The sequence below is a fragment of the Shewanella psychropiezotolerans genome (assembly GCF_007197555.1).
Lineage (GTDB): Bacteria > Pseudomonadota > Gammaproteobacteria > Enterobacterales > Shewanellaceae > Shewanella > Shewanella psychropiezotolerans.
In genome coordinates this window covers 5,587,175-5,644,845 of sequence record NZ_CP041614.1, presented here as the reverse complement: position 1 = coordinate 5,644,845, position 57,671 = coordinate 5,587,175, and the positions used below count along the sequence as shown (strand labels likewise).

The window sequence follows — 57,671 nt, the reverse complement described above, 5'->3', positions numbered from 1 at the left end:
AACATGTCGAGGCAGATAGACCCGGAACTTCCCGCATTAAAGAGTGCTTATCAAGCCGTTATGCTGACCAAGCTCAACGCCGAGCAAGTTAAAGCCGATACATCAGCCGATCCAACCATCAGCCTTAGCGCCGAACGTGAAGGCGAGGAAAACAAGGTCGGCGTAGGATTATCAATTCCGCTGCAGATCCGTAATAACTACAGCGATACTTTAGCGGTGGCGAGTCAGGAGATTGCCATTGCAGAGCAAACCTATCTGGCGCAAGAGCGAGTGCTCAAGCAGCAACAGAAGAAGTTTTATTTGAGCATGCCCAGACTAACCGAGCGTTATCAAGAATGGCGTGATCTGGTGCTTAATTCCGGTCACGAGGCCGCATCGGGTCTGGCGCAGCAATGGCGCGCCGGTGACATAGATACCAGCGTTTACCTTCAAAGCCAGCGTCAACTGTCTACCAGTTACCTTGTTGGTTTGTCCCTGGAGACAGCCCTGTATACCAGCTGGCTCGATTGGATGGGAGCCAGTGGTCAGCTGGAAGCATATTTAAATGATCAGTTACCAAGATTATCAGTGACTAATCACTCTGGCTCAGGGCAAAACGCCTCTTCGGCTAAGTACTAATTCAGATGGGAACGCGAATTATGAACACGATTAACAACAGATTTAACAACAGATTTAAGAACATTGGCATGGATATGAATAAGCAAAATCAAGCTGTAGCACCATTTCATCTGAGTGCTCTTGCCAGAGCCATGAGCTTTGCATTTTTAATGACCTTGACTGCGGCTGCCGCGATCCCCTCAACGGCATTTGCCGGAGAAGGTCATGATCACGGCGCAGAAACGACTGAAACAGCTGAGATACCAGCTAAAAGTGATGGTCATGGTGCAGAAACCCAAGTTGGTAAGGAGAGTGGCGAGGAGCATGCCCTTAAGCTAACGGCTGAACAGCAAGCCCTTGCAGGTGTAGAGGTGACGCAACTATCCGAGGAGATATTTAGCTTAGAGGCGGTTGCCACGGCGACTCTGGTTGTAGACAGAGACAGAACCATGACCTTGGCGCCTCAACTCGATGTACGAGTATTAGATCGTCATGTGGTTCCGGGTCAGGAAGTGAGTAAGGGCGATCCCTTATTAACGCTTGGTGGTGTGGCAGTTGCTCAGGCTCAGGCCGATTATATTAATGCCGCGGCCGAGTGGAGCCGGGTTAAGCGGATGGGCAAGAGTACCGTCAGTGCCAGTCGCCGACTGCAGGCTCAGGTAGATGCTGAGCTTAAGCGTGCAATCTTAGATGCGATGAAGATGACATCGGCGCAGATCGCCAAATTAGAATCAAATCCAGGCACTATCGGTAGCTATCAGTTATTAGCCCCGATCAATGGCCGTGTGCAGCAAGATCTCGCCATGTTAGGCCAAGTGATCACTTCTGGTACCGCACTGATGCAGCTCACCGACGAATCACATCTCTGGGTCGAGGCTCAGGTTACTCCGGCTCAGTCTGAAAACATCAGTGTCGGCAGTGAAGCCTTAGTACGTGTTGGTGACAGAAGCTTCAAAGCCAAGATCATCGGCCGCTCCCATGAACTCAATAGTGTGACTCGAACCGAGCAGATCTTGTTGAGTTTGGAAAATCCAGGCCATGTGATCCATGCCGGCCAGTTTGCCGAGCTTTACTTACCTAATGCGCTACAAGGTGGAGTTATATTGCCCGACGCGGCCCTGACTCGCGGCGGAGATGGCGATTGGCAGGTATTTATTCAGGATGAAGATGGCTTCGAAGCGGTAGAGGTCGAAGTGGTTGAGCGTCAGCGCGGCATGAACTTAGTTCGTGGCTTGACGCCAGGCAGTAATGTGGTGGTATCCGGAGCCTTTTTCCTGGCCTCTGAGCTGGCTAAGTCCGGCTTCGATATCCACAACCACTAATAACCACACTCTCTTAAAAGTTAAGGAACTCTCTTATGTTGCAGAGACTTATTGAGGTTGCGATCCGCAACCGACTAATGGTGGTGCTGGCGCTTATTGCTGTTGCGATAGCCAGTGTGGCCATGTTACCTAAATTGAATCTGGATGCTTTTCCGGATGTTACCAACGTACAAGTTACCGTAAACACCGAGGCCGAGGGTTTAGCGGCAGAAGAAGTTGAGAAGTTAATCAGTTATCCGGTCGAGTCGGCCATGTATGCCTTGCCTGCTGTGACTGAGGTGCGTTCACTATCCCGTACTGGTCTGTCGCTGGTGACTGTGGTATTTGCCGAAGGAACGGATATCTATTTTGCCCGTCAGCAGGTGTTCGAGCAGCTGCAGGCGGCCAGAGAGATGATCCCTGATGGTATCGGTGTGCCTGAAATCGGTCCGAACACCTCAGGTTTAGGTCAGATTTATCAATATATTCTTCGGGCCGAACCCGGCTCAGGCATAGATGCTGCTGAACTACGTAGCCTCAACGACTATTTGGTCAAGCTCATCATGATGCCTGTTGGTGGCGTGACCGATGTGCTCTCATTCGGTGGTGATGTGCGTCAATATCAGGTGCAGATCGATCCGAATAAGCTGCGCAGTTATGGCCTAAATATGGAACAAGTGACCACAGCGTTGGAGAGCAATAACCGTAACGCAGGTGGCTGGTTTATGGAGCAAGGTCAGGAGCAACTGGTTGTTCGTGGTTATGGTCTCTTGCCTTCGGGTGATGCAGGGCTCAAGGCCATTGCTCAGATCCCCTTGACCGAAGTGGCGGGAACTCCTGTCAGGGTTAGTGATATCGCTAATGTGGATTATGGCAGTGAAATTCGTGTCGGCGCGGTGACCATGACTCGTCGTGACGAGGCGGGTAATCCTCAAGATCTGGGTGAAGTCGTTGCCGGGGTAATCCTCAAACGTATGGGGGCTAACACTAAGGCAACCATAGATGATATCAATGCCAGAACTTCACTGGTTGAGCAGGCGCTTCCCGATGGTGTCACCTTCGAGGTGTTCTACGATCAGGCGGATCTGGTTGATCAGGCGGTGACCACAGTGCGTGATGCCCTCTTGATGGCATTCGTGTTTATCGTGGTGATCTTGGCGCTGTTCTTAGTCAACATTCGCGCCACCATGTTGGTGTTATTGTCTATTCCGGTTTCTATCGGCCTGGCGCTGATGGTGATGTCATATTTCGGCATGTCGGCCAACCTGATGTCCTTAGGTGGACTGGCGGTGGCTATCGGTATGCTGGTGGATGGCTCTGTGGTAATGGTTGAGAACATTTTCAAGCATCTGACCCAACCCGATAGACAACATCTTAATGATGCCCGTATTCGTGCAGATGGTGAGGCTGACCCTTATCATGCCGACGAAGATGGCGCTGGGACACCGGCCCATAGCGAAACATCTGCAGCCATCGGCATGCGTGTCATGCTGGCGGCTAAGGAAGTCTGTAGTCCTATCTTCTTCGCAACAGCCATCATCATAGTGGTATTTGCGCCTCTGTTTGCCCTGGAAGGCGTCGAAGGTAAGCTGTTTCAGCCCATGGCTGTGAGTATCATATTAGCCATGTTGTCGGCCTTAGTGGTAGCACTCGTTGCCGTACCGGCTCTGGCGGTTTACCTGTTTAAGCGTGGTATTACCCTCAGAGAAAGTGCGGTGCTTAAGCCAATCGAGTCTGTGTATCGTCGCTTGTTGACGTTAACCATGGCGCGTCCTAAGACAGTGGTTATCACAGCAGTGACATTATTTGTGTTGAGCATGTCCTTGTTGCCGCGCTTAGGCACAGAGTTCGTACCTGAACTTGAAGAGGGCACGATTAACCTGAGGATCACCTTAGCACCGACGGCGAGCATACAGACCTCAATCGATGTCGCGCCTAAGATAGAAAAGCTGTTACTCGAGTTCCCCGAGGTGGAATATGCCTTGAGTCGTATCGGTGCCCCCGAGCTAGGCGGCGATCCTGAGCCCGTGAGTAATATTGAGATCTATATTGGCCTCAAGCCTGTCGAAGAGTGGCAGTCGGCTTCGAGCCGAGTCGAGCTGCAGAAGTTGATGGAGGAGAAAATCAGTGTCTTCCCTGGCTTGCTATTCACCTTCTCACAGCCCATTGCCACCCGAGTCGATGAACTGCTATCGGGTGTCAAAGCTCAGCTGGCGATTAAGATTTTCGGCCCGGATTTAGACGTGTTATCAGCCAGCGGAGAGAGACTCTCGGATCTGGTATCAAAAATCCCGGGTGCAGTGGATGTGTCACTGGAGCAGGTCAGTGGTGAGGCTCAGCTCGTGGTGAGACCTAAGCGTGATGTACTGGCGCGTTATGGTATCAGTGTCGATGAGGTCATGAGCCTGGTTAGCCAAGGTATAGGTGGTGTAAGCGCCGGACAAGTGATCGATGGCAATGCCAGATACGACATCAATGTGCGTCTCGCCGAGCAATATCGTAGCTCGCCTGATGCCCTGAGAGATCTTCTCCTTAACGGCGTAAACGGTGCCACCGTACGTTTAGGCGAAGTGGCCAGTGTCGAAGTCGAGATGGCGCCGCCAAACATTCGTCGTGACGATGTGCAGCGCCGGGTTGTGGTGCAGGCCAACGTCTCAGGTCGCGACATGGGCTCAGTGGTAAAAGATATATATGCCGTCATTCCACAGGCTAAATTACCAGCGGGTTATACTGTGGTCGTCGGAGGTCAATATGAGAATCAGCAAAGAGCTCAGCAAAAACTCATGCTAGTCGTGCCTATCTCTATTGGTCTGATTGCCCTGTTACTCTTCTTCTCGTTTGGTTCACTCAAGCAAGTCGCCCTCATCATGGCAAACGTGCCATTGGCCTTAATTGGTGGTGTGGTTGCCCTGTTTATCAGCGGAACTTACCTTTCGGTTCCAAGCTCCATCGGCTTTATCACCTTGTTCGGTGTCGCCGTACTTAACGGTGTGGTGCTGGTGGATTCGATTAACCAGAGACGCCAACAGGCATTACGAGAAGCTACCGGGACTCTTGGCCAAGGGGAAAGCCTCTATGATTCGGTCTATGAAGGCACGGTAGGGCGCTTGCGTCCGGTATTAATGACGGCATTGACCTCGGCGTTAGGTCTTATTCCTATCTTGATTTCATCCGGCGTAGGCAGTGAAATTCAGCAGCCCTTAGCTGTGGTGATTATAGGTGGCTTGTTTAGCTCCACTGCACTGACGCTACTGGTCTTGCCGACCCTGTATCGCTGGATATACCGGAAAGAGGAAACTCAAAATTAACAATTAGTTATATTTTAATTAGCTTGTAATTTTTAGTCGACAAGGAGGGTCTTCTTTCTCGTGGAAGAAATGAGATGCGTAGCGTTAGTCTGCCGTCGCATCTTATATTGGCTACGTTCACTTGCTTATTTACCTCTGTAAAGAGCGCTAAACAGTAGGGAAGTAATGGACTTATTGTGTTATTCAAGCACTGTCTAACCTGATCATTTTCAATATTTCCCTTCAAACAAGTCGATTTAGTACGCGCGGCAGGACGCCGCGCTTTTTTGACTAATTTATTTATATCTTAATTACTGCTACATACTTAAACATATCAAATTCTCAGAAATAACCTAAAAAGATAGATGCTCTGTAAGAAAGCGCTGTCAGCCCCGTTTACCATGGTAATAAACTGATCATCAGCCTTTTCTTAGCATTTATCACAACCACACTCACCAACCTCATTACCAATAAAGCGCAATCGATGTAAATAACTGTCGCCGAATGTAACTAAGTGTTTTGTTTTTGTTTATTTTTGTGTAGATTGCACTCGATACTGCAAGTTTCTATAGGGATATTGAGTAAGGGATTATGATTAAACAACGGATTGCTTTTCTATTTGTGCTATTTCTGTCTGTCATTACAAGCGTTCATGCCGATCTAAATTCGGATTATCAAGGGTATGAAGTTTACACAGACAGTAGTGGAAATATCATTCTACGCTTACCCCCTAAGTTCGTGTTAATTGCAGGTGATATTAATATTCCATTATATATCACACCTAAAAATGGCGTGTTTAAACTGGTAGAGTCGGGCAATTCCTGGACATTACAGCCAATGACTCAAGGTGACTTTGACCGTTTGACAATCACCTCAGCCTCTCATTTAGCGCTGGAATTTTATGATATAGATGGAGATGGCCTGCTTGATATTTTAATTCGTGATTCAAGCAGTTATAGGGACAGTTTTGTTGTCAGCAATTTACAGGGGGGGGCGAATGTTGATGCCTATAGTAATGCAAGAAATGGGATTGATCTTTCACAAGGTACCCAGTTAACCATTAAAGATGTTAATGGCGATGGCATTAACGACATTACCAGTACTTCCGCTACTTATTTAGGTTCTCGTTCCGGCCAACTCATTGATACGTCAGCCTCTGATTCATTTACAAATCCCGGAAATGTCATAGGCTTAAGCGCTGGGCAATTTAAGGTCACGGAAACGGGTGCTGCAACCTACAGCATTCCTCTTAGTTTACCACCTGCAACCGCAGGCGTCGCTCCTCAGGTTGGCTTGACCTATAGCAGCCAAGGTGGCGAAGGGATATTAGGGATGGGCTGGAATATATCGGGGTTATCTGCAATTGCCCGTTGTCCTAAAAGCATTGCTATCGATGGCAAGATTGACGGCATTAAATATAATTCAAGTGATGCGTTTTGTTTTAACGGGCAAAGATTAATTCTAAACACCAACAGCGCCAATGAATATCATACAGAAATTGATAATTTTAGTGTGATTAAAGTCTACAGTGGCACAAATGGTCCCTCCTATTTCACTGTGACCACACAATCCAATGAAACTCATTATTATGGCAAGGCGCCGTCAATCACCTCTGCTACAGATGCCTATGTTGAACGTGGTGGTTTTCCCGCTAACTCAGCAGCCAAGCTTTGGGCGTTAAAAGCGATTGTCGATAATAAGGGGAATTACATTCGCTATGATTATACAAAAAGTATCAGCGAAGGTAGCCATATACTCAATAAAATTGCCTATGGGGGCAATAGTGCATTAGGCAAGGCGCCCTATAACAGTGTTGAGTTTATCTATTCTGATCTGTCGCGTTCTATCGAAGGGTACGCTAACGGCGGGATCCTTACTAATAATAAAAGATTGCAACAGATCAAAGTCAAACAAGACTCTGCACTATTTCGGTCTTATGATTTTACCTGGCTGTTAACTGAGATCCCTGAAGAGCGAAATTATGTCACCGGAATACAGGAGTGTTTTGATGAAACAAACACAGATTGTCTACCGGCGACCACATTTGAATTTGAGCAACCTGCGCGAAAAGCGGCAAGTCTGTCTTATGAGATGTGTCGGTTAGGCCAGCCTGATACTATAAATGAAATTATCTGCGATGCTGTTAGTTTTTGTGATTCTTCTGAAAATGAATCAGGACGTTGGTGTAAGGTTTCATACAATACTCCTACGTTAAAACCATTTGAGACCACTTCATACAGCGCCGCATCAAGTAACAGTGACAGGTACTTTACCCAAGTGCTCGACTTTAATGGGGATGGCTATGCTGACATGTTATTTCCGAAAGACGGTAAGTGGCATTACTACACCACAGATTGGGAAGTGGTCACTCATGAATCCACTGTATCTATACCAGCAAACTACAAACATAATTATCTTAATGGTGAACCCCTTGAACGTACCATCAAGACAAGCTCTATCACCAATAAAACGAAGAAGATAACCAATGCCAGCATAGGCGAGAAAGGTTACGCTAGGGTCATTGATTACAATGGCGATGGTAAGCAGGAGTTGTTGATTCCATTTGCGTCTGGCAATTGGCATGTGGTGACTTCAGACCCTAGTTCAGGTGAACAAGAGCATTGTGAGCCTGAGCCTGATAACCAGCAACTATGTGAAACATATACAGTCAACTATGATTTCACCTATAAATCCTTAGGGATCTCCTCTTCAGCTTATAAGAATACCATTGTCGCTGATGTCGACGGTGATGGCCTGCAGGATATCGTATTTAAATCAGGTTCTGTTCTGAAATATTACCATAATTTAGGTGGGACTTTTTCGGCGGCTAAATCAATCTCGTTAACCCTACCTTCAAATTTTAGTGGCGCAACCGCGTATCAGGCTTACGGCAATGACATCGCGAGAATGTCGGCCAATATCAAAAACTCGGCAATGATCGATGTCAATGGCGATGGGTTAACTGATATTGTGATGAAAATGCGTAAAATTACCACTAATCCACCACCACCTGGCTGTGATGGTCAAGAAGAAAGATCGCTTAAAGAACCAACTTCATCGCTACAGGGCCTTGCTGGACCATCAGGATCAAACTGTAGGACAACGACGTCGATAAGCTATAAAACCTATGCTTTTATTGCCTCTGTTAATTCCAGTGGCCAAGTCAGATATTCGGCGACCAATAGCAGCTACCTTGGAACGACTTTAAAAGCATTAAGGGTGGCTGACTTTAATGGTGATGGTTTAACTGATATTGCTTTTATTTCTGGAGAAAAATGGTATTACCGTCTCTCTAAGGGGATGGTACATTCACGGGGTCTAAAGTGCTTATCGGGATCAATGCCACCACAGTAAGTATTTATAATCGTCACCAGTTTGTCGATCTCGATGCTGATGGCCGTTCAGATATCCTCGCGGCTACCTCCACTAAAACGTACAACATTATTCTCTCCGGCCCTAGTGCGACAGCAGAGAGTGCCAACTTTATTAAGCGCGGCTCTCTCACGGTGGGGACAAACTCGAATCCTGCAGAAACCGCAATGCGTCTTGCCGATGTCGACGGCGATGGCAAGTTAGACCTATTAACCGCATCTACAAATTCCGGTTCCTGGAAAGTACAAAAGGCAACGCGTCCTTACATTAAAGAGCATGTACTGACAAAAATCACCAATGGGTTTGGTGTAGAAACAAACATTGCTTATGCACCACTAAATAGTGGTATTCCACTGATTAATCTGGAATCTAGCCAAAAGCCGAATGATGAGGAGTACATTACCCCCATTGCTGGTATGTATGTGGTGACTGAGGCGGCGACTCAGTCTACAAATACTGACTCTGTGTTAGTGCAATATGCTTATGGTGGACCCCTGGCGCACAAAAAAGGACGTGGTTTCTTAGGTTTTGAAACGGTACAGACTACTGACCCCCAATCAGGTGTGGTTACCACTACCCAATATCATCAGCTGTATCCCCTCACGGGGATGCCAAAGACCACAACTCGAAAGTATAAAGACAAGTTACTGACTAGTGCCTTCAATACTTATACGCAAACGACGAGTGCCAATGGCGGGATTCATGTTTATCTGAAAACCTCTAAAGAGGAAAGCTATAGTCTAGATCTCTCTTCAGATGGAAAAACGATCACTAACTGGGGGAGGGTCAGCGAGACGTTAACGACAAATACCCATAATAATTGGAATTATCTAAGCACGAGCCTGGTTCAGGTGAAAGGTGCCACAGGCGCGTTAATCCACCAGACACGAACCAGTAACCATTATGAGAATACGGCTTATAACGTCCTCAATTCAAATGCATTAGTATTAGGTAATGCTCATAATCAAGTTGAGAGTCAGAGTGGCTCTCAGCCAGATGCAAGGCAGTTTGGGCGACTTTATAAAACCATCGTGGCGAAAACTCGCTACAAGAATACAGAATCTGGCAGTACAAATAATCAAAGTAGGCAAACTAAATTCAGTTATTACCCCAATGGCATGCTGCGTGAATCCCAAGTTAATGGCCTTACCACTGCATTTTTCTACGATAAATATGGTAATAAGGTGGCAGAGCAAAGTTACGCTAAGCACAATACCAGCAGCTATCAAAAGCGCGGGCAATATTGGTTTTATGATAGCCGTGGCCAGTACCTTGCCAGCCAGATGAACCAAAACGGTGAGTCAGAAACTTACCTTTATAACGGCAAGTCAGGCAGCACAGCAACAGCGGGACGGATCTATAGTAAAACCACCACAGGTCCCAATAAGTTAGCCTCAACCCGCTATTTTGATATTCAGGGGAAGGTCGTGCGCCAGGTGCTAGCTGATGGCAACACCAGCGAAACCCGCCGTAGCCTGTGTAGCAGTTGCGATAAAGACTTTATTACAGAAACCCATACCAGCAGCAATAAGCCGCAATCGGTCAGTTATTTTGACAAGTTTGGTCGTCAACGTGAGCAGCGGGTTAAAGGCTTTAATGGTAGTTGGGTCGTTACGGCATCGAGCTATGACAAATTGGGTCGTGTCACGCATCAAAGTGTGCCCAATTATGGTTCGGCGTCGAGTGTCAAGTCGCAGCAATTTTATGATGCTTTAGGGCGTGTGTATAAGCAAAGTAAGCTCACTGAATCTGGCGCTGTGATGGTGTACAGCAAGATCAATGGTTTAGTGACCACCTCGATAGATGAAAAGGGTCTGCACTATAAGGATACCTACAGTGCTGATGGTCAGCTTATCGCCCGTACCGATCCGCAAAGCCAAGTGATCTATTACTATTATGACGCTTTTGGTAATACCCGTAAGGTGACAACTAAGGCGAAAGATAAGAATGATGCCTGGAAGTATCAATCAATCACTACCGGTTTTGATGCGTATGGTCGTAAAACTGCAACCAATGACCCGGATAAGGGCAGTTGGACCTATACCTATAACGATTTTGGTGAGTTACTCACTCAGACTGATGCAAAAAAACAAACGACCACCACTGAATACGATGCCATGGGCCGTATGTTGTGGCGAAAAGACGCGACTAACCTTTCTTGTTGGGGTTATGGTCGCAGCGCGAGTCTGCATAATGTGGGCAAGCCTGCGTGGGTTAAACAGTGGGCAGGTCAAACAAGCTGCACTACATCTGCTGCGGTTGAGAGCCGTGAAACCTATCACTACGATCATTATGGCCGCCCAGCTCAAACAGACTTTGTTATCAAAGGCAACAGTTATAGTACCCGCAGTGAATATAACGATAAAGGTCAGCTAAACCGTCAACATTATCCGTCGAATAATGGCACCTTCTACGTTAATTTTTACTATAACGCTAATCACTACCTCTTTCTGCAAAAAGACAGCAGTAATCGCAGCTTACGTAACATTACTGCCATGGATGCATTGGGTAATATCACCCATCAAACGTTTGGTAATGGTACCAGTGAGGTGCGCGGATTTAATAGCCGAACTGGCCGTATCAGCCACATTGATTTGGCTAAGGGCAGTCGCGATATCCATAAGTTAAGTTATGGCAGTTTTGATGCTAAAGGCAACGTCGAGTTTCGCGCTCATAGCTACTATAACAATGCCGGCGGACAAACCTTGTCCTTTAGCGAAACTTTCACCTACGACACATTAAATCGCATCAATACGCGAGATTTAAGTGTTGGCTCAGGTAGCTTGACGGGTTACAGCTACGATGAGCAATACCGCTATGATGGCTTTGGTAATATCAAGAGCCGCAAAGGCTATTCTGGCGGCAGCTATTCGGTCAATTTGGCCAGCTATGACTACCTGCAAACGGTGAGTGCAAATCGACTTAATAGTGCAACGGTTGACGGTAAAAACTACAGTAAATTTAATTACGATGCTAACGGTAATATCAAGTCAGATGGTCGCCGTACTTTTACCTATAATGCCTTTGATAAAGCCAGTCGCATCCAAGCGGGGTCGCAATATACTGATTATAAGTACAACCATAATCGCGCCGTATTTAGCCGGACTGACTATCGTCAGGATAACGGTGTTTGGAAGACGTTTAATACTGATTACGTCGGAAAAATATACCAACAGGAGCGACGCTATAAGGGTAGTGTTTCAGCAGCAAACTTAGAGAACACCCGTCATAAATATATGTTGGGTAATATCATGGTGGTGCGTAACCAAAACACCACGTTAGGCAATAGTGAAGAGGTGCAATACCAGCATACCGATCATCAAGGCTCAGTGCTGACGGTCACCAATAAGACCGGTGATGTGCTTGAGCAGTATTTCTATACTGCCTTTGGTAAGCCGATGAAGCTTTCTGGCTCGAGTATCGTGCAAGCCATTATACCAATGGAGCGTGGCTATACCGGTCATGAGATGCTGCCAGGCTTGGATATTATCCAGATGGGCGGACGCATCTATGACCCAACATTAGCGCGCTTTATGCAGGCCGATCCTTTCATTCAGGCGCCAAGCAATCTACAGAACTTTAACCGCTATAGCTATGTGCTTAATAATCCGCTGACCTATACCGATCCGAGCGGGTATAATTTCTTCAAGAAAATCTATAATTTTCTAGGAAAAATAGATGGTAGAGAACTAAGCCATAAATATATTTTCAATGATAATCCCGCATTAGCTAATTTCGTTCAGGCTGCGCTTAATTTTATCCCTGTATTTGGTCAACTTGCTTCAGCACATTTTGCTTTTGATAGAGCTTATTACACGACAGGCAGTTTACGTTCTGCATTCTCTGCCGGCATTGTGTCCTTTGCGATGTCCTATGTGAATGGTCCTCAGGAGTTTAGTTACGAAGCCTTTGCTGTATTGGCTGCAGATATCGTTGACCCCGATGTTGGACGGGCTGTGAGGTTTATTTATTATGGTATAGATACGGAAAGTCTTTCTAATACCGTGCTTTATGTTGGTAATGAAGTGAAAAACCACTACGTATCGAAAGAAGTTGCGCGATTTGCAAATAAGAATGGATTGTCTTTAGCTGAATTTAATGCCTTGCTCACGATTAACTCTTTTGTTGGCAGGAAATTGATTGGTTCAAGGATTAATTCTAGAGAAGGCGATAATGGTGAGAGGGTCTATGATATATCCGGTTTTACAACACGAGGCAATGGGGCTAGGGGGCTGGTTGGAGTCATTTGGGATATAAACGATACTATTCTAGGATATCAAGGACTGTCAGACGCTGTAAGTCATGAATTTATTGTCAACGGCAATGGAAATTTAGGACGTTGCCATAGTCTTGGAACGCTTACGTGTAATAACCTGGTGGCGAGGGGTTATGCGAAGTCGGCAGAGTTAAATGCTTTACCATTTGGTAATATTGCGGTTAGAGGTTCTGAAACCAAACTAGGGACGTTCGATTTAGTTAATGGCGGTGTTATGGGGCACTTATTTAACTGGGGCGCAAGAGGTATAGCATGTTCTAGTTTTCCGTGTCATGGCTATGCAGATAATTATGAAGGTAAATAATCATGATGTATAAATCACTTATGATGGCGGTTTTAATATTGATACAGATGTCTTGCGCTTCATACACAAAAGAGGAGATTGACTACGTTGTCCGCGACCTTATAGGGGAATGCTATAAAGTTAATGTAGACAGTTTTCTATACTCATTAAATCGATGTAGTAGCGCAGATGTTTGCTATGGTATTCAAGCTTATACTGACAAAGACAAAAGTATTAAATATAAGTCTAGACCTTATTCTCATGAGCAAGTTATCAGTGATTTAGATTTTTGGAACGATGTCATAAACAGATATCCTGGCTTACCCGGTATTGGGAAAGGTGAATATATAGGGACTGTGCCCGCTGGAACAAAGTTTGAGTTTGTTGACATTGATTATAGGAATATGCCTGGCTATCGAGAGTACTGGGCGGCAGAAGTGGTATTGAAAGGTGGCGAATTTAAAGAACATCATGTCAAAATTCCTGATCTGTCCTATAAACAGATTTTCCCTCCATGGACGGTTGCGAGTCCATTTGTAAATGGTCCCGTTTGGAACAAAAAATACCTAACTAAATGCATGTTGTAATGGTTGATAAAGAGCCGTTCTCACCGCAGTAAAGTCATTTGCGACGAGTTAGGAAGCATCATTGAGTGATATTCCTTAGAGCAAGTGGTAAGCAAGTGGGGTCAGCAAGTGGGGTCAGAGTAAACTTTATTTATAGATAAGGGGGTCAGAGCCCATTAGCTTATCTGAAATTTTAATAACTATGTTGAGAAAATATGAAGTTTATCAATTGTCTATTAGCTGTTCTCGTTGCTAGCTGCATGTTTATTACGCCAGCCTTTGCTAATTACGCCTGTAGAGGGGAGGTGAAAGGAGTCACGATAAGCCCTGATGGGCAAGTTTTTGTCGCATCGATCGGAACTTTATCTTGGCCCAGATTATGTAGCGTCGCTATCACGGAGAATAATGTTCCTCCCGAGGCTTGTAAGGTTATTTATAGCGCCTTGCTGACAGCACAAACAACGGGGAAAGAGGTTAGTTTGTCATTCAATGATTCGGGTGACTGTAATAGCCATACTGCATGGGGCTGGTTAACTGGATGGTATTTTGGGCCAGTGCTTGATTGATAGAGTTTTATAAGGATTTTGACGTGAAAAAATATGTTTGTTTTCTTCTATTGTTTGTTTCAACAGGAGCGCTTTCTGCGGGGCATTGGTGCGAAGGTAAGATACAACGAGTATATGTAGATAAACCAGGAAATGTGTTCATATTTGGTAATTGGCGTAATGATTATACTCAGATCTGCAACGTCAATTCACCTTGGAAAGCAGTTTCTGTAGAGCTATGTAAAACTTGGTTTTCGCTTGCGGTTACTGCAAGGGTAAGTGATGGAAATGTTATTGTTCAATATTCTGATGTCCCGGCTTGTAATTTAATTCCTAGTTATTCAAATGCACCTTCACCAGCGTACGTGATGTTAAAAGAATAAAGGGAACAGAGTCCATTGGGTGTAGGGAAATGAGCTCTGAACCTTTGACTCTTCATTATTTAGATATATGGATATAAAATGTTAAGAATCGTATTGATAGCCTTATTGGTCTTTAGTTTTACTTCTGAAGCGGCACTTCGTTGGACTGATTCTGATTGGCGTGGCGCAGGTGTAAAGGTCAATAATGTTTATCTACAGTGGGACACACATTGGGTGCAGTTTTATGGCGGGGACGGTAAGTCATACTTTTATTATTGGGGAACGGATCCCATGCCAAATGAAAAAGCTAAGTTGTTTTTTAGTATGCTCTTAACTGCTTTTACTGCCGATAAAAAAGTGAGCATTGCATACGATACTGAGCCTAATTCGGGGGGCATTATGAATTTTCATTTTTGAATATTCATGATTAATTGAACAGTGATAAAAGGAGCTGAGCCCATTAGCTTTGCTTTGTTCATACTAGTGGATTACTCCTTTGGGAAAAATACCAGTAAGAGAAATAGAATAACCACTTACTATTAACCTAAAGTATATAAGCCTATGAAACAGATGAAGTTGTTAGCACTATTGTTAGCGTCATTTTTCGTGCAAGCAGAAACTAATAATGTGAAAGATAAAAGTGGTCAGAACCTATTAGGTTACATTAGCTCAAGGTTATGCAGTATTAGTAGATAGGGAAATATAATAATGAAAATGTCACTGATATTGCTAATAGTCCTTTTAGGCTTTGTAGATAGCAGCTATGGGGCTATTACGACTACTTCATTTGGTACTTTGAATAAGTTGTTTGTATATGATGACTTTGGTGCTGTGAATGGGGTGGAAGGTGCTGATGTCGCAGTCTGGTTCGATACTGGTTTAGCTGAGTGTAGTGCTGGAGTTTGGTTGTCACCGTCACAGCCTGGATACAAGATGCTTAGCTCATCGCTGCTTGCTGCTTATATGTCGAAAAGTAAGGTTCGCTTTCAGGTTTACAATGACGAAATTTGGACTGGTTCAGGTAGTAATCTTTGCAAAATCGACGCGCTGAGGTTTGAGTAGGGTTTGAGTTATTGATAAAGGGGTCAGAGCCCATTAGCCTTTGTTACAAAGAGAAGAGAAGAGAAGAGAAGAAGATGAAATTAGCTGTATCTTATTTGTTTATAGCCTTGCTAGGTTTCTCATCCCTTGTTGAGGCGGGCGATATCGCCTTTGGTACTCTGAAGGGAGTTAAAGTGTATGGTTTTGCTAATGATCAATCTATCAGGCTGGTATTTAATAGTGATGCAACCCACCTTAAATCGGACTGTAATTTTGTGGCGAAATTTACCTTTAGTCAGCACGATGAAGCATTTATCGACCGTGTATTAAGTGTCGCTTTAGCTGCCTATATGTCGGGTCAGAAAGTGAGAGTCCATGCTGTCAGTGATACATGTGAAGGCGAATTTATAGCAATGCAGGATTCATATTTTTAGTCAGTAAAAAGGCTTGGTTCCCATGAGCTTTATATTGGTTTCTTGGCATATCCGCTCCTTGGATAATGTGGAGTGGGAGCTACTTTAAGTATAGGTGAAATGAGTTAATTCTCACTGCCCCCTTTGTGCTGGTGTTTTAACCGTGATGACGACAAGTTTTAAAGGAAGAATAATGAAATATATATTACTACTTTTTTCACTGGTGTGCATGAACAGTTATGGCTTAGTAGCTCTCGATACCGATGTTGACGGAGTTCAGGAGTTACTGCAAGGGCTTGATAGATTGTGTGGGGTGTTAGACAGGTAATCTTTCTGCCTACGCCATGAAATTGATAACTTGACCAAGTGTATTCACTTGGATGTTTAACCAGATAAAGGGTCTGAGCCCATTATCTTTAAATAGAATTTAATTCAAGGAAGAAGATGAACCCAATAACTCAATTTATCTTTGCGGTACTCGCGTTACTGTTGAGCAGCTCAATGAAGCGTTAAAGGAATTGTAAATGTTACGGACAATGATACTTATATCAGTAATATTCATCAGTATGCGTGTTGATGCGAATACCACGGCGAAAATTGCGCAAATTCTGATGTATGAGCAAGGCAATATTATTTATATCTATCCTGAAGGGGGAGTGAATAATCCCCCAGCTTGTCATGGTTCAAATGGTGACTACTTAAGTTATAAGATGGATAGACCTATGGCGAAAGAGTACCTCAGTATGCTGATGCTAGCTTTTGCTGCACAGAAGGTGGTGAGCTTTAGAACTGCAGGCGCTTGTGTGGATCAATCCGTATCGGAAACCATCTTATATTTCACTGTATATAAGTGATATTTAAATTTTAACTTAATAGTATGTGTTAAGGATTCATGATGTTAAAGGGAATTATCTTCGTCGTATTTGTCGCGCTCAGTTTCAATGTCGCTGCGGTATGTTCGGCCACGTCATGTTCTGGAAAGGGTAAAGATGTGCTGTTATCCATTTACCCCAATGGTTCAGGCAATGTGTATCTGCAAGCCCCGGCTGACAGAGCCAACCTCAATTGTGTGCTCATAGAGGGTCACTATATGACGCTCAAACAAAGTCACCCGCTATTCAAAGAGATCTACTCCACCCTGCTGACGGGGATTGCGGCGAATAAACACATGACTATTCGTATCAAAACTGGCAGCGCAGGGTGTGAAGTGAGTTATGTCAGAATGTTTGTATGATCTGCCGAGGATATGTTCATTGGCAAGCTGTATTGATAGGAAACGCTAATAAAGCATTAAACTCATAACTATCTAAGACGTTATTATTTTTTATTAAAAGTTGAGCATGCCATGGTGTATATAAAACTCGCTATTTTTACATTAGTTTTTATTGCTGTTGAAGTCTTTTCTTCCACACGGTTTCGGGATGTAACGATCACGGGGGCGGGGGTGTTTCTCAGCGGAGACAAACGGATTTTATTGATCAATATTGATGGGGACAAGTCTTCCATGGTCGAGTGTGCCACTACCGGGAGGTTTGCCATAGACAGCAGTGTGCCCAATTATCAAGAGATGGTGAGCATGGTGATGACCGCTTATGTTTCTGGCCAGACTTCAATCTCGCTGCATGTCATTGAAACATGCAGTTCTTGGGGAAATGCCCAAGATGTACGCGGCATTAAAATGGGCGCGATGCCCTGGTAAAGATGACCGAATGAACACAGGATTAACCAACAGGAACTGATGATGATTAAAAAGTTAACACTGGCGGCGCTCTCACTGAGCTTATTGTGCAGTAGCAGCTATGTAGAAGCAGGAGCGGCTTGGTATGTGGGCCAGGTTAAGCGGGTCGCTTTGCTCAGCAGTGATGGCAGCTTTATTGTGACGTTTAAAAATGAGGCACTGGATAACTGCAAATATAAGTACGGTTATTTCATGGGCAGTGAGCTGGGGGAAAAGAGACTTAACAATGCCTATGCCATGGCATTAACCAGTATTGCCAGTGGCATGGATATGGGCATTGTGATTGATAAGGCTAAAAACGGTGATGGAGGCTTGTGTCACGCCTACGGCATGACAGCCGATCTACGTGCCAAATAATAACCCGTACGCAAACGTCACTTCACCGACAACAGTCAAAGGATTTACATGACAGGAAGCTCAATAGTCTTCACTGGCTGCGCGCTGTTACTGGCGCTAAGCCAGACAGTCTCTGCCAGTACATTAGATTGCAATAATTTATACATCGGCCGGATCTGGATTGAAAAAGGGGCAGGGTTAAAAGCCGTGGTTTACCTTAATCAGCGTGGGGACAGTTCAGGCTCCTACTGGAGTTATTTTACGGGCTGGTCTGCCGATAATAAGAAAGAAGTGTTATCGACGTTATTAGCAGCCAAAGCCGCCAATCATCGAGTCAATGTGGTCACAGAAAGTGCGGATAACTGTAGCCTACAGGTGGGCGGCACAGTCACTAAAGCCATATATCTCACCACCAACCCTTAGGTTGTCTGAGGTTTTGATCGTCATGACGACAAGTTTTAAAGGCAGAATGATGAAATATGTATTACTGCTGTATTCACTGGTGTGCATGAACAGTTATGGCTTAGAGGTTATCACCGGTGTTGTGACCGTGGTTGAGCCCAGTTATATGCCCGGCACCATCAGTTTTCATATGGACACCGGCAATGCCACTTGCCCTAAGAATACTTGGCCTAAATGGCGTAAAGACCCTGAGAATAACAAAGCCGTCTATGGGACTTTATTAGCAGCATTAGTCAGCGGGAAGAAAATTAATTTCTACTTTAATGATGGTGATGCTAATTGCACAGGTACCCATCTTCATCTCTTGAATGACTGAGATTGAAATAAACAAATTGATGAAAAGAATAAAAGTGTCCTTTCACTCTCATTCAATTTTCAACATGGCCTATAAACATTTTTTGTTTCGCTAGCGTACCCATTCGTTACGATTTCGTGCTGTTTGTGTATATTGATTTGTGTGCGCAATGATCTTGATATACAAGGTACTTAACTTACAGTGGCCTGTAAAAACAGGCCGTTTTTAGTCATAATAAGGTTCCAGTTTGATATTTTTACCAAGTCTCGGCTTGGCTGTGAAACTTTGATGATAAGCATGCAAAGCTGTTGATTTTTTGTTTTCGGACGGGAGCTTTTAAGCACACTGCTGCACCAAGTTTTAATAACTAGAGCAGGCTCAATGTTAACCGTGTAATTGTTGCGTTCTTGTGTGTTTCTGCTTAATTGTATAAAGTGTTCAAAATTTAGGGAGGGTTAAGAATATGGATGTTGTTCGTCAACTGGTTACAGCGAGTGCTTTATTCGTTTTTATTACTTCATTTAGTGCCATATCAGGTCCTAAGGAGCCTGGAGGTGATGAGTTTTCTAGTTTAAGCGGTTATGACAACGATATTGTGCAGTCTAAGATGCTGACCAATTTTGAGCTTACTCCTCTCACAAAAGACTCTTTCGGTGACCGAATTGATTTAAGTAATGGAACAGTTCAGTTTAGTTATAAAGATGTATCTATCCCGCTTAATTCTCAACTTGATATGTCTGTTAAAAGAATATTTCAATCTAGTGTTCTTAAGGAAAGTAATAACAAAAGCTTTGGCTCTGCTGGTTGGTATCTGGATATTCCCCATATAAATTTGTCACTCATGTTTAGGTATAACCGCTTATCTCACGGTTGGGATACCAATCAAGAGTGTATCAATTTACATCAAGACCAAGGTGATATTGAAATTGATGAGTCATGGAAGGGAGCAATCTTACATGTGCCTGATCAGACCCATGAGGCTATGTTGTACAACAAGACTAGTCAGGGGGGCAGGCTTGTCACTAAATCTAATTGGAGCATCAATTGCTTCGCCCGCCAAGATGGTAAAGGCCAAGGGTTTAAAGCTGTTTCACCCAATGGTGTGACATATTACTTTGACATTAAACAAACTATTAATACTGGTAAGTTTGATCAAATTTGGAAAACGAGTTATCACCAAGGATATATGTATGTTTCTAAGGTTGAAGACAGGTTTGGAAACTATATTAACTATGAATATTCTTCTGATAATAGCCAGCTACTCTCATTAAAGTCTAATGATGGCGCTGTGATTAGAATATCTTATATCGACGATTTAACGAGAAAAATAGTTAGCAATATAAAAACTTACAGCGTTAATAATGCAGGTAGCGAAGTGTATACTGGTAAGCAATGGCAATATGTCTATGGTGACAATATCCATTATGGTAAATGGTTAAAATCGGTAATTCTGCCAAATGGAAGTTCATGGGAATATGAGGGGTTCGGCTCAGGAATAACGTATTCACCTTCATTTGGGGTTCCCGAAGCAAAATGTATCATCGATACCATGACAGGCGAAATTGGCGGTAGTACATTTTCTAAAGTAACACATCCTAATGGTGCTAAAGCCACTTTTGAAAGGGTGACTGAAATTAGTGGGTTCAGTAATCAGCCAAATTTTGATAATCATGTAAAAGCGCAGACCATGAGAAGAAACCCCATTTTTAAACTGCACTATCATCCACGATGTTTTTTGGTCAAGCGACTTAAAAAGAAAACGATTCAGAACATTAATGCAAGCTCAGTTTGGATTTATGATTTCGAAGAAGGTCTGGGCGGTTTCGTGGCTTCGGGGAACTCTAGTCCATATGATGGCGACCCCATCGCCACAGCAATGACAGGTAGTGTGCCGACACAATATGTTGATGCTATTAATTATCGAAGAGTCACCGTGACCAGGCCTGACCTTTCAAAAACTGTCAGCTATGTGAATCGTGATTATGCTTCTATTACCCAAGGGAAAACGGTATACAGCGAAGAGTATGCTGCCAATGGCGTAAAACTGTCCTCAACATATAATGATTTTGAACAATTCCCACAGCAAACGGGGACAAATTTTACCTCTCATGGCAATCCTAATGAGCGATATAAACTCAATACTAAAAAAGTCACCTATCGTAATCTTCTACCAGACGGTACCGATACGTTTTACACTGATTATTCTGGCTACGATCAATTTGGCCATCCTTCTCAAGTAAAAGCATCATCAGATGTATCTGCTATAAAGCATTACACCAAACGTCATTACTATAATGATTATACAAACTGGCTTATTGGTTTGCCAACAAGCAGAGAGTTATCAAGCGATGGTGTCAGCTGGTCTAAAATTAATGAATCCACCTATTATTCGGCCTCAGGTGGGTATAAATCTTTACCCTATCAGACAAAGGTGATGGGTAAGGTACTCAAAAAAGTCAGCAGTTATCACGCAGATGGTAATGTAAAAAGAGTCGATTATGAAGGAGTGTTACGCTACGAGTTATTTGAAGATTATTATCGAGGCCAAGCCCGTAAAGTGACCTTACCTTGTGGTATTACCAATGGTTGCAACACTGCCAATGGCAGTAGTGCAAATACTATGGTGGCAAGGTTTCAAATCAATGTCGATGGTAGTACCAAAAGTGTCACTGATTTTAAGGGTTATAAAACAAGTTATAGCTACAATCCTGTGGGGTGGGTAACTAAGGTCGACTACGGTGATAGCCGTTGGGTTGATAAGATAATTAGTTACAGTAAAGTGGTGAGTGCTGGTGATGGCATATCTGGTAGCGGAATATTAGCTGGGCAGCAGAAACAAGTTATCGCTCAAGCTGGTTATCAAAAAACTATCTATTATGATGCTATGTTACGCAAAACACTGACAAGACAAAAAGATACCGCTGATAGCAGTAGTACCAGTTACAACTCATATGCATTTGATTTTGAAAATCGCCCTACGTTGCAATCTTTCCCCAGTAGTAGTGCTAGCAATACTGTAGGTATGGCGACAGACTATGATGCGCTTGGGCGTGTTAAAACCTCTACTCGCCAAAGTGATGGTGCTAGTTCAACTATCGAATATCTCAGCGGTAACAAGCAAAGAGTCACCGATGCAAAAGGCAATGTAACCACCACAACCTATCTGGCTTATGGCAGCCCAAGTTACGACAAACCCACGTTGATACAAGCACCTGACAGTAGCAATACTTCTATAGCGTATAATAAATTTGGCCAAGTCACCTCGATATCTCAAGGTTCAGTTACCGAAAAACGCTTGTATGACGGTTATCAACAGCTGTGTAAAACCTCTCGCCCAGAAACTGGAGTGACGGCTTATGGTTATAACGCTCAACGTCAGCCAATCTGGTATGCCGAAGGCACCAATGGTGGCAGTAGTGGATGTGCGGCGTCATCGGTACCAGCCTCGCATAAAGTGCTGTTGGGGTATGACAATTTAGGCCAGCTGAGCATTGAAAACTTCCCGGATGCCACTCCTGATAATCGCTATCGTTATGATGCTAATGGTAATTTAGCATCACTGGTATCGGGCAGTGGCAGCAGCACCATCAGCTGGAGCTATCTGTACAACTCGCTTAACTTGATAGAGAAAGAAACCCTGTCAATGGACAGTAAAAGCATGGTGCTGGATTGGGGCTACAACAGTCTAGGGGCTGTATCGTCACTCAAGTATCCATCGGGTAAAACCATTAGTTATTCACCGAACGCCTTGGGTCAGCCGACTAAAGCTGCTTTGGGCAATATCAACTATGCCAGTAATGCTAAATATCATCCCAATGGGCAATTAAAGCAGCTGACTTACGGTAACGGATTAGTGCGAAATGTGGCTTTGGATACCACCGGGCGTATCGATGCTATTTCTGATACTAAAGGGAGTAGCTACCTCTTACGCTTAGACCCAAGTTATGACCGAAATGATAATGTTGCAGGGCTCATCGATTGGGTTGACCGCAGTAATGACATAGGCAGCATGAGTTATGACGGCCTGGACCGATTGAAATCCGCTGACGGTAAATGGGGAGTGGCAGTTACCGTTACGATGGCTTAGGTAACATCTTAAGTCGCAGTATCAGTGGTTCAACGCTTAACTATAGCTACAACAGCCTTAATCGTCTGAACAATATCACGGGGGCATACCGTTATAGCTATGGTTACGATGCCCGCGGCAATGTGACCCACAATGGCCGCTATGGCTTAAAATTTAACCGCGCTAATCAACTTGTTGAAGCCAAGGGCATACCTTATCGCTATGACGGTCATAACCGTCGGGTTAAAAAGAATAATGACTACAGTATTTACAGCCAAGTTGGGCAACTGCTGTATCGACGCAAGGCAAACAACGGGCACGTAGACCATATAGACAGTGTCTATCTGGGTAAGCAGTTAATTGCCGATGTTGAACGTCGATAAAGGAGCAGTAGACATGAAATCACTAAATTTAGCACCATTAATGACCCGTTTGATGAGCCTATTGCTCCTTGTCGGCAGCGTCTTGAGTCAGCCCGCGTATGCAGTGCAGGGCAGTACGGTCTTAATCCCCATCGCGGTGGGGGATATCACTATTTTTATTCCCATCATGCCCTCAAGCAGCAGTGGCAGTGTGACAGGTACGACTACCGACGGTAGTTATAACTTAACTTGGTCGGCGGTGAGCAATGCCAGTTACTACCAAATCATCATCACGGATGAAAATGGTCAACAACGCATCATCAAGGTTACCGGGACGCGCTACTCTTTGGCAGGTTTGTCACTGGGCAGCAATAAAATAGAGATACAAGCCTGTAATGTCAGGCACCAATGTGGTGTAGGGTATTTAGCGGGCACGGTATCGCGCAGTACTAAGGTGACCTACCAGCATACTGATATGCTGGGCACGCCGGTGTTGGAGACTGACGAAGCGGGTCAGGTAGCAAGTCGCAGTGTATATGAGCCATTTGGTAAGCGTCTTGGTGGTGAGAAAGCGGGCATAGGTTTTACCGGGCACCTACAAGATGAAGATTTGGGCCTGACCTATATGCAGGCACGATACTATGATCCACTTATCGGGCGGTTTTACTCGAATGATCCTATCGGATTCAGGGATATACACTCGTTTAATCGGTATGCCTATGCGAACAACAACCCTTATAGGTATACTGACCCGACGGGGATGGCTTCAAATGACTTTATTGATGCTCAGAATCAGATCCGCGATCAAGGTTTTGGTGAAAAAGGCGTTCAAGCTTTTAACGAAGGCGCTAGTGATGTTGCAATGGAAGCGTCTGGTGCCAATGACCTGATTGACGCGGGTAGTCGTCTTGCGAGTGGTGATATATCCGGTGCCGCAGTTAGTGTGGCGATGGCTGTTAGTAAACCTTTAAAAATAGCCACAAAAGCTTCAAAACTGCAAGGGATGGTAAAAAAGGGTCAAACCCCAAAAGGTATAGAAAGGTTTGATTCGGCTGAGAAAAGTGTTCCTGATTCAAAAGAACATGTACATTTCAGTGATGGTACTTCTTTAAATGTTGATGGTACCGTACATGACAAAAAAGGTGGAAGCCCTAGCCCTACGAATAAACAACAAAAATTCTTAAAGAGTGTTAATTGGCCTACAAAGGTTGAATGAGGATAGTTAACGGTATGGAGAATGAATCATTTTGGGAAGATATCAAATTAATTAAAACCGATCAGTCTCTTTTGAGAACACTAGGTTTTTCATCACAAGATATCTCAGTTTTATCGGGAAAAGGTTTGCCAGAATGGGCCGCCCCTAATATGAACTTCGATATATTTGAACCTAGTGTAGGAAGGTTAAAATTAGGTGAAGATAGAGATGATCAAGATATATTTATATCATTAAATACATTCAAGGTATTATTCAGCGATAGAGAGTTGTTGGTAAATTCGAGTGTTCAACAGTTCAGAGGTACACTTAAGGTGTATGCTCAGATGATTGACAATGCAATTGAGGTTGACGAAGAATCAGTAATCAGTAACACAATCCCACGTCAATTGATTAATTCTTTTGCCACTGAACTGGCTCAATTAGACCCTCTAGCTGCATTGCCAGGTACATTTTGGATGAATGAAGTTCAAAGATTATTAACGAGTAAATAACTAAGAATAGAAATATTTTGAATCCAAAGTCTCGCTCGTCGGGCAGGGCGAGATCACGAACGTTTTTTGAACAAAAGCTGATTATTTTTAACACTAAACTTGTATGGTAAACGCCCGCGGCGCTATCGATTGAGAATGATGTAGTATCATAATCAAACTTAGTGAGTAAAAATCATACACTCATGCGGTTGCCCTGGCTCGTCGGGGCTTTGTTATTAATGATGTATCAGATAAAGGGGTCAGAGCCCATTGGCCTTTAGCTCAATAACAAGTGGGGTCAGAGTAAACTTTATTTATTAAGGGGCCAGAGCCCATTAGCCTTTAGCTAAAAATATAACATCAGGGATGAATATGAAACAAATTACGATAGTGTTATGCCTGCTGACTTTAACCTTATTTAGTCAGTTGGCTTTTGCTGAGAACCAATCAGGAAAAGTCGTGCGGATGAATCTTTATGGCGGTGAGTGGAGCAATAGCTGGAAAGGGGGCATGTTGTATAAGTTAGATACTATGCCTGCTGGTATTAGCTACTTTACTGTGAAGCATGCAGATATCGCGTTCGATCAATTTTTTGCTCTATTATTAGCGGCTAAACACGCTGATAGCTCGGTTATTGTCACGTTTAACGCTGGAGCTCAAGATGCAAATGGGTATATCAATACCTTAGCCATTTCTGATGATTAGCTTTAAGTCATAGATAAAAGGGATGTTGAAATGAGGTTTTTATTATTAGCACTGCTGCTGATAAGCAGTAATGCGTTAGCCACCTGTATCGAGCGGGGCTGTTATAACGTCTATGTTGAAAGGCTTTATATTAATGCTTCTGGGACGGTTTATGTCGGCACCAGTGGCGATGAAACCTTGATGTCATGTGCGGCGGTATCCAATATTTACAGTACGTTTAAAACCACGGATGCTGGCGCTGATATGATTTTCTCTGCATTATTAGCGGCACAAATGGCTGACAAAAAAGTCTCTGTCCGAACTGATGATAATTCTGCTGGCTGTACTATTCGCTATGTGACGATTGATAAACAATGATGCGATAAGCATTCATACCGTTTTATGGTTTTTGGACGTTTGTGTAGCAGGAAGTTTGGATGCGTAGTTTACGTTTATTGTTAGTTTTAGCCTTTTTATTTTTACCACATTCTGTTGAAGCTAAGCGTTATTGGCCCAGTCAGACGTTGACAAATTGGACATTAAGTTTAAATAACGGCGTGGCTTACATCAGTTCATCTCAATTTGCGGATCACTGCAATTATAGCCGTGGTCAGATTAATATGAGTGGCACCGAGTTTAACCGTGCTCTATATGCCTATGCGCTGTCGGCCAAAGCGAAAGGAAAGAGCTTGAGGTATGTTATCGATAATACTCAGACAACATGCATTATCACGGGCTTACAGGAAGTTAATTAGTGGTAGTTGATTAAACTGGCTATCAATTTTATTGAATTAAATGGATTTTACCTATGAAGCATATTATCACGGCAGTGTTTGCTATCTCTGCTCTTTTCATATTGACCAGTGATTGTTATGCCGGGGCTTGGTCTACTCCCGCCATTCCGACGCATATAGAGATTGAACGTGGTGGTGGGTTTATGGTTCATGGTGCCTTTGGCAATGCTGCCAACTGTACTCAGGAGAATAAATTCTACGTTAAAAGTGATCACCCTCAGTACGATAAATTGTATGCAACCGTATTAGCGGCTTATATGGCAGGGAAGAAAGTAAGACCCTATATACATACCTGTGAGCCAGTAACGTGGCATTCAACCACTGCAGTCACTTATAACATCATGACGCGTTCTGGTGCGCTATATATTTTTGATTAACATTAGGCAGTGCTTATCAGCTTAGCTGGTAAGGTGTAGTTTTAGTCAATAGAGAAATATAATAACAATGATTAAGTCCATTATTTTAGTGCTACTTTTGTCATTTGGCGCGACTGATTGCTTTGCGGAAACTGAGTCTACCGGGCAAACTACCATAAAGCGTTTAGTTTCATACAATCAACAAGGTGATGTCATTTTTACCGTGAATAACCCTTCAAGCAATTGTTATGGATATTGGATCTCTAAATCTGATGCGGGTTTTGATGCTAATTTGAGTATGGTTTTGGCCGCTTATCATGCCAAATCCCCTGTTAGGGTGTATGGGCTTAATCATATTAAATGGAGCGGGAGCAGTAATTTCTGGTGCAAGCTCTATGCTATTGAGAATACAAGATAATTCTATGAAGATATTTAAAAGCGGTTTTTATATTCTTACTTTTCTCTTTATGTCAGTCGTTGCGCATGCTAGTGGCGGAACGGGCTCTGGCTTGATAGAGAACATTTATGTCAATAATGGTTGGACCATGGTACATGTGCCAAATATCGAGAGTAATCCAGACAATTTCCCCAGTGTCAGTTACTTTGCGCTTAGACCCAGTGATGCAAACTATTCAACGCTACATTCAACGTTACTGGCTGCGTTTATGGCTGAAAAACCAGTGAGATTTTGGCTTAATGGTTGCAGCGGACAGAATAATAACCATCCTAGAATTGTGAGTGTTTGGATATATAAATAGCCCATGACGCTCATGACAACACCAATATCCATAAGAATAAAAATAGAAGTATAACGCATGCTACTTGACATAAATGTTAACAAGGCGAGTAAACTCAAGACGTTTCTGCTGTTAACTGGGGCATTTTTTAGTTCAAACCTGCTGGCTGCTGACATTAATTGCAATGGCAAGGTCACTGTGGTGATGGATTACCCCAATACCTGTGATGGCAATACAGCCTTTAAAACAGATGGGTCCAAAGGGAAGTGGGTGTGTCCTGCATCAGACAAAGGTAACGCGTTAGTTTTGGCGGCAGTAATGTCGGGTAAAATTGTGAGTGTGTATATCAATAGTCAAAATGGCGCGTTGACCTGCGCTAATCTCCCGAATTACGTGAAAGCCAAATATGTGATTATCTATCCATAGAAACCGTTTTAGCACTGCTTAATATATTGACAAGGATGTTGTATGAACCAAACAATCAAATATCTCATCGTGTTTGCGCTCTGTCTTTTGCCTATAACGGCGAGCGCCGCTGGCAGTATTGCATCGGGACATATTACCATGATGCTGCTTTATGATGGCCATACCGGCGTATTGTTAAAGCACACCAACCTTGCAGACCCTGACAGTTGTGGTCGTAGCGATTACATCATCCTGCCTGACACTTATTCGCATTTTAGTGAAGCTTATTCATTGCTATTAGCCAGCTACATGGCCGATAAAAAAATCAGCTTTACGGTTTCTGGCTGCTATCAAGGGATCCCCGCGATTCAACATATATCTTCAGTAAAGGGATAAGTATTTCTATGAAAAATCTGAGGATATTTTCCCTTTTATTGTTGGTTTTCCCTTGTCTTGCTAGCGCTAATTATACCTGTGGGGGAAATGTCGTAGGATTAACCTTATCACCAAAGAATGGGTCGGTGTCAGCATCTCAAATAGGCGAGCTTGTATGGCCAATTCTGTGCTCAGTGTCTCAAGAGTTGAATGGTGTACCGCCTGACAACTGTAAAGTGATTTACTCAAGCTTATTGAGCGCACAGCTGGCACAAAAGACCGTTATGTTTTGGTTTAATGACGGCAAAGACTGCACGACAAATAGTCACCCTGCATGGTCCACACTCAGTGGCTGGTACTTTGGGCCGAGGATCGATTAAGGGTATTCAATATTGGTAACCCAAAGGACAGTGAAATGATGTTGATGGTTAAACTGGGGATACTTGGGATGGTAATTTCATTATGCATGGTAAATTCAGCTTTTGCGGGGACAACATGGGCTACAGGGCTAGTGACGTCACTGATGGCGTCGGCAATGTCTCCTGCGATTAGGCTCACTGGTAATATCACGCCGGATAATTGTGATGGCGGCAGTCATGGTTGGATTTATTTTAATGGTACACCAGAGGAGCAACACCGGGTGTATGCTACCGCCCTCGCGATGTCGTTATCGGGTAAGACGATTACTGTTTATACCAATGGCAATGGCGCGCAATGCAAAATCATCAATATTCAAATTACCTCAGGGTTGAATTAACTGATGAACAAGAGGTTATGCGCTGTGCTTATGATGGGGGATGCGCTTCAATGGCACGGGCGGGTAATGACTCTAGGTATAGAGGCAAGGTTACGAGTATTTATCTTCATGAATGCTCGAACGCGCCTGACTTCGGTATTGAGCTGGAGGGACCCCTGAACCCTGTGGTACCCATTTGGGGATATGTTCTGAGGCCGGAGAGCTTGAATTAGCGCCATTTTTAGCTACTATTGGCGGCTTCGAACTCGGCAAAGGACGTTGAGAACTGTAATGCCGATGCGTCTGACTGCGAGCGGTGTCACGGGCCATATTCGACCTTCAATGTTGTTAAAATTAAATAAATGTCAATGAGAGAGTGAATGGATGGAGCGTCGATGAAATTAGTCACTGTGTTTATATTGGGCTGTTTAATAAGTGGTGCCACTGATGCACGCGACATTGCTTATGGCACGTTAACGGGAATCAAGCTGTATGACTTCTCTAATAGTAAAGTCATCAAGGTGCACTTTGCTGCGAGTGCGAGCCATCAAAGTGAGGCGTCGTGTAAAGGGGTGGGGACGATTACTTATGGGCAACACGATGATGCCGTCATTAATCAGATGCTCAGCGTTGCGATGGCAGGTTACATGTCAGGTGAAAAAGTCAGGGCATATTCCCGGCAAAATGGCAGCTGTGAAATTGATCTAATTACCCTGCAGAAAACCTATTTTTAGCCAGCTATCTATGCTGTGCAGGATTAAATAGATGGGTTGTCAATACGTAGAAAAGAGAAATACCTACAAGGAGTGTCGAGTGAAAAAGTTAATGATGTTAATGCTGGCCAGTTTTACGGCGTTAGCATCCGTTCCAGTTTGTTATGATGGTTATTGCCAATATCATGGCAAAGTGAGCCGGATTTACGTGAATTCAGTCAATCTCATTTTGTTATATTTTGATACAGCAATGGATCCTGGCGAAGGAAGCACCGCCAGTATGTCACTGACGACAGGCGCCGCAGCAGCGGTAAAAATGTCTGATAACCCGGAGTTTGCCAAGTTGTTTTACTCAACGGCCCTGGCTGCGCAAGCCTGTCAACGAAATGTGCAAATTCAGATGCGCGGCACTATCAGTGGTTACATGAAAATAGACCGTATTTGGTTGTCGGAGTAATAAGTAAGTCATGGTTGGACTGAATAAAGAGTTAGCGGTCAGGAACAAGAATGAACAAAGGAGTTTAGTGTGGGTAAAATCCCCTTTTTAGTGATGTCATCGTTGGCTTGTTCTACGGTCTTTGCGTCTGAAATTGTTGATACGACAATTACTCGACTTATGATGGATAGCACCTACGGCCAAAAGGTCTTTATTAAAACAGCAGGCGTGGTGACGAGAGATAATTGCCATTCAACAGCGACCTGGGATTATGTTTTGTCAACAGACAGTGAGTTTGGTAAGCAGGTCTACGCGCAATTGTTAACGGCATATGCCGCTAAAAAAAAGCTAAAACTAGTTGGATCAGGTGTGTGCATCGTCAATGGTAGTATCGAAGGGCTTAAGCGGTTGGAGCTGTATTGATTATTCGCTTAACATATCAAAGCTAGATGCAAATAAGCCATTCGCAGATGGCAGCAGGGAGCAGAAAAAATCTGATATTCACTCTCTTAAGCCGCCTAATTAATGCTGTAACATTTAGAAATATCAGATCAATAACAGGGAAGTGGTATATGTTTTTTCGAATAATCATTTTATTTAGCTTGATAATGCCTGTTATTACTCAGGCTGCAGAGAATCATTGTGGTGATATCCAGAGGTTAAGGGTATGGGCTGGTGGCAGTGATACTTACGGTATTTGGGTCGAATACAAGACTAATCCAAGCCAATGTGCCGGAGGTTTTTATATCCCCATCAGGGCAGTAATAAAGACTATGTATTTAGTCTTGCATTAGCCGCAAAAATGGCTAAAGAGCGTATTTGTATCCAAGTCATCAGCCATAGTGCTGATATACAAAATCGTTGTCGTATTAATTACATTATGAATCCATAGAGATAAAAAATGAAACCATTTATATTATATTGTTTTGTCTGATGCTGATGAGCTTCTCTTCGAGTGCCGTTTGGTTAGACACGGCCGGCAAGGTGAATAGCATGACAACCTATGCTGGCAGAGATACGATCCTCATTAACTTAGACTCACCAGGTACTGCAGTTGAGGCGTGTTCCAGTGCGTCGACTTTTGCTATCAGTAGCGCAAATACGCCGGAGCAGCGGACTAGAATGTGGCCGCTCAGGCTGCTGGGAAACGTGTCACAGTATCCTACAGTGATGTTGGCAGTTGTGAACCATGGGGATCCACTCAAAATGTCTATCGAAAAATCACCCGATTAACCTTGTTAAATTAAGGACATAATTTTGAAAAAACGCATTATCCTGCTTAGTTTGATTGTGGCTCAACTTGTGGTTGGCTGCTCTTCTTTTTATGGGGATGAGTCTTCAGCTGTTGCTGTTCATTTTTCAGAACCTAATCGCATACAGTTTCAAGGCAAAGGAGCCGGCGCTGGTTTCGCTTTAATGTCGACAATGGGGCCGGTCGGTATCGCGTTAGGCGTTGCCATTGATGTTGGGATTGCCAAAGATATCCAAGAGCCTGCAAGAGTCAGTGGTTTTGACATGAACTCATATATTTCCCAGAGTATCGAGACTCAGTCTCAAGCTGCTTGGAAGGCTGTTTTTTTGGGTGAAGCAAGCCGTGATTTAACTGCTGAATTTCCAAATATAGAGATAAAGCGATACGGCTTTAAAACGACGGGAGGGGCAAATGATGCGACATCGGCCGAGCTGGTTATCCTGGTGAAGGTCAGTCAGGCAGAGCAATTCGAATATCACTATCTAAATGACTTCATTGCCACTGACGAAAATTCGCAAAGAGATGTTATCCCCAGTTATCCATTAGCCGATCTGAAAAGTGATGGCGCATTGTCAGTTTTATTGATGAAGCAGGCCGTAGATAGCGTGATGGCTAAAGTGGTAGACAGGCATTTAAATCTTTAGCCAGTGCTCAGCAAGGGACAGTGATTAACGTCATGGTGTGGGATGAAGGCTTGCATTGGTTTACACTTCTTACAGGTGAGAAGGGGAGAATTGAGCGTCCTGAATGTTCAGCAACTCATAGCTATTGGATGACCAAAGATGAGAACACTCGTTATGGCCAGAGCCAATTCAGTATGTTACTTGCTGCGTATATGGCTAAAACGCCAGTAAAGATAACGGGAAAGCATAGCTGTACACGCTGGGGTGATGGAGAGGATATCTCTACGGTTCAGCTGCTGACACATTAATGAATTTATATTTGGAGTCTTGATGAAGTATCTGGTTGTGTTTTTTACTTTGTTACTTGCATTGCTTTGGACGTTTGACGCTCAAGCTTGGGATGGTGCGGTTATTGGACAGGTTAATACTATAGATGTTACCCACGGTAAGAACTATGGTTTTCGAGTCACTCTTGAGGGGGCACCTAAGCTGTGTGGCAATGACAGTGGTTGGGCATACTTAAATGACGATGATAGTAATTATCAAGTTTTTGTCAGTGTGCTTCTTGCGGCAAAAATGTCTGGTACTACGGTTCGCCTCTATACCAATCAAGAAAAGACGTCCGGCAATGATTATTGTCATATTGGCTATATCTCTGTTAATTAAAGGCTCGAGTATTTTGATGGTTAAAGGAACTGAAAAATGCGTGTATTAATTTTAGGTTTACTCATGTTCAGTAGTCATTGTTTTGAACGGACATAAACTAGAGTTAGTTAAGGTTTGAGAAGATCATTATTCACTGCATTTTCGGTGAATAGAAGGGTCAGCAGGTAGCAAGATTCAGTTTGATTAAGTGGCTAGTACTATGACATTGAAATGGGTTTTATCGGTGCTGTTCGTTTTGAGCTCATTTTGCTGTCGGGCGAATGTCTGGAGTGATGCTAAGATGCCATCTCCAGCGCCCCTTTCGGTGCATCAATCAGATGCCAGTTCTGTAGAGCACAGCTATGCCATAGGTTCGTACGCTAACGGCTGTTTAGCGGGAGCGGCGGCTCTGCCGTTAGCTGGGGAGGGATATCAGGTCATTCGTAGCTCGCGCAATCGCTTTTATGGCCATCCAGATCTTATCGCGTTTATTCAAGGTTTTTCCAAACAAATACATACATTCTCTTATCACAATCAGCAGTCATCTGGTTATCAGGATCTCTTGATCGCTGACATTTCTATGCCCAGGGGTGGGACATTCACCTCGGGTCATGCCAGTCATCAGATTGGTCTGGATGTGGATATCTGGTTTAGGCGCGCCGCTCAGATGCAAACCTTAGCGCGCAGAGAGTCTCCCGAGGAGTTGGATGTCGTCAATCAAGGGGCATTTAAACTCAATGATAACTGGCAAGAAGCGCATGCCGAGATGATTAGGCTGGCGGCCTTAGACCCTAAGGTGGCCCGTATTTTCGTTAATCCGGTGATTAAACAAGAATTATGTAGGAGAAGCTTGCAAGTTTCTCTCTCTGGAAGCACTAAATCGAAAGAGTATAGCTGGCTCAATAAGGTGCGCCCCTGGTGGGGGCATTCCTTCCATATGCATGTGCGTCTGCATTGCCCGCTCGGTGATAGCCTGTGTCGAAATCAGCAGGCTCCAAGACCCGGTAGCGGCTGTGAAGATATCGGTTGGTGGAAGAGGCAACTATCTGGAGTGAAGCAGCCTACAGATAAGACCAAAAAGCCTGAGGCTAAACATGTAAGAGTTAAGCCAGAGCAGTGCGCGCAGCTATTAAAGTAAAAAGTCATTGAATTATCGCTATTTGAATCACTTTCACTGGAATTCCTATCGACTCTAACGAAGCAAGTGCTGTGATAGGGAATAAGGAATGAGGGGCAACCTATTTCAGGACGGGACACGGGACAAAAGGTAGAAAAAAGGCGAATCGATCATCGATTCGCCTGTTCATTTTAAGTTAAGCCAGAGGTTAGCTACTCAAGGCGTAACCGCCCTTGAGATGGGCGATATTACTAAACCCTAACCTTTGCATGGCTTGGGCAACTACGAGTGAGCGACTGCCACTGCGGCACACTAATACCCACTCGTTGCTTTTATCGGCTTGATGCTCTTGAATAAATTGTACTAAGCGTGTCATAGGCACATTAATACTCTTGCTTGTTTCTACAGTATCCATGCCGAGGGAGTGCTGCAGCGCGTATTCGTGAGGCTCACGGATATCCACTAATTTGATCTTGTTTGACTGCCCGAGTTCTAGCTTAAGACTGGAAGCGTCGTACTCCTTGATGGCCAATTTATGGCAATCGGACGTATAGGCGCCGCACATGATCTCGGTGCCAACTTCATCATTAAGGTTTGCGTCTAAGTTTGCTTTTCTACTGACAAACTGGCTCTCGGTGACTTGGCCTTTAAGCACATCATCGAGCAAAGAGTTACGTGTCACTTCGGCCATCAAGCTGGTGGTAAACTCGTTGTTATAGTCATGGCTGGCACAAAGTAAGGTGTTGGGGCCGATTAACTGTTCGAGTTGTTTTAAGCTGTGGAACATTTTATTTGAACTACTGGACTTGAAGTTGGTTCTGCCCAAGCTTCCCATTAGTACGGTATCACCACAGAAGGCGAATCGGGTCGAGCTTTTGAGCTTAGTGATGTCAGATGTTAACAAGAGGCTGATGCTGTCATCGGTATGACCCGGTGAGGCGACTTTTAAAAGAGATAGCTCACCTAGTTTAATCATATCGAGTTCTGTGTCATCAAGCTGTATTTTTTCACTCGCCTCAGGCCAACCTAAGTGATCACATTTTTGATGCTTGAGGTGCTTCTCGGCCAAGGCGACGCGGCCCGAGATATGGTCAGCATGACCATGGGTATCGATAATGGCGATTGGCGAGAGTTGCTGGCATTCGAGCAGAGTATTGATACGTTTCTCTAGCTCGGGCAGTGGATCGATAATCAGTGCCTGTTTCGTTTTCAGATCAGCGTAAATCCAGGTGCAACTTGCTCCGCCTCTGAGTTGTACTAAACCATCGAGAGGGGCCTTATCATCGTTTAATTGAGTGTCATCTAACATCAGGCAACTGTGGGTTAAGGCGCTGGCGGCAAGTTGAATTCTGTCACAGGCGGCGTCAACCTCGGTTTGAGTCATAGCTGGACCAAAAGAGAGGCGAATCGCCGACTCACTCTGCCAGGCGGGTAAGCCCATGGCATCGAGTACGAAACTGCGGGTGACCTTAGAGCTACAAGCCGAGCCTGAGCTGACACGAATATTAGCGGCATCGAAGAGATCCATGAGCTCCTTGCTGCTAAATCCTGGAACGGCGAAGTTAAGCGTAGTGGCTACACTGTTTTCGAAGCTGTGATTAAATACGATCTCAGGGAAAGCCGCAGTAAGACTCAATACCAGTTGTTGTCTGTATTGTTCAAGTTTCTCAGCAGTCGAAAAACAGGAGTTGTCATGGTCGAGTAGCATTTCGAAGATCACATTGAGGGCGGCAAGTCCAGGTAGGTTTTCTGTGCCTGAACGTAATCCGCCCTCCTGACCGCCACCTGCGATAAAGGGAGTGAAAGGAGCAGAGTCGCGAATATAGATGAAACCAATGCCTTTGGGGGCATAGAGTTTGTGGCCGCTAAATGGGGCGTAGTCGATACTGGTTTCGCTCAGCTTTAGCGGACGCTTCCCCAGAGCCTGAACGCAATCAACCATCCAGAATATATCGGTATTGTGACTACGAATCGTCTGTTCGAGCCGCTTGAGATCTTGATATACACCGGTTTCGTTATTGACGGCCATGGTACAGATCATCAAGGCATTAGGGACTTCGCGTGCGATGAATTCTAGATCTAAGTTACCTAATGAATCGACGGGAATGGATTTAATCTCGGCATTGAGGCCTAAGATACTATTCCAATGTTCCAGTGAGTTTGGTACGGCTTTGTGCTCGGTGGCACCATAAAGAATTGTGTATTGTTTTCCTAGTTCGATATTTTCTCTGGCCTTGATAAGAGCAGACAGAATACCGGTTTGAATCCCTTCGGTAGCGCCACTGGTGAAGATGAGTTTACCTTGGCCTGTCCCCAGTAATACCTTAGCTCGCTGTCTGGTTTGCTCCATCAAGTTCTTGGCTTGAAGACCTGTGATATGGCTGCTACTTGGATTACCAAACAATTCTTCCATCGCTTTCAATGCAGCTTGTGCAGCTTGGGGAAGTACAGGTGTTGTGGCGTTAGCATCTAGGTAGATCTGGCTTAAATGGGCTACTTGACTCATAAGGGCACTCGTCTTGTTGTTTGTTTTTTCGTTATACAAGTGCTCAATAAATAACATTTATATAACTATTTAATATATGTAATTCGATGTGGTTATATTAGCAGTTTAGCTTAAATGATCAAGATCACGTTTTTAGTTTTTTTAAGTACTGGAAGTATTGATTGATGAGCCCCTATTGGAGCTCATTATCTCAGCAATGTCTGTGATCTCTTGCTGGTTTAGTGTTGGAATTTGGCCTTGACCGTTTCGATCAAGCTATTCCATTGGGAATGAGGTTATCACGACTTCTACGCCCGTAGAGGCGAGCTTTCAAACTCCGCCTTACCGGCTAGTCCTGCGGTGATCACAGTGTCGTTATTAAACTGTACAGCTTTGATGTCTCGTAGGGATTCGGGTGAAATCGCCGTTTAAGTTATATTTTTACTTTTATTACGACTTTACGTACTCGTTGAGGCGATGTGCTAGTACCGGGCATATGCATGTCTTGGGGGAAGAAAATGGCAAACATGCCGGCTTTAAATGGGATAAAAGCAGCTTCACTTTTATTGTTCTCATAATCGAATTCGGCGTAATCATGCTTGGCAAAGTAGGGTTTTGAGGGTGTCTGTTCTGCTAACGGAAGGTAGCCGAACTCCTCTTCACCACTCACCACATATTGCACGTCGATATACTGCTGGTGGACCTCAAAGGGTTCAACTTCTCTGGGTTTAGTCTCGTAGTCATTGACGATAACGAAGAGGTTTTTACCATCGAGTTCATAGTTACCGATATCCACTTTGGTGAAGTCTGTCTCGGCTAAATGAGCTAAAGCTGCTGCTATTCGTGGGCTGATATGTGAGTAAAGGTCTTTGTTATTTAAGGTGTCGACGATCATATTGGACTCTGACTAGTTTGCTATTTATGGCACGAGTTTAGCGTTCATGCCATTTTATACAAGAGCAGTAATAAATCAGAGCACAGGAGAGTCATGGTTTAGATAAATAAAGGACTTAAGGTGCTAGCGCCAAGTATTTAGCGTCTATTTATTAGGTATTAGGTATTAGGTATTAGGCAAGATTTTATCTCAAAAGGAATATTTCGTTTCTCGAAAGCCACTTTCAGTTGTTTAGTTATTTTTGACTTAGGCTTTAGTGGAAAACTTATCTTGCCCTTGGTGGCGTGGATATACAGCTGGTCACCGAGTAAACGTACCGAGTTGATCTCATCATATTTGACTGACAGGTTTTTTGCTGGCCCCCAATCACTCTCTAGAGAAAGCTTAATAAATTTAACTGAATTAGCGGTAAATTGTATCTGTTGTTGCCAGATAAAATATATCCAACTGATGCAGGTGCAGATAAACAGTAGCGGCACTACAAGATCCCAGCCTGAGTCGAAAGAGCTGACCTTAATAATGTATGATATGTAGGCCGTTGAGACAATTCCTATGATCATGCATAGGGTTTTGAAGGGGCGAATCTTGGTGTCTTCCATCTTTGATATTCCTTATCAAGAGTTTTCTATCCTATAAGCTATATTAGCGCCTCTATTTTAAAAAGTTAACTTTTGTTAAATAATGTCACATAAATATTTTTTGGAGTAATTGATTTGCCTGCATTGCGCTTCCTCGCGGGACCGACCGCATACCAAAAGATCGAACAGAGAGGTCTTAAACCTGAGTTATTTTCTCAACTGCTGGCGGCATCCGGTGGTCCTAAATGGATTGGCATAGCCGGGCTAGATAAATATCTGTTTGGTGAGTTTTTTAGAGATAGAAAAGAGCCTCTGCACACCTTAGGTGCTTCGTCTGGCGCATGGCGATTGGCCTGTTTAGCTCAGGATAATCCTTTATCTGCTTATGCCCGCTTAGAGGAGCTATATATAGGCCAAAGATATGATATTAAGCCGACTGCCCAAGATGTATCGGATCAGGTTAAGGTAATTATTAGTGGTCTGCTGGGTGATGAGGCGGGGCGAGATATCGTCGGACATCAGATAATCAAGAGTCATTTTTTAGCATGCCGAGGGAAACATCTAAACCGTTTATCGAGCAGGCTAGCATTAGGCTTAGGTCTCGCTACCACGGCGACGGCAAACCTGATTAGCCGCCGCTCGCTAGGGTTTAATTTTGAGCGGTTTCTATTTAGTTCGTTTGATGCAAGTTCTCCCTTCAATACGCTTAACGATCTTCCCAGTAAGCATATAGGCTTGAGTGAAGATAATATTGCTCAGGTATTATTAGCTACTGGGTCTATTCCTTGGGTGCTGGCACCAGTCACCGATATCTCCGGAGCGCCGCGGGGGCATTATTATGATGGTGGCATCACAGATTACCATTTCGATTTGCCGCTTTCACATGCTGAAGGCCTGACAATCTACCCTCATTTCTATTCTAGAATTACTCCTGGCTGGTTCGATAAATCTTTGCCTTGGCGCAAGGCGAAAACGAACTATCACAATGCACTGATAGTGGTGCCCAGTGATGAGTATCTAGCCTCTTTACCCTATGGGAAATTACCCGATCGTAGTGATTTTAAATATCTCTGCAGCGAGGAAAGAATGGCATATTGGCATAGGACTATCACTATGAGTGAGGTGTTAGCGGATGAGTTTGCTGAGGTGATGGCTCGGGGGGCTATTATGGACCGTCTCGAGCCTTTCTATTAACTTCGCCATACTCTATTGCAACAAATACTGGCTAATATGTGTCTAATACAGTGAAGGAATAGTCTAGCTTGAGTGCCGTAAATAGTGTTGGGATTAGGCAACAAAAACTGACTTTAGCCTTACTTTGTATTCATAAAGGCTCAAACTTGTTCAATTAGCAGTTAATTCTGCAACTGCTACACTTTAGGAATATTGCCTTGGCAGTTTCCAAATTCGAGAGAGACAGCGCTTTTTGTCAGTCACTTAGCCTTAGGCAGGAGGTTACGATGCGAACACAGGAGATGGCGTTAATCACGCGTGATGCCGTGTTATTGCCCGATGGCAGACTCGAAATTAGAATCGTGGGCCCAGCATATTTAAAGGTGATTGCGGATGTGCTTAAAGGTAAGTATCCATTAGCTTTCGGGATGTTGCTGCCCAACGGTAAGCCTCCCTGTTATCCCAATGCCACTCAGTGTGAAATCATCGATTTCAACCTACTCGATGATGATTCATTAGGCATAGTTCTGGAAGGAAAGCAGAGAGTGAAGGTGTTATCTGCGGCTCAGAAAAGTGATGGTGTGTGGATATCTAAAACCTTGCCTGGTAGTAATTGGTGCGAAGAGCCAATAAGAGGAGAGTTTGAATTGATCAGTGCAGCTTTAGAGCAGTTTTATGAAGTGAATCCTGATCTATTTGGCCTCTATTCCAATCTACATCTCGATGATGCGACCTGGGTCAGCCAGCGTTGGCTCGAGGTGCTTCCCTTGTATAGCAAAGATAAGCAAGTTTTGTTGAATCAACCCGATTGCCACAAGACCATGAACTTCGTGCTTGAGCTGATCAAATCGCACGCGGACTAATGTGCGAGGCCGCTGCGCTTCGAGAACGTTTCGCGTCAAGAGCGTTCGCAAGCTCACTTCTAGGACGCCAACAAGTTGGCTGCGAGCTAAAAGCAAAAGCTTTTCATCTTCTGACTTTTCTTTTCCTCGCAGTCGCAAAGCGACGTCCTCGGAGGCGCTTCTCAGCCGTTCTAGCAGGGTGAAACCCGTCCTCGGAAGCGTTTCATAGCCGAACTCGCATTTTCGTAGCAGCTTTTCTGCTAAAATCCCCCTGTCTTTATGCTGATCTTACTAGAGTTAACATGCCTTCATCCGTTCGTGCCTCTCAGGCTTCCTATGTGGTACTTCCTGAAAATGTGACCGATAAACCGACCGTACTGAGCTTTCTTGTCGAACGTTTCGAACAGGTTGGAAGTGAGATTTGGCGAGAGCGTATTATTGATGGCAAGGTGCATTGGCAAGATGGCTCTCTTATCGAGTTAGGCACAGCTTTCAAACCCAGAGCGCGAGTCTATTATTACCGTGAGGTCAAGTCTGAGGCTAAGGTGCCCTTCGAGGAGAAGATTCTCTACCGGGATGAGCAGATCATATTAGCCTTTAAACCTCACTTTTTGGCGCTTCACCCCAGTGGTAATTTCGTTAATGAGTGTCTAGTTAATCGATTACGGCTTAAAACCGGTATTGAGACACTAGTGCCCGCTCACAGGCTAGACAGAGCGACGGCGGGTATAGTGCTTATGGTCCTCAATCCCGAGGCACGTACTCAGTATCACGATCTGTTTAAGAATCATCAAATAACCAAAGAATATCAAGCGTTAGCTATATTAACTCCCGAGCTGTTGGCTCGCTATCAAGCTGGTGACTTGGTGCTTCCGATCCATTGGACGGTGAAAAACTGCATGGTGAAAGGTGAGCCATCCTTTACTATGAAAGTGGTCGAGGGAGAGCCTAATACCCATTCAGAGATCAGCTTGATTCAGGTGATAAATGAAATAGGTGTTTTTGACTTATCTCCTATTACGGGACGCACTCATCAGCTAAGAGTACATATGCAAAGTTTAGGCATGCCCATACTCAATGATACTTGCTATCCAAATTTACAGCCTAAGTCTGCTGATGACTATGCCCGTCCATTAAAACTAGTGGCTAAGCGATTGAAGTTTAACGATCCTCTGACTTCGCAGCCCCATGATATTCAGGTCGACGGGATCACATACCTATTGAAATGACTTTTTGAGTTTACTTTCTCTCCTTCTCCCTCTGCCTTCTCTCATTTATCAGTTTGATTAATCCTTGTTCATCTCGGTTGTACGTCACCTGCTACTGAAATAAAATGCTGCACCTATCACGATTTTGTAGCTAATAAAACCACAAAATCGATACAAGAGAAAATAATAAACTTCACTTGTTGGTTTTTTGGTGTTTGGTTGTCGGTAGCGTTGGTATTTTGTTGTAAAGGTGTTCTCTAGTGAGCCTAAATATGGCTTGGTTATCTATGCTTAGATTTGTAGTAAAAATTTATTAGAAGTAGGCGGTATTTTATGTTGGTCAAGGGAAAGAGTAATGAAGAAGATCTAGACCAGGAGGTATTACTCTGGTTAGGTCAGGAACAACCTAAATTGCCCGACTCCAGATTTGAATATTTCAGTTCATCGAGTGAAATTTTTGTTGAGAAATTAACGCCAGATTTAATCGTGTTGTCTATGCAAGATGAAGCACAAGATGAAGTGCTGATGACATTACGCCATCATGAGTTAACCTCTCATTGTCTGATCTTAGTTTTGCAGGAGAGTGTGCTATCTCCTTACCTTGCTAACGGGATATGGAATGAAGACTATGACCAGCAGTATCAAACGTATAAGTCTCGGAGGCAGCAGGTCAAACTGCGCTATTTTGATGATATTGCTTATAAGTTACTGGTATATCTTTGGTTACATCCAGAGTTCACTCTAACGCCTCACAGTGTTCCCTCCACTAGAACGCTATTTAATTACCCCTTACTTAGTTCCTGGGAAATGGCCCCCGAAGAGAGCTTTTCTTGGTTGATATCACTGCAACGTAAAGGTTGGATTGAGTCGAGCAGATTAATTAATCGAGTTCGTTTTTGTGATGCTTGCCAATCAGGCCACCTTAACTACATAGATACTTGCCCTCAATGCCAAAGCATTGAGATTGAAATGCAGTCAAGCTTACATTGTTTTAATTGTGGCCATATAGGCAAGCAGGATAGTTTTAAGAAGCAGCTAGGGCTTTCGTGTCCTAATTGTTTGCAAGACCTGCGTCATATTGGTGTCGATTATGACAGGCCCATTGAAAATCAGCACTGTAGCAGCTGCGACTCTCTTTTTATTGAAGCCAATGTGGAGGCCGAGTGCCTACATTGCAAGATTCATAATAAGCTGTCTGATCTGCAAGTGCGTAATATTTATGATTATTGTCTTGAAACGGGTGGCAGGCGTCTGGTTCGTCAGGGAAAAGATCAAGGGCTATTTGCCTTGGTACCTGGCGATGCTATGACCAATACTCAGTTCGATTGGTTGATCAATTGGCAGAACCAGTTAGCCATTCGTCATGGACATGATCATACGATAGTGTCGCTTCAAATGTTAAACCTCAATGAGTTTCTTACCCAAGAAGGAGAAGCTAAGGGATTCGCTCATCTCGATGCGTTGCTGGAAAGGATCCGCAGTACAATTCGTACCACTGATGCGTGCACCTACTCGACTGAGCATGGCCTACTCTTGTTCTTGCCATTCACTGAAGTAGATCAAATTAAGGTTATCTATAGCAAGATTTTTGAGCTGAAAAGTAGACTGACGGCCTCTAATATTGAGGTTAAGGTTAGGGCTATCGCATTACCCGATAAAAATTGGGGTGATGATGTTCAGGCATGGTTAACTGACAAGTTAGCGAGTGCGGAACCACTCTGATGCTAAGTGAGTTTAATACAGTCAGCTATATTGCATTGGATATCTGGTATCAGCTGGGAGAACACTTAGTCTTCTTTGTTTGGCTTATTCCTTTAGTGCTTATGTATGAGATGCCTCTGATGATCATTGTCGTAGGAGGCATCCTACGTTGGTATTACAGCACTTTTATGATTCCACCTAAAACGTCATTGTTTAAGCCTAAGGTGACTTGTGTCATCACTTGCTATGCCGAAGGAGATGCAGTTAAGTCGACCATAGACTCTTTTGTCGAGCAGACCTACGATGGAGAGATTGAGATCATCGCAGTCGTAGATGGTGCGGTGCAAAATGCCGATACCTATCGCGTGGCGATGGCCTGCGCGAAGGCTTGTAAGACTGAAAAACGTAAGGTTATCGTGTTGCCTAAATGGCAACGGGGGGGAGGGTCTCCACGCTTAATGCCGGTTTAAGCATGGCATCGGGGGAGATTGTTATCAATGCCGATGCAGACACATCATTTGATAATGATATGGTCAACCAAGTTGTCCCTTACTTTGAAGATCCTAACGTGCCAGCCTTAGGCGGGGCGCTCAGAGTTCGAAATATCAATGAGTCTATCTGGACTCGTATGCAGTCTATTGAATACTTGATCTCCATGCAGGGAGGAAAAACCGGGCTGGCTCAGTGGAACTTTCTTAACAATATTTCTGGTGCATTCGGTGTGTTCAGACGAGAGTTTCTGATGCAGATTGGAGGTTGGGATACTCATACGGCTGAAGATCTCGATTTGACAGTTAGAATTAAGCAGTATTTCAAGCGACACCCGAACTGGAAGATCCCATTTGCTACCTTAGCGATTGGCCATACGGATGCCCCTGCGGATCTCAAAACCTTAGTGATGCAAAGATTGCGCTGGGATGGTGATCTCTTGTTTCTATACTTCCGTAAACATTGGCCGGCATTCACGCCTAAATTGTTAGGCTGGGGCACTTTCTTATTCACCTTATTCTATGGTTTCTTACAAAATGTCTTGATGCCTTTCATAATAGTGCTCTACGGCGCAGGCATTATCTTGCTTTATCCGTGGCAATTTATTGCGTCAATATCCGCTGTTATATATAGCCTCTATTTCGGGTGTTAGTGTTTTTCTACCTCTTGGTGTTGTTGGCTATCTCAGAACGGGTGAAGCAAGATTTAAGGCTCGCACTCTGGCTTCCCCTGTATCCCTTTTATGCACTTTTCATGCGTCTGGTTTGTTTGTTCGCCTTGATCAATGAGCTGGTCAGACGTTCACATGAAGAAAGTTCCATGGCCCCATGGTGGGTGCTCAAACGAGGACGAAAATTTTGAATCATAAGTTATTAATTAGAGCCACAAGACAGAGAATCAAGCAGGAATATTGAGATGAAAGTAAACTACCAAGCGACACCTAAAGCTGAAAAACCCGATGTGGATAATGGCGTCGAGGTTAAGTATTCGGGGGCTAAACGGGGCGGCTTTAAATTTAGATGGTACTTGCTGCTGTTTCTGGTGATATCTCCTGTGCTCTTGGTGAGCTGGATATTGGCAAAGCCGTATATATTCGTACTCGCTCCGGGAATTATCACCGCCGAGCCATTGGAGATGAGGGCGCCCAGTAAAGGAATGGTACAAAGTGTGGCAGACCAGGTGACACCTGAAGTTGAGAAAGGCAGTGATTTACTGGTGATAGCAGATCCGGAATTAGATGCCCAAGTGGCAGAGCTTACACGGCAGTTATTCGAAATAGAAGGAAAAGCATCCTTCGATGGTGAGCCTGTGTTGCTAAGACTACGCCGACGTATCGAAGTGGCTCAGGATGGGGTAAAACGCCAAGATGAATTACTTGTCACCTATAAAAATTTTCAGAAGCGAGGAGTCGTGCCAACCTCTGATATGGCCATGGTTATGCAAGCCAATACGGCGTCTAAAATGGCATTAGAACAAGCTAAGGTCGACCTGTTACATGAGCTTGAACGACAACATATCCAGGCTATCGCTGGCGTGGTCACTCAAACCCGCAACCAACTTAAGTCCCAACTTGCCAGGCTAAAGTCGAAACAATCGGGGATGAAGATAATGGCTCCGTTTACCGGGAGGATAGAAGACATTTTGGTACAGGTTGGTGAACAGGTAGATGAGAACCAGCCCCTGTTGTGGCTAACGGGTAGAGATAAGCCTGTGGTAGTGGCTTATCTGGATCCTAAGTATCTCGAATACGTAGATATTGGCCAACAGGCAACAATTAAGCTGCCAAACGGGCAAAATATCAGGGGTATGATTGAAGAACCTACTGAGCTGGTGACTAAGATACCTAAGCAACTTTCTGGCCCCTTCGATGGTGAGAAGGCTGCATTAAAAGTGACGCTCACTTTAGATGAAACTTTGCCTTTTGCGGTTGAGGGTGTACCTGTTTCGGTCAGTTTCGATTATAAATGGCCATTCCAGTAATTGCATAAGATATTCAATCGTTGTTTTTTGTATCGATTCACTCTATGCTGGATTTGTTACGTGAAGGTTATTGTATAAGGGAGTGGCTAGGGAGTGACACTAAGATTATGTTCCCAATAAATATATAGCCTCAGTATGCGGTTGAGGTTTAGACCTCTGCCTGTCGCTCTTGTTTAGTGGTATGTAAGCAAAAACTAGAAAGGATAATAATAATGACTAAATCGACCCTGATCTCAATCACATTAGTCGCAGCCGCCGTTGTGGCTGCAATAGGTTACCAAAGCTTCAGTTCTGAGCCTGAATCAGCTGAGGCGGCTTCTCCTCAAGATGTAACAAGATCTCCAGTTGCACAACAAGCTAAGCCAGTAGCGCCAGTTTCTATGAGTGCGCCAAAGGCAGTGACTCAAGCTTCAATGACGGCGCAATCAGCAGCTGAGAAAGAGAGCGGGTCCGACGCGACAGATTTTGTGGCGAGTCCTGATACTGCACCTTCAGCAATTAATGACCCTAGCTATCCTCCACGTCAAGCCCCGAACGCAACCCGGGCCCCGAGATCGGCACCCAATGCCAACCCTGAGTATGCCCATCACCCAAGACCTGGCACCGAGCAGCCTGTCTCTGCACCTGTGAGCATGCCGTCTCAGGCTCCAGTTAAATAAGCCGATAGCTAGTCTTTTCTTGGTGCGTCGAAATGGGTTTCACTCATGTCGGCATGCAGTACGCCTATCTTAGTCGGCGCGCCATTCTTAGCTAAATTTAGTAAGCCTATGCCACTCTGATTCATCAAGCGCTTACTGTGTTCGCCATTGGGGCGTCTGCCACGAATAGACATGCGCTTACGCTTAGTCAAAAAGTTGAGCGGTGAGAAGTGGCCGTATAGCCAGCCATTGAGCTTGTCGAAGATAGGGATTAACTTTTCCGGAAACTGGTTCTTAAGGCCACTGCAGGTGATCTGGTAAATTTGGGGGCCAGCCTTTCTGAAGCGAATGCGAATGTCATAGGCAAATGAGTAATGTACGTCGCCAGACAGGATGACGAATTGCTCCGGTGTTTTCCTGTGCTGAAAAATACTTAGTAGGGTATTAGCAGTCCCCGGATGAGCCATCCAGTTTTCGGCATCGACCAGTAGAGAACCACCCAGCATAGTCGCTGTACGCTGTATCGTCTCGATAAGCTTCACTCCGAACATGGGCGCCGCCGAGACTATGATGACATTGTTCTGACCAACCAACTCATGTTGGAACTCCATCAAGGCTTCCCAGTCCATTAATCCAGACGGCTTAGCCAGATTTGATTCGCTGCGCCAGCGATGGGTCCGTGTGTCTAACACCACTATTTTCGGCGAAGTATTTAAGCTGTAATGCCAGTGGTCAAACTTGAGAAGTTTATCGATCAATAGATCGTGCTTGTCTGTATCGGGCTTAGAGAAAAAAGCATCGATTAGCGGGGTTATCTCAGTTTTAAACTTCTGCGGTGCATTACCTAATCCCTGAAACAGGGCATAGCCGATAAGTGCGTTGCCTATAATGCGTTTAGAGAAGGGGTGGCCGTAGGCGGCTTCCTCCCACTTGGCAGTGAGGTTCCAATCATCGGTTACGTCGTGATCATCGAAGATCATATAGGTCGGCAGATGTGCCATTAAGCGTCTGACCTGATGCAGTCCGGCCTTAAATTCCAGTAGATGCAGCCACTCTTTTTCCCAGCGAAGCTTATTTAGAGCAGACAGACCCGCGACCTCTTTAGGAATATCGATCTGCTCCCAAAGCTCGGGAGACCATGTCAGTAGATAAAGCGCCATGATCTCACCCAGAGAAATCAGATGATTCTCGGCTAACGATGAGGTGAAGATAGGATGATTGATATACCAGCGCCTAAGGGCCGTTTTCGCCTGATATTGGGTCTTCGGCAACAGGTTTTTATGTCGCTGATACAGGGCTGCTGGATGATAACTGATATCAGAGCTTTCGCTGAGGGCTGCACCAGAGAACTGCTCTTGGGGTAATCCTAATAGTTGAATCACTTGGCCTATGGCATAGATCATGGGTCCGGCAATGTCATCGACATAGACCTGATCGCCGCTAAGCATCAAGAGCGACGGCCTGGCTTCAACACTGAGATCTTGGCTTAGTCTGGTATCGGCAGCGACTAAGGCATCACCGCTATGATGATGGGGGTTACGACAGGAGCCGTGCAGCATGTTATCTATCTCAGGCTTGATAACAAACTTAGGGGTGATCTTATTCGCATAGTTAAGCTGGGCGATTTTTTCAAACAGTGCGCCATGTTGGCTATCTTCAAGTCTGTATTCAATTGCCGAATTTACCGCTAGCAGTTCGTTCTGATTAACCTGGATTAGATATTGCCAGGCACGTTTACCGAGCCGAATTTCATGACGCTGTTCATTCCCTAGAATTAACTTCTCCTCGCCTAGATGCAAGGTCAGCTCATTCATAGGTGCCGAGCTGACGAACCACAGGGTGAAATTATCTTGGTCGCAATGACGAAGTGTTGGACCTGCAAGGACTAAGGGGAGTTCAGCGGGCATATTCAGTATGGATCCCAGACGCAATTTATGAGTTCACAGATTAAACAAAAGCCATGGATTTGCAAAATATTAATCGTCTTTTTCTTAACGATCGTAACCAAGATTTGAGTTGTCGATGAAGTATGTAATCATTGCACGCTCTGGGATTCTTGTGGTTATGATCTGTATATGGATATTTGTGCTAAATCTTATTGGCGTGGGCTAGGTAAATGGGCGCTTGTTTCTGTGTCTTTGTTAAGTTCCTCTGCTTGGGCCGATATCGGTGATACCCCTGTTATAGGCGGTGTATTTAATGCCAGTGAGATAATGAGAGATCAGATTGTATCTTCACTCAGCTATTCTACTAAGTTGACGCGAGATATAGCCCTGTTCACTATTGGCGGCGTGTCACTCGATGCTTATATTTTAACGCTTCCTCTGGATAAAAAAGTCAAAGCTAGGGTAATAGCCCAACTTAGCGATCCTAGCTATGCGATTCCTCTTGGTCATTTCCTCTATAGTTTTTACGACAGATATACCGGCCTGAGTAGCGAAGATGAATTTAAACAGCATTTGGCTAGTGTCTATGGTGCAGATCAGCTTAAAAAGTTCGAGCACAGTCTCTACCATTTTGCTGCCTCGCCGACAAAAAATAAGACTGCCGATAGAGTAAAGGAGGAAAGCTCCTCTTCGGCTGACCAAAGCCTAACTAAACAAGAATCGGCTAAGCAGGGCAATACCCAAGCCCAAGGTATAAAAGCCGACCGTCAGTTTATCGCATCTATGGTGACCATATATGATGCCCTGGTCGATATCGGTATGTGGCAGGATACGGATGCTGTGCCTGCTAAATATACCTATCTCACTCGGAGTGCTGCCGATTTACACTTAGTCGATAAGATACAGCCCATTATCATAGAGATCATGTCCCAGGCTGTGGCTGGCATGGATGAAGGTGAGATGCAAAGCTCAGTATTCGCCATCATAGAAGATGATAAGCCGCAGAATAGGGGCAAGGTTAATAATAAGGCTCAGGCTCTAACCATCACTCTGATTGATTTTGTGCGGTTAAATGTCCTTAAGGCTTATCGTCAGTTTGTGTTTAAAAAGGAGCGTGAGCAGGCGTTAAATGCCTGGATGCAAGATACCTTCGATGATAACAGTGATGTCTTGATTGGCTTTTTAGAATCACAGCAGCAGCGTCGATACTCGGTGCAGGTGACGGTCGATGGCCTGCAACAAAGTTTGGTAGAAGGCCTGGTGGATCAATCTAAGCCATTTATTCACCGTGCGTATCAGATGCATCTACAGGGAGCCGATGTTAAGCCTAAGGGAGAGGCGACTAAGCAGCCTGAACATGAGCAGCAGGTTAAGTTTATGGCCGTGCTTGCCGAGGGTGAATATCGCGATCAACATTATCTACCCTTCTTCAAACGCCTGTATCGGGAGCATCCTAGGTCTATTACTCAGGTAGGTATCTCTTCTACGCCGACAATCAGTGTGCGAAACCTGCCGATCATCAAGACCGGGGCCAAGGTCTCCGGCGAGGGAGGTACGGGGATCCCCAATTTCCATTTCGTCGATCGCCAGCAAGATCGGGCCTATTACTTCTTTGGCAACGATGCCCTGCAACTGGATCGCCTCATGGAGAGTCATGGGGTGAGAACCATGTTCGATCGTTTAGCTTATCTGATCACGCTCAACTGTAACGGCCAATATGATTGGAATGCACATACCAGCTACGATGGCTTAGTCAATCTAGGTTTCGGTGAGGCCCAGCGTGATTATGGCGAGAAGCGCTGTATTAGGGAGTTGCAGGAGCGGGCTAAGGTCGAGGTGAAACTAAGGGAGTTTCGAGCCGAGATAATTGAGGATATTCGCGGTTATCAAGGTATCTTCTTCCTTGATGTGTTCACTAAATTAACCAAGAAGTGGAAGATTGAGCAGGCCATCTCGAAGCTTGCCAAACTCGATGGTCTAGGAATGCCGGATCATACCTTGATCTATAACCCCTGGCCTGATCACTTCGCTCATTTCACCGGGCCTTTCAGTGACGAGATTATCATGCCAACCGGGGAGCTAAATCGACTGGATTTCTGGTTAGGTCAGACAGAACAGGTCTATAAAGATGCGGGGATTTACGATCAAACCTTGTGGGGGATGGCAGGAGATCATGGACTTACTCCGGTTTTTTATGCGTTGAATCCCGAGAGGCAAGTATTTGATAATTTGTCTAGGAAACTGGGTTATCCCCTCCTGGTAAAGAAAATATCTTCCGATGAGGGTGAAGGACCGAAAATCACCAATGCCCTTAATTACGCGAGTAACAAAGGCTTAGATGTGGTTGTGGCTTCTACTGCTGGCGGCAACATGATGATGGACTTCTTCAACGCTAAATCTGGCTGGGAAATTCAACCTGTTTATAACGATTTGACTCACTGGCTGCCCATTAATGCCGCCAAAGTAACGGATACTTTGGATATAGTTACAGAGACGGCAAACAGCCTGTCTGAGTCTCTGGATTATATGGTGCTGAGGGAGCGTCAATGTAATTCGGCTGGCTGCCAGGTGCGTTTAGTTGGCCATCGCGATGGTGTTCGGCTCGATGAGCTGGTGGAGCGTAGGGGAGATAAGCTGCTCTATATTAGCTTAACGGGCAAGCCAGCTAGATTACTGGATACTCAGAAGTTAAATTCGTATCGACAAACTCCCTCTCAAGCTGATATTGAGCACTTTTCTGAGTTAATTAACTTATGTATCACTCAGGCGAAAGCCGATGATGTGAATTCATGGTGCACAGTTGAGCAGTGGCGCGACTTGACTCGTTTCACTCCTCGCCCCGACTCGGTGAATCAGATTGCCAGGTTATACGATGAAGATCATGCTGGTACGATTAACCTGTTTCCCAAGGCTGGCATAGGCTACAACACTAAGGTGCCCGGTCGTCATGCCGGAGAGGACTTCTCTGAGAAGGATGCTTTCATCGGCTTCTGGGGTACTCCCATAGGGCCCAATGTCAGCACGCTCAAGATAGAGGAGAATGGCTCGCTGGCGCCGACCTTGTATGAATACCTGACCGGAGAGCAGGTGATACCGGGAGAGAATGGCTGGGGTTATAAGTCATTATTAAATAAGTTAGACATTTAACATTAATCTCGGTTAAACCTTTGTGAGAGCGGCTGGGGTTATAAGTCACAATTAAACTAAATAAGCTAGATATTCAACATTAATCTCGGTTAAACCTTTGTGAGAGAGGCTGGGGTTATAAGTCACAATTAAACTGAATAAGTTAGACATTCAACATTAATCTTAATTAAGCCTTGGTGTAAATCCATGTGCTTCCTACTTGAAAATCATTACACTGAGCCAATCTGTAAAATACAACGATAGGTATGGGGATAAGATGGCTAAAATCATGATAACTGGCGCGACAGGTTTGTTGGGACGGGCGGTAAAGGCTCAGATTGAGTCAAGCCAAGTTCATCAAGTTATCGCCACCGGTTTTAGCCGGGTTCAAGCTGGTATATACAAGTTAGATCTTACCCAGTCTGAAAGAGTCGATGAGTTTATTGGCCATCATCAACCCGATGTGATTGTGCACTGCGCCGCAGAGCGTCGCCCGGATGTTTCTGAGCAAGATCCAGAAGCGGCACTGGCCTTGAACTTAGGGGCGACAAAGGCATTGGCCGAGTCGGCAAGAAAGCATGGCACTTGGGTCATCTATATTTCTACCGATTATGTGTTCGATGGTACAGCGCCAAATTATGCAGAGTCCGATAAGCCAAATCCGGTCAACTTCTACGGTGAATCTAAATGGCTGGGTGAGCAAGCATTGCTGGAAACCTCTAAGGGCTTTGCCGTACTGAGACTGCCTATTCTTTATGGGCAGGTTGAGAAGGTATCGGAATCCGCCATCTTGATATTGCTTAATCAGTTAATGGATAAGCAGACTCAAGAGGTAGATCATTGGGCGGTGCGCAGTCCCACTTCGACACAAGATATTGCCCTAGCTATCGAGAAGATGATCGAGTTAAACATTTCTAAGTTTGACCTGTCTGGTATCTATCATTTCAGCGGCAAAGAGACCATGAGTAAGTACCAGATGTTATTGGCCATAGGTGAGGTCTTGGGTCTGGATGTTAATCATCTGGTGCCAGTGAGTGAGCCTGCCGATAGTGCAAAACGTCCTAAAGATTGCAGCTTAAATTGTGACAGGCTGGCTCTACTGGGAATAAGTTCACAAGTTGATTTCAAGTCCGGTGTCTTCGATGCCTTGAAGGCGTCCACTGCTGCGCTATCGGCTATTGGTTTGAATCTAGATTAATGATTTTTCTATGAAGTCTTCAAATAGTGATACTCAATCACTGCCATCTAAGGTGCGTTATGCCTAAGAGCCTAGTGCCGCATATCAAAGCTTCGGATCAGTTAGCCTTCCTGCGTATCTTAGGTTTCGTGCTTAAGCTAGGCTTGACCTTTTTTGCTGCCGAGACCTTTGGTTTGTCTATCTTCAGTCCGGCGTTGAATTATGCCTTGCTGTTAGAGGCCGCTTATCTGACGGTCACGTTCGCGATCAGGCAACCCCTGATGTCGAAGGACTCTGGGTTATTTGTCGCTTTGCTGCTCGATACAGCCTTCTGGATCACTTGGCTTTATTTCTCCGGCGGTGCCACTAACGCTTTTATCTCACTTTTGTTGCTCCCCATTGCCATAGCTGCGGTGATCTTGCCTCGTTGGGCGCCCTGGACGCTGACCTTCATCTCGACACTTGCCTATAGCTTGATGTTATATGCTGTGCCGGAGAGTCAGATGCAGCACCATGGTATGGACATGAGTTCTCACTATTTAGGCATGTGGTTTAACTTCGTTATTTCATCTTTAGTGCTGACGACAAGTGTGGCCTTTATTGCTAAGCGTATGCGAAAGCAGGATGCGGAACTGGCTTATATGAGAGAGGCTCAGCTTAGGCAAGAGAGACTGTTAGCACTAGGTACTGCATCTGCCCAGATGGCTCATCAGCTAGCGACTCCCTTATCCAGCTTACGTTTACTGGTGGACGAGGTCTCGGAAGAGCTTGGCGCAGACAACCAAGCCGTAGAAGAGATGGAGGCCGCGCTGTTTAGATGCGAACGAACCTTAACCGATCTGCGGCTGGCTACGGAATCCATCAGAGAGCAAAAACAAGTTGAAGCTCAGGTGAGCGACCTGGTTGCCATGCTTAGACAGCAACTGACATTGTTGATGCCTCAACTTAAACTTGAGTTACTTGTCGATGTCGAAGTTCAAGATTCTCATATTCAAACTGATACCAGCCTGTTGCCCGCGCTTTTATCCTTGGTAGAAAATGCCTCTCGAGCCAGCGAAGAAAAAACAACAGAGCAAAGAGTTAGCATCGAGTTTGCGCTTGAGCCGCACAGCTTAAACCTAAGGATCAGAGTTCGAGACTACGGCGACGGGATCCCAAAAGGCTTAATGTCTCAATTGGGTCATAAGTTAATTGAGAGTCCTTCAGGTATGGGCATGGCCTTAATGTTAAGCCATGCCAGCTTCGAGCGGCTAGGGGGAACCTTGATTTTAGGTTCTCATCAAGAGGGTGGAGCAGTGGCAGAAGTCATACTGCCGGTAATCGGGTCGTAATTAATGCTGAATCAGAGTCGAATTTTGTGGGGCTTAAGTGGTTGAAATTAACAAGCTATTAATCATTGAAGATGATTTGGCCTTTGCAGGTGTGCTGGCCAGACGACTCTCTCGTCATGGGTTCGAGTGTCAGCAAGCCCATGATGCGACTCAGGGATTGCTGCTGGCCAGACAGTTTCAACCTAGCCATATTCTGCTAGATATGAAACTTGCCGAAGATAATGGTTTGGTTTTGATCGAGCCTTTAAGGCTGTATCTACCTAATGTACTTATGGTGTTACTCACTGGGTATGCCAGTATTGCCACAGCCGTCGAGGCCATTCGTATGGGCGCAGACAATTACCTGTCAAAACCCGTCGATACGCAGACCTTGCTTAATGCGCTTAACGCGACACCCGTGGTTATGGCGATTTCGGCTATTGATGAAGAGCCTCTCAACCCCAAGCGGCTGGAGTGGGAGCATATTCAGCAGGTGCTCAATGCCAACAAGGGCAATGTTTCCGCTACAGCCCGGCAGTTGGGGATGCATAGGCGTACTTTACAACGAAAATTATTGAAAAAACCGGTATCGGTTTAAACGGGTTAGTCTGTTTTTTATTCGTATCAGTAAATCCACTGATTTCTTCTAGGATTATAGCGTGTTTCGCTGTAGCTTTATCTTAATGACAGCTTGTATATAGAGGGTCGCATAAGATGACTCATAGTTCAGTATTCGAAACCGATAAGTTCCTACTCGACAACCCAAACGATCTTATCTCTATCGAAAAATGGCAAAAAACGGTTAACTTACTGGCCAAGCTTTTCGATGCGCCGGCTGGTTTCTTGGTGCAACATACTTCTGCTGGTTTTCAGGTGGCCATTGCCAGTGAGCAAGCATCTAACCCTTATCCTGCTGGCGTGGTGATAGAGCCTGAGGTGAATATTTTCTGCCGCAAGTATAGTCGAGACTGGCGAAGAGCTATACGTCTCTAATGCCCAGATAGATCCCGGCTGGGACACCAATCCTGAAGTATATAAGGATGGTTTCACGTCCTATCTTGGGGTGCCGGTCTTTTGGCCTAATGGTAAAGTGTTTGGCACCTTCTGCGTGATGGATTTTAAGCAGACCGATTATCAAGAGACTTATCTTGAGCTTATTCGCCATCTGAAAGATATTCTCGAGGCGGATCTGTCCATGCTAGGCCTGTATGAACAGATGCAGAAGCTGGCCATCACAGACCCTCTGTGCGGCATCAATAATCGGCGAGGATTTTCTGTGTTAGCCGAGCAAAGGATCAGGCTGGCACAGCGTACTCAAGGTCGCTTAGGCTTGCTCTATATCGATGTAGATGACTTTAAATCCATCAATGACCGCTACGGTCATAATGTCGGTGATGACGTGCTGCAACATTTGGCTAGTACGCTAGAGGAATGTGTAAGGCATACAGATGTGATTGGCAGGATGGGGGGCGATGAGTTTGTTGCTCTGGTGGTTATGGAACAAGACGATGATCTACATAAGATAGAGCAGCGGATAATAAAAGGAATCGTAGCCGGAGCCGCGAATGTAGGCTTGCCTGAGTATGCCGTTTCCATCGGTCATGTGGAAATGGGTTTACAACTAGACCTGATGTCTATGCTCGATAGTGCCGATAAAGAGATGTTGATCCGTAAACAACAAAAGACTCAATGAAGGCTTAGTAATCATGTCTGGCAGTATTTGATGTTTGTACTTGTGTTTGAAAATAAAAAATCCCCGAGGATATGTCGCTGTAAAACGAGAATCGCTCGGGGAGGGAAAGTGCAGTGGAACCCCCTAAAATAAACAAAGCTTATAGAGCTTAGGAACTAGGCCTAAGCTCCCTAATTTAAAGCTTAAAACCTGTATTCTCCCGTCAACCAAGCGTTCATGCCTGTGCCTGGCATACGTTCGCCCGCCATTAAATCACCACCCATAACCCGGTTATAACCGGCTAAGTGATCTTCATATTCAGTATCGAACAGGTTATTTACCCCAGCCTTGACCATCCAGCTGTCTGCATCATAGGCAAGAGACAGATTCATCAGGCCATAACCCGCAGTGGTTTCTTCAAATTGTGTCTCTGATACCTTGTTCTGAGCGCTGACGCCCTGGCCTTCGACTCTTGCTAGCCAGTTACCATTTTGGTAATTCAATCCCAGAATGACCTTAGGCGGGGAGATACGATAGAGGTTATCGTCGATATCACGGCGCTCGCCACTGACATAACTGGCATTCATATCCAGACTCCAGCTGTCGCCAAGTTGGTAAGTCGCAGTGAGGTCCATGCCAAACAGCTGGGCATCGACATTGGCAAACTGCATTGGATTGTCATCTCCCATCATCTGCGCCGCCATGATCACTGCCGGATCTGTTGCAGCAACACCTTGAATATAATCGTCGATACGGTGTAAGAAGACACGTGGGCTGAAGCTGAAGTCGCCACTGGCGTAATCTGCGCCCACTTCGATTTGATAGGCCGTTTCTAAATCCAGATCCATCTGGCCGACATAGGTGCGGCCGTCGGCCAAGCCGCCGGTTGATTGCATCGGCACCCAGAGGTATCTCTGTTGGTAGCTGGCGCTGGCTTGTTTACGGGCCAAGCCTAAGATCCAGCTCAGCTCACTGTTCACTTGATAGCGACCGTTAAGAACCAGATCGACACCTGTTTGAGATTGAGAGCGGTCGGCATTGTTATATCTGTCCATCAATATCTTAATCGCTGGCATGCTACCCGCCATTGAGTGCTCAACTTCATCGGCATCTGTGCTGTAGTGCTTAATCCGCGCACCCAATTGCCAATTCCACTGGCCGATATCTTGCTGCCACTGAGCAAAGGCACTGTAGGTATCATCCTTCACACCATTGAAGTTATCGACATGGAACATGGCCATAGTCGGGTCGGTGATCACTGAATTATGCTCACTAAGCTGAGTATCGATACCGAATAGCCAGGCGTCTTTACCTATAGATATTTGGCCGTCGAAGCTGGTGCTATCGGCGCTGTTGTATCTGGCATTCATGGTCGGCATCTTCATGCGCTGGCTGAAGTTATCCATGCCATGTGTTGCATCGCTGTAGGCTAAGTGCCAGTTCAGCTCCCAGTTTGAGATATCGTGTACGCCTTCAAGCTTGACCCTGTCACTACGGATAAAATCGATATCCATAGGCAGAGCCGGAGTGCCTGCTTCGCTGGTTTCAACGTGCTGGTAGCCTATGGCAATAGATTCATCATCTGAGCCCGATGCTCCTAAGTTAAAGCGGTACTGACCGCCAAACATCTGCTTGTCGTATGTCGTTGGCGAGATCTCGCTGCCATTGCCTGAGATGGTGTTGTCATTGCCTTTAAGTATGTCGCCATAAACCAGTAGGGCATGATCTTGGTTACCGATATTGGCCTTAGCACCTAAATGACCGCGTTGGCCATTATCTTGATATTGCGCCGCGACTTTACCACTGACTTCATTGAAACTGGCTTGAGACTCTATGACCTTGACACTGCCGCCTATGGTGTTGGTACCAGCTGACACAGGCGCTATGCCTCGCGTCATCTCAAGGCGTTCACTGTTGACTAAGCTGGCATAACTTAGCGGAGTATCCATGGCATTAGGGCCGGCGCTGGCTAAGGTAACACCATTGACTTGGGTATTGACCCTGTCGCCATAGAGCCCGCGATACTGGGCTATGCCCGTTAGCGGGCCATTGCCATTGACGGCGGCGCCGGGTAGTTTTTCCAGTAGGCCGCTAATATCGGCCTTAGGCGATGTTGCATCGGCCACAACCGAACTGTAACTGCCTTGGTGATGGCCGGTGACTTCGATAACTTCGAAGTCACCGTCATCGGCGAAAGCCTGAGAAGAGGAGAATATAGCTGAAAAGATCGAGAGTGAGATAAATGATAAGCGCAAGGTCATAGTATTCGTCTTAGTGTATAGAGTATGTAGTTTTATGTGACCATCTTGGTTCGCGGCGGATTGTGCCTGTCAAGTTAGCGACTGACAAAGGCTAATAGCCAAACTGCGACAAGCTGTCGCAGGGGGAGTTAAATAAGTGGCAGGTTTACAGGCGTATAAAGATAGGGACTAGTTAGTTAACAGGGGGTAGGTGCGGGAAAATGCATCAATGCGTTCGATGATAAAGTCTATGGTTTTACGAATTTTCAATCTTGGATAATCGGTCTGCAGATACACCAGTTGAAGTGGGATTGCCTCGGCCAGCTGATCGGGAAAGAGTAATACCAGTCTGCCCTGATGCACATCCATGGCAACATCCAACCAACTCTTATAGGCAATGCCTTCACCGG

59 protein-coding genes and 1 pseudogene (2 of these 60 running past the window's edge) are annotated in these 57,671 nt (G+C 44.8%); 54 read left to right on the top strand and 6 right to left on the bottom strand.

From position 1 onward, the window contains the following. The 39 genes from FM037_RS24715 to mepA all read left to right on the top strand — a co-directional run. Positions 1-618: the 3' portion of a TolC family protein gene (locus FM037_RS24715; protein WP_144048188.1), read on the top strand. Its footprint begins 726 nt before the window's first position; the window shows 618 of its 1,344 coding nt (coding positions 727-1,344); its start codon lies beyond the left edge, outside the window; the stop codon is at positions 616-618. Between the two features lie 74 nt (positions 619-692). Continuing rightward, positions 693-1,919 carry an efflux RND transporter periplasmic adaptor subunit gene (locus FM037_RS24710; protein ID WP_229381016.1) on the top strand — a complete coding sequence of 409 codons (1,227 nt, stop codon included), beginning with the start codon at positions 693-695 and terminating at the stop codon, positions 1,917-1,919. 35 nt (positions 1,920-1,954) lie between these two features. Next, a complete protein-coding gene (locus FM037_RS24705) occupies positions 1,955-5,206 on the top strand; it encodes an efflux RND transporter permease subunit (protein WP_144048186.1) in 3,252 nt (1,083 codons plus the stop codon). 570 nt (positions 5,207-5,776) lie between these two features. Then, positions 5,777-8,539, top strand: coding sequence for an FG-GAP-like repeat-containing protein (locus FM037_RS24700; protein ID WP_144048185.1), 2,763 nt, complete (start codon positions 5,777-5,779; stop codon positions 8,537-8,539). Further along, entirely contained in the window at positions 8,509-13,137 is a 4,629-nt protein-coding gene (locus FM037_RS24695) for a toxin TcdB middle/N-terminal domain-containing protein (RefSeq protein ID WP_144048184.1), read from the top strand. Before FM037_RS24700 ends, FM037_RS24695 begins: the two co-directional genes overlap by 31 nt. Positions 13,138-13,139: 2 nt before the next feature. Continuing rightward, positions 13,140-13,703: a hypothetical protein gene (locus FM037_RS24690; protein WP_144048183.1), complete on the top strand. Its 564-nt coding sequence runs from the start codon at positions 13,140-13,142 to the stop codon at positions 13,701-13,703. A gap of 194 nt (positions 13,704-13,897) precedes the next feature. Then, a complete protein-coding gene (locus FM037_RS24685; RefSeq protein ID WP_144048182.1) occupies positions 13,898-14,248 on the top strand; it encodes a hypothetical protein in 351 nt (116 codons plus the stop codon). A 23-nt stretch (positions 14,249-14,271) separates the two neighbouring features. Continuing rightward, positions 14,272-14,610 carry a hypothetical protein gene (locus FM037_RS24680; protein WP_144048181.1) on the top strand — a complete coding sequence of 113 codons (339 nt, stop codon included), beginning with the start codon at positions 14,272-14,274 and terminating at the stop codon, positions 14,608-14,610. 78 nt (positions 14,611-14,688) lie between these two features. Further along, positions 14,689-15,006, top strand: coding sequence for a hypothetical protein (locus FM037_RS24675; RefSeq protein WP_144048180.1), 318 nt, complete (start codon positions 14,689-14,691; stop codon positions 15,004-15,006). A 291-nt stretch (positions 15,007-15,297) separates the two neighbouring features. Beyond that, positions 15,298-15,651, top strand: a complete 354-nt coding sequence (locus FM037_RS24670) for a hypothetical protein (RefSeq protein ID WP_144048179.1) — start codon at positions 15,298-15,300, stop codon at positions 15,649-15,651. 74 nt (positions 15,652-15,725) lie between these two features. After that, on the top strand, positions 15,726-16,064 hold the full coding sequence (locus FM037_RS24665; protein ID WP_144048178.1) for a hypothetical protein: 339 nt from the start codon (positions 15,726-15,728) through the stop codon (positions 16,062-16,064). A gap of 172 nt (positions 16,065-16,236) precedes the next feature. Then, the gene (locus tag FM037_RS30030) at positions 16,237-16,371 is read left to right on the top strand and encodes a hypothetical protein (RefSeq protein ID WP_267874822.1); all 135 of its coding nucleotides are present in this window, start codon (positions 16,237-16,239) and stop codon (positions 16,369-16,371) included. 196 nt (positions 16,372-16,567) lie between these two features. Further along, a complete protein-coding gene (locus FM037_RS24655) occupies positions 16,568-16,897 on the top strand; it encodes a hypothetical protein (protein ID WP_229381015.1) in 330 nt (109 codons plus the stop codon). Between the two features lie 38 nt (positions 16,898-16,935). Then, positions 16,936-17,277, top strand: coding sequence for a hypothetical protein (locus tag FM037_RS24650; RefSeq protein ID WP_144048177.1), 342 nt, complete (start codon positions 16,936-16,938; stop codon positions 17,275-17,277). A gap of 210 nt (positions 17,278-17,487) precedes the next feature. After that, a complete protein-coding gene (locus tag FM037_RS24645; RefSeq protein WP_229381014.1) occupies positions 17,488-17,742 on the top strand; it encodes a hypothetical protein in 255 nt (84 codons plus the stop codon). A gap of 39 nt (positions 17,743-17,781) precedes the next feature. Further along, positions 17,782-18,138 carry a hypothetical protein gene (locus FM037_RS24640; protein WP_144048175.1) on the top strand — a complete coding sequence of 119 codons (357 nt, stop codon included), beginning with the start codon at positions 17,782-17,784 and terminating at the stop codon, positions 18,136-18,138. A 48-nt stretch (positions 18,139-18,186) separates the two neighbouring features. Continuing rightward, positions 18,187-18,540: a hypothetical protein gene (locus tag FM037_RS24635; RefSeq protein ID WP_144048174.1), complete on the top strand. Its 354-nt coding sequence runs from the start codon at positions 18,187-18,189 to the stop codon at positions 18,538-18,540. Between the two features lie 22 nt (positions 18,541-18,562). Further along, the gene (locus tag FM037_RS24630; protein WP_221937446.1) at positions 18,563-18,895 is read left to right on the top strand and encodes a hypothetical protein; all 333 of its coding nucleotides are present in this window, start codon (positions 18,563-18,565) and stop codon (positions 18,893-18,895) included. Between the two features lie 442 nt (positions 18,896-19,337). Further along, positions 19,338-22,961 (top strand): RHS repeat domain-containing protein, encoded by a 3,624-nt coding sequence (locus tag FM037_RS24625; protein ID WP_144048173.1) that lies wholly within the window; start codon positions 19,338-19,340, stop codon positions 22,959-22,961. Then, entirely contained in the window at positions 22,928-23,323 is a 396-nt protein-coding gene (locus FM037_RS24620; RefSeq protein WP_144048172.1) for a hypothetical protein, read from the top strand. Before FM037_RS24625 ends, FM037_RS24620 begins: the two co-directional genes overlap by 34 nt. Positions 23,324-23,336: 13 nt before the next feature. Continuing rightward, entirely contained in the window at positions 23,337-24,518 is a 1,182-nt protein-coding gene (locus FM037_RS29830; protein ID WP_229381013.1) for an RHS repeat domain-containing protein, read from the top strand. Positions 24,519-24,532: 14 nt separating this feature from the next. Beyond that, complete coding sequence (locus FM037_RS24610) at positions 24,533-25,009, top strand: SUKH-4 family immunity protein (protein WP_185976903.1); 477 nt, start codon at positions 24,533-24,535, stop codon at positions 25,007-25,009. 351 nt (positions 25,010-25,360) lie between these two features. Further along, a complete protein-coding gene (locus FM037_RS24605; RefSeq protein WP_229381012.1) occupies positions 25,361-25,693 on the top strand; it encodes a hypothetical protein in 333 nt (110 codons plus the stop codon). 30 nt (positions 25,694-25,723) lie between these two features. Next, a complete protein-coding gene (locus FM037_RS24600) occupies positions 25,724-26,050 on the top strand; it encodes a hypothetical protein (RefSeq protein ID WP_144048169.1) in 327 nt (108 codons plus the stop codon). Positions 26,051-26,109: 59 nt separating this feature from the next. Further along, positions 26,110-26,427, top strand: a complete 318-nt coding sequence (locus FM037_RS24595; RefSeq protein WP_144048168.1) for a hypothetical protein — start codon at positions 26,110-26,112, stop codon at positions 26,425-26,427. Between the two features lie 53 nt (positions 26,428-26,480). Beyond that, on the top strand, positions 26,481-26,843 hold the full coding sequence (locus FM037_RS24590; RefSeq protein ID WP_144048167.1) for a hypothetical protein: 363 nt from the start codon (positions 26,481-26,483) through the stop codon (positions 26,841-26,843). Between the two features lie 296 nt (positions 26,844-27,139). Beyond that, positions 27,140-27,580 (top strand): hypothetical protein, encoded by a 441-nt coding sequence (locus FM037_RS24580; protein ID WP_185976902.1) that lies wholly within the window; start codon positions 27,140-27,142, stop codon positions 27,578-27,580. 57 nt (positions 27,581-27,637) lie between these two features. Continuing rightward, positions 27,638-27,985 carry a hypothetical protein gene (locus tag FM037_RS24575; RefSeq protein WP_229381011.1) on the top strand — a complete coding sequence of 116 codons (348 nt, stop codon included), beginning with the start codon at positions 27,638-27,640 and terminating at the stop codon, positions 27,983-27,985. Positions 27,986-28,027: 42 nt separating this feature from the next. Continuing rightward, positions 28,028-28,360: a hypothetical protein gene (locus FM037_RS24570; RefSeq protein ID WP_144048165.1), complete on the top strand. Its 333-nt coding sequence runs from the start codon at positions 28,028-28,030 to the stop codon at positions 28,358-28,360. Between the two features lie 313 nt (positions 28,361-28,673). Continuing rightward, positions 28,674-29,096, top strand: a complete 423-nt coding sequence (locus FM037_RS24565) for a hypothetical protein (protein WP_185976901.1) — start codon at positions 28,674-28,676, stop codon at positions 29,094-29,096. A gap of 374 nt (positions 29,097-29,470) precedes the next feature. Continuing rightward, positions 29,471-29,809 (top strand): hypothetical protein, encoded by a 339-nt coding sequence (locus FM037_RS24560; RefSeq protein ID WP_144048164.1) that lies wholly within the window; start codon positions 29,471-29,473, stop codon positions 29,807-29,809. A 79-nt stretch (positions 29,810-29,888) separates the two neighbouring features. Beyond that, positions 29,889-30,245, top strand: a complete 357-nt coding sequence (locus FM037_RS24555; RefSeq protein WP_144048163.1) for a hypothetical protein — start codon at positions 29,889-29,891, stop codon at positions 30,243-30,245. Positions 30,246-30,314: 69 nt separating this feature from the next. After that, positions 30,315-30,647, top strand: coding sequence for a hypothetical protein (locus tag FM037_RS24550; RefSeq protein ID WP_144048162.1), 333 nt, complete (start codon positions 30,315-30,317; stop codon positions 30,645-30,647). A gap of 149 nt (positions 30,648-30,796) precedes the next feature. Then, positions 30,797-31,018, top strand: a complete 222-nt coding sequence (locus FM037_RS24545; RefSeq protein WP_144048161.1) for a hypothetical protein — start codon at positions 30,797-30,799, stop codon at positions 31,016-31,018. A 199-nt stretch (positions 31,019-31,217) separates the two neighbouring features. Beyond that, positions 31,218-31,457: a hypothetical protein gene (locus FM037_RS24540; RefSeq protein ID WP_221937445.1), complete on the top strand. Its 240-nt coding sequence runs from the start codon at positions 31,218-31,220 to the stop codon at positions 31,455-31,457. 24 nt (positions 31,458-31,481) lie between these two features. After that, positions 31,482-32,120 (top strand): hypothetical protein, encoded by a 639-nt coding sequence (locus FM037_RS24535; RefSeq protein ID WP_144048160.1) that lies wholly within the window; start codon positions 31,482-31,484, stop codon positions 32,118-32,120. 20 nt (positions 32,121-32,140) lie between these two features. Continuing rightward, the gene (locus tag FM037_RS24530; protein ID WP_185976900.1) at positions 32,141-32,407 is read left to right on the top strand and encodes a hypothetical protein; all 267 of its coding nucleotides are present in this window, start codon (positions 32,141-32,143) and stop codon (positions 32,405-32,407) included. 22 nt (positions 32,408-32,429) lie between these two features. Further along, positions 32,430-32,765: a hypothetical protein gene (locus FM037_RS24525; protein WP_144048159.1), complete on the top strand. Its 336-nt coding sequence runs from the start codon at positions 32,430-32,432 to the stop codon at positions 32,763-32,765. A gap of 199 nt (positions 32,766-32,964) precedes the next feature. After that, on the top strand, positions 32,965-33,882 hold the full coding sequence (mepA, locus tag FM037_RS24520; protein ID WP_144048158.1) for a penicillin-insensitive murein endopeptidase: 918 nt from the start codon (positions 32,965-32,967) through the stop codon (positions 33,880-33,882). 187 nt (positions 33,883-34,069) lie between these two features. On the opposite strand, the gene FM037_RS24515 is transcribed toward mepA, so the two are convergent. The 3 genes from FM037_RS24515 to FM037_RS24505 form a co-directional block, all read right to left on the bottom strand. Beyond that, the gene (locus tag FM037_RS24515) at positions 34,070-36,367 is read right to left on the bottom strand and encodes an aminotransferase class V-fold PLP-dependent enzyme (RefSeq protein WP_144048157.1); all 2,298 of its coding nucleotides are present in this window, start codon (positions 36,365-36,367) and stop codon (positions 34,070-34,072) included. Positions 36,368-36,779: 412 nt separating this feature from the next. After that, the gene (locus FM037_RS24510) at positions 36,780-37,241 is read right to left on the bottom strand and encodes a YhcH/YjgK/YiaL family protein (protein ID WP_144048156.1); all 462 of its coding nucleotides are present in this window, start codon (positions 37,239-37,241) and stop codon (positions 36,780-36,782) included. 158 nt (positions 37,242-37,399) lie between these two features. Beyond that, the gene (locus FM037_RS24505; RefSeq protein ID WP_144048155.1) at positions 37,400-37,840 is read right to left on the bottom strand and encodes a hypothetical protein; all 441 of its coding nucleotides are present in this window, start codon (positions 37,838-37,840) and stop codon (positions 37,400-37,402) included. A 114-nt stretch (positions 37,841-37,954) separates the two neighbouring features. On the opposite strand from FM037_RS24505, the gene FM037_RS24500 reads away from it, so the two are divergent. From FM037_RS24500 to FM037_RS24470, 8 genes are all read left to right on the top strand, one after another. Then, on the top strand, positions 37,955-39,013 hold the full coding sequence (locus FM037_RS24500; RefSeq protein ID WP_144048154.1) for a patatin-like phospholipase family protein: 1,059 nt from the start codon (positions 37,955-37,957) through the stop codon (positions 39,011-39,013). 266 nt (positions 39,014-39,279) lie between these two features. Continuing rightward, positions 39,280-39,855: an LON peptidase substrate-binding domain-containing protein gene (locus FM037_RS24495; protein WP_144048153.1), complete on the top strand. Its 576-nt coding sequence runs from the start codon at positions 39,280-39,282 to the stop codon at positions 39,853-39,855. A 281-nt stretch (positions 39,856-40,136) separates the two neighbouring features. Further along, entirely contained in the window at positions 40,137-41,063 is a 927-nt protein-coding gene (locus FM037_RS24490) for a pseudouridine synthase (RefSeq protein ID WP_144048152.1), read from the top strand. A gap of 312 nt (positions 41,064-41,375) precedes the next feature. Beyond that, entirely contained in the window at positions 41,376-42,764 is a 1,389-nt protein-coding gene (locus FM037_RS24485; protein ID WP_144048151.1) for a TackOD1 domain-containing metal-binding protein, read from the top strand. Continuing rightward, entirely contained in the window at positions 42,764-43,213 is a 450-nt protein-coding gene (locus FM037_RS30025) for a glycosyltransferase (protein ID WP_267874820.1), read from the top strand. The genes FM037_RS24485 and FM037_RS30025 overlap by 1 nt, the downstream gene beginning before the upstream one ends. A 2-nt stretch (positions 43,214-43,215) precedes the next feature. Then, the gene (locus FM037_RS24480) at positions 43,216-43,884 is read left to right on the top strand and encodes a glycosyltransferase family 2 protein (protein ID WP_267874819.1); all 669 of its coding nucleotides are present in this window, start codon (positions 43,216-43,218) and stop codon (positions 43,882-43,884) included. Between the two features lie 263 nt (positions 43,885-44,147). Continuing rightward, entirely contained in the window at positions 44,148-45,212 is a 1,065-nt protein-coding gene (locus tag FM037_RS24475; RefSeq protein ID WP_144048150.1) for an HlyD family secretion protein, read from the top strand. A 212-nt stretch (positions 45,213-45,424) separates the two neighbouring features. Next, complete coding sequence (locus tag FM037_RS24470; protein ID WP_144048149.1) at positions 45,425-45,871, top strand: hypothetical protein; 447 nt, start codon at positions 45,425-45,427, stop codon at positions 45,869-45,871. 8 nt (positions 45,872-45,879) lie between these two features. Here FM037_RS24470 and FM037_RS24465 read toward each other — a convergent pair whose 3' ends face one another. Then, a complete protein-coding gene (locus FM037_RS24465) occupies positions 45,880-47,757 on the bottom strand; it encodes an alkaline phosphatase D family protein (protein WP_144048148.1) in 1,878 nt (625 codons plus the stop codon). Between the two features lie 168 nt (positions 47,758-47,925). Between FM037_RS24465 and FM037_RS24460 the strand changes: the two genes are divergently transcribed. The 7 genes and pseudogenes from FM037_RS24460 to FM037_RS29820 all read left to right on the top strand — a co-directional run bounded on the left by FM037_RS24460 (position 47,926) and on the right by FM037_RS29820 (position 55,042). After that, positions 47,926-50,883, top strand: coding sequence for an alkaline phosphatase family protein (locus FM037_RS24460; RefSeq protein ID WP_144048147.1), 2,958 nt, complete (start codon positions 47,926-47,928; stop codon positions 50,881-50,883). Positions 50,884-51,139: 256 nt separating this feature from the next. Next, positions 51,140-52,060 (top strand): dTDP-4-dehydrorhamnose reductase family protein, encoded by a 921-nt coding sequence (locus tag FM037_RS24455; RefSeq protein WP_144048146.1) that lies wholly within the window; start codon positions 51,140-51,142, stop codon positions 52,058-52,060. Positions 52,061-52,119: 59 nt separating this feature from the next. Continuing rightward, positions 52,120-53,370 (top strand): sensor histidine kinase, encoded by a 1,251-nt coding sequence (locus FM037_RS24450; protein ID WP_144048145.1) that lies wholly within the window; start codon positions 52,120-52,122, stop codon positions 53,368-53,370. A 46-nt stretch (positions 53,371-53,416) separates the two neighbouring features. Beyond that, complete coding sequence (locus FM037_RS24445; protein ID WP_144049120.1) at positions 53,417-53,947, top strand: response regulator transcription factor; 531 nt, start codon at positions 53,417-53,419, stop codon at positions 53,945-53,947. Positions 53,948-54,063: 116 nt separating this feature from the next. Then, positions 54,064-54,342: a hypothetical protein gene (locus FM037_RS29825; protein WP_229381010.1), complete on the top strand. Its 279-nt coding sequence runs from the start codon at positions 54,064-54,066 to the stop codon at positions 54,340-54,342. Next, positions 54,290-54,457 (top strand): annotated as a pseudogene (locus FM037_RS30230) (hypothetical protein); the annotation flags it as partial. The gene FM037_RS29825 and the pseudogene FM037_RS30230, both read left to right, overlap by 53 nt. 3 nt (positions 54,458-54,460) lie before the next feature. Beyond that, positions 54,461-55,042 (top strand): GGDEF domain-containing protein, encoded by a 582-nt coding sequence (locus FM037_RS29820; protein WP_229381009.1) that lies wholly within the window; start codon positions 54,461-54,463, stop codon positions 55,040-55,042. Between the two features lie 182 nt (positions 55,043-55,224). Here FM037_RS29820 and FM037_RS24435 read toward each other — a convergent pair whose 3' ends face one another. Beyond that, positions 55,225-57,282 (bottom strand): TonB-dependent receptor, encoded by a 2,058-nt coding sequence (locus FM037_RS24435; protein ID WP_144048144.1) that lies wholly within the window; start codon positions 57,280-57,282, stop codon positions 55,225-55,227. Positions 57,283-57,450: 168 nt separating this feature from the next. Continuing rightward, positions 57,451-57,671 carry the 3' end of a LysR family transcriptional regulator gene (locus FM037_RS24430; protein ID WP_144048143.1) on the bottom strand. It continues 697 nt past the right edge of the window, so 221 of the gene's 918 nt are visible here — the last part of the coding sequence; the start codon falls outside the window, past its right edge; the stop codon is at positions 57,451-57,453.

Excerpts from the sequence above, each read along its gene's own strand:
- FM037_RS24710 (WP_229381016.1), top strand. The coding sequence starts at position 693 with ATGAATAAGCAAAATCAAGCTGTAGCACCATTTCATCTGAGTGCTCTT.
- FM037_RS29825 (WP_229381010.1), top strand. The coding sequence starts at position 54,064 with ATGACTCATAGTTCAGTATTCGAAACCGATAAGTTCCTACTCGACAAC.
- FM037_RS24605 (WP_229381012.1), top strand. The coding sequence starts at position 25,361 with ATGAAACAAATTACGATAGTGTTATGCCTGCTGACTTTAACCTTATTT.
- FM037_RS24525 (WP_144048159.1), top strand. The coding sequence starts at position 32,430 with ATGAAGTATCTGGTTGTGTTTTTTACTTTGTTACTTGCATTGCTTTGG.
- FM037_RS24580 (WP_185976902.1), top strand. The coding sequence starts at position 27,140 with ATGCCAAATCCCCTGTTAGGGTGTATGGGCTTAATCATATTAAATGGA.
- FM037_RS24480 (WP_267874819.1), top strand. The coding sequence starts at position 43,216 with ATGGCATCGGGGGAGATTGTTATCAATGCCGATGCAGACACATCATTT.
- FM037_RS24565 (WP_185976901.1), top strand. The coding sequence starts at position 28,674 with ATGGTCCACACTCAGTGGCTGGTACTTTGGGCCGAGGATCGATTAAGG.
- FM037_RS24460 (WP_144048147.1), top strand. The coding sequence starts at position 47,926 with ATGGATATTTGTGCTAAATCTTATTGGCGTGGGCTAGGTAAATGGGCG.
- FM037_RS24630 (WP_221937446.1), top strand. The coding sequence starts at position 18,563 with ATGACGACAAGTTTTAAAGGCAGAATGATGAAATATGTATTACTGCTG.
- FM037_RS24675 (WP_144048180.1), top strand. The coding sequence starts at position 14,689 with ATGTTAAGAATCGTATTGATAGCCTTATTGGTCTTTAGTTTTACTTCT.
- FM037_RS24625 (WP_144048173.1), top strand. The coding sequence starts at position 19,338 with ATGGATGTTGTTCGTCAACTGGTTACAGCGAGTGCTTTATTCGTTTTT.
- FM037_RS24575 (WP_229381011.1), top strand. The coding sequence starts at position 27,638 with ATGCTACTTGACATAAATGTTAACAAGGCGAGTAAACTCAAGACGTTT.
- FM037_RS24700 (WP_144048185.1), top strand. The coding sequence starts at position 5,777 with ATGATTAAACAACGGATTGCTTTTCTATTTGTGCTATTTCTGTCTGTC.
- FM037_RS24640 (WP_144048175.1), top strand. The coding sequence starts at position 17,782 with ATGATGATTAAAAAGTTAACACTGGCGGCGCTCTCACTGAGCTTATTG.
- FM037_RS24475 (WP_144048150.1), top strand. The coding sequence starts at position 44,148 with ATGAAAGTAAACTACCAAGCGACACCTAAAGCTGAAAAACCCGATGTG.
- FM037_RS24450 (WP_144048145.1), top strand. The coding sequence starts at position 52,120 with ATGCCTAAGAGCCTAGTGCCGCATATCAAAGCTTCGGATCAGTTAGCC.
- FM037_RS24690 (WP_144048183.1), top strand. The coding sequence starts at position 13,140 with ATGATGTATAAATCACTTATGATGGCGGTTTTAATATTGATACAGATG.
- FM037_RS30030 (WP_267874822.1), top strand. The coding sequence starts at position 16,237 with ATGAAATATATATTACTACTTTTTTCACTGGTGTGCATGAACAGTTAT.
- FM037_RS24560 (WP_144048164.1), top strand. The coding sequence starts at position 29,471 with ATGAAATTAGTCACTGTGTTTATATTGGGCTGTTTAATAAGTGGTGCC.
- mepA (WP_144048158.1), top strand. The coding sequence starts at position 32,965 with ATGACATTGAAATGGGTTTTATCGGTGCTGTTCGTTTTGAGCTCATTT.
- FM037_RS29820 (WP_229381009.1), top strand. The coding sequence starts at position 54,461 with ATGGATTTTAAGCAGACCGATTATCAAGAGACTTATCTTGAGCTTATT.
- FM037_RS24495 (WP_144048153.1), top strand. The coding sequence starts at position 39,280 with ATGCGAACACAGGAGATGGCGTTAATCACGCGTGATGCCGTGTTATTG.
- FM037_RS24595 (WP_144048168.1), top strand. The coding sequence starts at position 26,110 with ATGCGTAGTTTACGTTTATTGTTAGTTTTAGCCTTTTTATTTTTACCA.
- FM037_RS24485 (WP_144048151.1), top strand. The coding sequence starts at position 41,376 with ATGTTGGTCAAGGGAAAGAGTAATGAAGAAGATCTAGACCAGGAGGTA.
- FM037_RS24455 (WP_144048146.1), top strand. The coding sequence starts at position 51,140 with ATGGCTAAAATCATGATAACTGGCGCGACAGGTTTGTTGGGACGGGCG.
- FM037_RS24665 (WP_144048178.1), top strand. The coding sequence starts at position 15,726 with ATGAAATTAGCTGTATCTTATTTGTTTATAGCCTTGCTAGGTTTCTCA.
- FM037_RS24655 (WP_229381015.1), top strand. The coding sequence starts at position 16,568 with ATGTTACGGACAATGATACTTATATCAGTAATATTCATCAGTATGCGT.
- FM037_RS24600 (WP_144048169.1), top strand. The coding sequence starts at position 25,724 with ATGAGGTTTTTATTATTAGCACTGCTGCTGATAAGCAGTAATGCGTTA.
- FM037_RS24435 (WP_144048144.1), bottom strand. The coding sequence starts at position 57,282 with ATGACCTTGCGCTTATCATTTATCTCACTCTCGATCTTTTCAGCTATA.
- FM037_RS24650 (WP_144048177.1), top strand. The coding sequence starts at position 16,936 with ATGATGTTAAAGGGAATTATCTTCGTCGTATTTGTCGCGCTCAGTTTC.
- FM037_RS29830 (WP_229381013.1), top strand. The coding sequence starts at position 23,337 with ATGAAATCACTAAATTTAGCACCATTAATGACCCGTTTGATGAGCCTA.
- FM037_RS24570 (WP_144048165.1), top strand. The coding sequence starts at position 28,028 with ATGAACCAAACAATCAAATATCTCATCGTGTTTGCGCTCTGTCTTTTG.
- FM037_RS24685 (WP_144048182.1), top strand. The coding sequence starts at position 13,898 with ATGAAGTTTATCAATTGTCTATTAGCTGTTCTCGTTGCTAGCTGCATG.
- FM037_RS24620 (WP_144048172.1), top strand. The coding sequence starts at position 22,928 with ATGGGGAGTGGCAGTTACCGTTACGATGGCTTAGGTAACATCTTAAGT.
- FM037_RS24545 (WP_144048161.1), top strand. The coding sequence starts at position 30,797 with ATGTTTTTTCGAATAATCATTTTATTTAGCTTGATAATGCCTGTTATT.
- FM037_RS24635 (WP_144048174.1), top strand. The coding sequence starts at position 18,187 with ATGACAGGAAGCTCAATAGTCTTCACTGGCTGCGCGCTGTTACTGGCG.
- FM037_RS24590 (WP_144048167.1), top strand. The coding sequence starts at position 26,481 with ATGAAGCATATTATCACGGCAGTGTTTGCTATCTCTGCTCTTTTCATA.
- FM037_RS24670 (WP_144048179.1), top strand. The coding sequence starts at position 15,298 with ATGAAAATGTCACTGATATTGCTAATAGTCCTTTTAGGCTTTGTAGAT.
- FM037_RS24540 (WP_221937445.1), top strand. The coding sequence starts at position 31,218 with ATGACAACCTATGCTGGCAGAGATACGATCCTCATTAACTTAGACTCA.
- FM037_RS24505 (WP_144048155.1), bottom strand. The coding sequence starts at position 37,840 with ATGGAAGACACCAAGATTCGCCCCTTCAAAACCCTATGCATGATCATA.
- FM037_RS24470 (WP_144048149.1), top strand. The coding sequence starts at position 45,425 with ATGACTAAATCGACCCTGATCTCAATCACATTAGTCGCAGCCGCCGTT.
- FM037_RS24490 (WP_144048152.1), top strand. The coding sequence starts at position 40,137 with ATGCCTTCATCCGTTCGTGCCTCTCAGGCTTCCTATGTGGTACTTCCT.
- FM037_RS30025 (WP_267874820.1), top strand. The coding sequence starts at position 42,764 with ATGCTAAGTGAGTTTAATACAGTCAGCTATATTGCATTGGATATCTGG.
- FM037_RS24510 (WP_144048156.1), bottom strand. The coding sequence starts at position 37,241 with ATGATCGTCGACACCTTAAATAACAAAGACCTTTACTCACATATCAGC.
- FM037_RS24610 (WP_185976903.1), top strand. The coding sequence starts at position 24,533 with ATGGAGAATGAATCATTTTGGGAAGATATCAAATTAATTAAAACCGAT.
- FM037_RS24465 (WP_144048148.1), bottom strand. The coding sequence starts at position 47,757 with ATGCCCGCTGAACTCCCCTTAGTCCTTGCAGGTCCAACACTTCGTCAT.
- FM037_RS24705 (WP_144048186.1), top strand. The coding sequence starts at position 1,955 with ATGTTGCAGAGACTTATTGAGGTTGCGATCCGCAACCGACTAATGGTG.
- FM037_RS24515 (WP_144048157.1), bottom strand. The coding sequence starts at position 36,367 with ATGAGTCAAGTAGCCCATTTAAGCCAGATCTACCTAGATGCTAACGCC.